At 49.3% G+C, this 57,671-nt stretch carries 46 protein-coding genes (2 of these 46 only partly in view); 30 read left to right on the plus strand and 16 right to left on the minus strand.

All coding sequences use genetic code 11. The annotated features are described in order from the left end of the window. The 3 genes in view from mnmE to H6F51_15835 are tightly spaced (at most 4 nt apart) and all read right to left on the minus strand, a layout consistent with a single transcriptional unit that may run on beyond the window. Nucleotides 1-561 carry the 5' portion of a tRNA uridine-5-carboxymethylaminomethyl(34) synthesis GTPase MnmE gene (mnmE, locus tag H6F51_15825; protein ID MBD1823950.1) on the minus strand. It extends 798 nt beyond the left edge of the window, so 561 of the gene's 1,359 nt are visible here — the first part of the coding sequence; its start codon is at nucleotides 559-561; its stop codon lies off the left edge, out of view. Continuing rightward, nucleotides 558-1,124, minus strand: coding sequence for a GNAT family N-acetyltransferase (locus H6F51_15830; protein ID MBD1823951.1), 567 nt, complete (start codon nucleotides 1,122-1,124; stop codon nucleotides 558-560). The genes mnmE and H6F51_15830 overlap by 4 nt, the downstream gene beginning before the upstream one ends. A gap of 4 nt (nucleotides 1,125-1,128) precedes the next feature. Next, entirely contained in the window at nucleotides 1,129-2,550 is a 1,422-nt protein-coding gene (locus H6F51_15835; protein MBD1823952.1) for a YdiU family protein, read from the minus strand. A gap of 97 nt (nucleotides 2,551-2,647) precedes the next feature. Between H6F51_15835 and guaD the strand changes: the two genes are divergently transcribed. The 3 genes from guaD (at nucleotide 2,648) to H6F51_15850 (ending at nucleotide 7,348) form a co-directional block, all read left to right on the plus strand. After that, nucleotides 2,648-3,961: a guanine deaminase gene (guaD, locus tag H6F51_15840; GenBank protein ID MBD1823953.1), complete on the plus strand. Its 1,314-nt coding sequence runs from the start codon at nucleotides 2,648-2,650 to the stop codon at nucleotides 3,959-3,961. A gap of 80 nt (nucleotides 3,962-4,041) precedes the next feature. Beyond that, entirely contained in the window at nucleotides 4,042-5,739 is a 1,698-nt protein-coding gene (locus tag H6F51_15845) for an NAD(P)/FAD-dependent oxidoreductase (GenBank protein MBD1823954.1), read from the plus strand. Between the two features lie 415 nt (nucleotides 5,740-6,154). Further along, entirely contained in the window at nucleotides 6,155-7,348 is a 1,194-nt protein-coding gene (locus H6F51_15850) for a SpoIID/LytB domain-containing protein (GenBank protein ID MBD1823955.1), read from the plus strand. Nucleotides 7,349-7,367: 19 nt separating this feature from the next. Here H6F51_15850 and H6F51_15855 read toward each other — a convergent pair whose 3' ends face one another. After that, on the minus strand, nucleotides 7,368-8,624 hold the full coding sequence (locus H6F51_15855; protein MBD1823956.1) for a hypothetical protein: 1,257 nt from the start codon (nucleotides 8,622-8,624) through the stop codon (nucleotides 7,368-7,370). Nucleotides 8,625-8,765: 141 nt separating this feature from the next. Here H6F51_15855 and H6F51_15860 point away from each other — a divergent pair, with 141 nt between their 5' ends. Continuing rightward, the gene (locus H6F51_15860) at nucleotides 8,766-9,287 is read left to right on the plus strand and encodes a photosystem I assembly protein Ycf3 (GenBank protein MBD1823957.1); all 522 of its coding nucleotides are present in this window, start codon (nucleotides 8,766-8,768) and stop codon (nucleotides 9,285-9,287) included. A gap of 21 nt (nucleotides 9,288-9,308) precedes the next feature. After that, nucleotides 9,309-9,596, plus strand: a complete 288-nt coding sequence (gene gatC, locus H6F51_15865) for an Asp-tRNA(Asn)/Glu-tRNA(Gln) amidotransferase subunit GatC (protein ID MBD1823958.1) — start codon at nucleotides 9,309-9,311, stop codon at nucleotides 9,594-9,596. Here gatC and H6F51_15870 read toward each other — a convergent pair. Further along, the gene (locus H6F51_15870; GenBank protein ID MBD1823959.1) at nucleotides 9,593-10,291 is read right to left on the minus strand and encodes a DUF559 domain-containing protein; all 699 of its coding nucleotides are present in this window, start codon (nucleotides 10,289-10,291) and stop codon (nucleotides 9,593-9,595) included. The two genes, gatC and H6F51_15870, sit on opposite strands and share 4 nt — an antisense overlap. Before the next feature lie 41 nt (nucleotides 10,292-10,332). On the opposite strand from H6F51_15870, the gene uraH reads away from it, so the two are divergent. From uraH to H6F51_15895, 5 genes are all read left to right on the plus strand, one after another. After that, a complete protein-coding gene (uraH, locus tag H6F51_15875; GenBank protein MBD1823960.1) occupies nucleotides 10,333-10,692 on the plus strand; it encodes a hydroxyisourate hydrolase in 360 nt (119 codons plus the stop codon). 323 nt (nucleotides 10,693-11,015) lie between these two features. After that, the gene (locus tag H6F51_15880; GenBank protein MBD1823961.1) at nucleotides 11,016-12,266 is read left to right on the plus strand and encodes a glycoside hydrolase family 10 protein; all 1,251 of its coding nucleotides are present in this window, start codon (nucleotides 11,016-11,018) and stop codon (nucleotides 12,264-12,266) included. Between the two features lie 60 nt (nucleotides 12,267-12,326). Next, nucleotides 12,327-13,244, plus strand: coding sequence for a bifunctional riboflavin kinase/FAD synthetase (locus H6F51_15885; GenBank protein ID MBD1823962.1), 918 nt, complete (start codon nucleotides 12,327-12,329; stop codon nucleotides 13,242-13,244). A gap of 64 nt (nucleotides 13,245-13,308) precedes the next feature. Further along, on the plus strand, nucleotides 13,309-14,217 hold the full coding sequence (locus tag H6F51_15890) for a MoxR family ATPase (protein MBD1823963.1): 909 nt from the start codon (nucleotides 13,309-13,311) through the stop codon (nucleotides 14,215-14,217). A 216-nt stretch (nucleotides 14,218-14,433) separates the two neighbouring features. Continuing rightward, on the plus strand, nucleotides 14,434-15,915 hold the full coding sequence (locus H6F51_15895) for a hypothetical protein (GenBank protein ID MBD1823964.1): 1,482 nt from the start codon (nucleotides 14,434-14,436) through the stop codon (nucleotides 15,913-15,915). A 66-nt stretch (nucleotides 15,916-15,981) separates the two neighbouring features. Here H6F51_15895 and H6F51_15900 read toward each other — a convergent pair whose 3' ends face one another. After that, complete coding sequence (locus H6F51_15900; GenBank protein ID MBD1823965.1) at nucleotides 15,982-16,803, minus strand: phytoene/squalene synthase family protein; 822 nt, start codon at nucleotides 16,801-16,803, stop codon at nucleotides 15,982-15,984. A 162-nt stretch (nucleotides 16,804-16,965) separates the two neighbouring features. Here H6F51_15900 and H6F51_15905 point away from each other — a divergent pair, with 162 nt between their 5' ends. Both H6F51_15905 and typA read left to right on the plus strand, forming a co-directional pair. Next, nucleotides 16,966-17,445: an EVE domain-containing protein gene (locus H6F51_15905; GenBank protein ID MBD1823966.1), complete on the plus strand. Its 480-nt coding sequence runs from the start codon at nucleotides 16,966-16,968 to the stop codon at nucleotides 17,443-17,445. Nucleotides 17,446-17,497: 52 nt separating this feature from the next. Continuing rightward, nucleotides 17,498-19,294: a translational GTPase TypA gene (gene typA / locus H6F51_15910; protein ID MBD1823967.1), complete on the plus strand. Its 1,797-nt coding sequence runs from the start codon at nucleotides 17,498-17,500 to the stop codon at nucleotides 19,292-19,294. 198 nt (nucleotides 19,295-19,492) lie between these two features. On the opposite strand, the gene H6F51_15915 is transcribed toward typA, so the two are convergent. From H6F51_15915 to H6F51_15930, 4 genes are all read right to left on the minus strand, one after another. Further along, a complete protein-coding gene (locus tag H6F51_15915; GenBank protein ID MBD1823968.1) occupies nucleotides 19,493-20,674 on the minus strand; it encodes an ATP phosphoribosyltransferase regulatory subunit in 1,182 nt (393 codons plus the stop codon). 21 nt (nucleotides 20,675-20,695) lie between these two features. Further along, the gene (locus H6F51_15920; protein MBD1823969.1) at nucleotides 20,696-21,607 is read right to left on the minus strand and encodes a tetratricopeptide repeat protein; all 912 of its coding nucleotides are present in this window, start codon (nucleotides 21,605-21,607) and stop codon (nucleotides 20,696-20,698) included. Nucleotides 21,608-21,706: 99 nt separating this feature from the next. Continuing rightward, nucleotides 21,707-22,930, minus strand: coding sequence for a glycosyltransferase family 2 protein (locus tag H6F51_15925; GenBank protein ID MBD1823970.1), 1,224 nt, complete (start codon nucleotides 22,928-22,930; stop codon nucleotides 21,707-21,709). Between the two features lie 27 nt (nucleotides 22,931-22,957). Beyond that, complete coding sequence (locus H6F51_15930; GenBank protein MBD1823971.1) at nucleotides 22,958-24,580, minus strand: glycosyltransferase family 39 protein; 1,623 nt, start codon at nucleotides 24,578-24,580, stop codon at nucleotides 22,958-22,960. 104 nt (nucleotides 24,581-24,684) lie between these two features. On the opposite strand from H6F51_15930, the gene H6F51_15935 reads away from it, so the two are divergent. The 5 genes from H6F51_15935 to H6F51_15955 all read left to right on the plus strand — a co-directional run bounded on the left by H6F51_15935 (nucleotide 24,685) and on the right by H6F51_15955 (nucleotide 31,519). Beyond that, on the plus strand, nucleotides 24,685-26,280 hold the full coding sequence (locus tag H6F51_15935; protein ID MBD1823972.1) for a hypothetical protein: 1,596 nt from the start codon (nucleotides 24,685-24,687) through the stop codon (nucleotides 26,278-26,280). A 294-nt stretch (nucleotides 26,281-26,574) separates the two neighbouring features. Then, nucleotides 26,575-28,158 carry a GHKL domain-containing protein gene (locus tag H6F51_15940; GenBank protein ID MBD1823973.1) on the plus strand — a complete coding sequence of 528 codons (1,584 nt, stop codon included), beginning with the start codon at nucleotides 26,575-26,577 and terminating at the stop codon, nucleotides 28,156-28,158. Nucleotides 28,159-28,204: 46 nt separating this feature from the next. Further along, complete coding sequence (locus H6F51_15945) at nucleotides 28,205-29,182, plus strand: glycosyltransferase family 2 protein (protein ID MBD1823974.1); 978 nt, start codon at nucleotides 28,205-28,207, stop codon at nucleotides 29,180-29,182. Continuing rightward, entirely contained in the window at nucleotides 29,179-30,342 is a 1,164-nt protein-coding gene (locus H6F51_15950) for a glycosyltransferase family 4 protein (protein MBD1823975.1), read from the plus strand. Before H6F51_15945 ends, H6F51_15950 begins: the two co-directional genes overlap by 4 nt. A 4-nt stretch (nucleotides 30,343-30,346) precedes the next feature. Further along, nucleotides 30,347-31,519, plus strand: coding sequence for a glycosyltransferase (locus tag H6F51_15955; GenBank protein ID MBD1823976.1), 1,173 nt, complete (start codon nucleotides 30,347-30,349; stop codon nucleotides 31,517-31,519). Here H6F51_15955 and H6F51_15960 read toward each other — a convergent pair. The 3 genes from H6F51_15960 to hisD all read right to left on the minus strand — a co-directional run bounded on the left by H6F51_15960 (nucleotide 31,483) and on the right by hisD (nucleotide 33,885). Further along, a complete protein-coding gene (locus H6F51_15960) occupies nucleotides 31,483-31,827 on the minus strand; it encodes a hypothetical protein (protein MBD1823977.1) in 345 nt (114 codons plus the stop codon). The genes H6F51_15955 and H6F51_15960 overlap by 37 nt on opposite strands. Before the next feature lie 13 nt (nucleotides 31,828-31,840). Beyond that, entirely contained in the window at nucleotides 31,841-32,497 is a 657-nt protein-coding gene (locus H6F51_15965; GenBank protein ID MBD1823978.1) for a phosphoribosyltransferase, read from the minus strand. Nucleotides 32,498-32,574: 77 nt separating this feature from the next. Next, nucleotides 32,575-33,885, minus strand: a complete 1,311-nt coding sequence (gene hisD / locus H6F51_15970) for a histidinol dehydrogenase (GenBank protein MBD1823979.1) — start codon at nucleotides 33,883-33,885, stop codon at nucleotides 32,575-32,577. A gap of 211 nt (nucleotides 33,886-34,096) precedes the next feature. On the opposite strand from hisD, the gene H6F51_15975 reads away from it, so the two are divergent. The 13 genes from H6F51_15975 to folE all read left to right on the plus strand — a co-directional run bounded on the left by H6F51_15975 (nucleotide 34,097) and on the right by folE (nucleotide 53,366). Further along, nucleotides 34,097-34,393: a 30S ribosomal protein S20 gene (locus H6F51_15975; GenBank protein MBD1823980.1), complete on the plus strand. Its 297-nt coding sequence runs from the start codon at nucleotides 34,097-34,099 to the stop codon at nucleotides 34,391-34,393. A gap of 18 nt (nucleotides 34,394-34,411) precedes the next feature. After that, the gene (locus H6F51_15980) at nucleotides 34,412-35,215 is read left to right on the plus strand and encodes a TatD family hydrolase (protein ID MBD1823981.1); all 804 of its coding nucleotides are present in this window, start codon (nucleotides 34,412-34,414) and stop codon (nucleotides 35,213-35,215) included. Between the two features lie 383 nt (nucleotides 35,216-35,598). Beyond that, nucleotides 35,599-38,919 (plus strand): DNA-directed RNA polymerase subunit beta, encoded by a 3,321-nt coding sequence (rpoB, locus tag H6F51_15985; GenBank protein MBD1823982.1) that lies wholly within the window; start codon nucleotides 35,599-35,601, stop codon nucleotides 38,917-38,919. A gap of 73 nt (nucleotides 38,920-38,992) precedes the next feature. After that, nucleotides 38,993-40,858: a DNA-directed RNA polymerase subunit gamma gene (locus H6F51_15990; GenBank protein MBD1823983.1), complete on the plus strand. Its 1,866-nt coding sequence runs from the start codon at nucleotides 38,993-38,995 to the stop codon at nucleotides 40,856-40,858. Between the two features lie 82 nt (nucleotides 40,859-40,940). After that, nucleotides 40,941-44,909 (plus strand): DNA-directed RNA polymerase subunit beta', encoded by a 3,969-nt coding sequence (locus H6F51_15995; GenBank protein MBD1823984.1) that lies wholly within the window; start codon nucleotides 40,941-40,943, stop codon nucleotides 44,907-44,909. 122 nt (nucleotides 44,910-45,031) lie between these two features. Then, nucleotides 45,032-45,766: a glycosyltransferase family 2 protein gene (locus H6F51_16000; protein MBD1823985.1), complete on the plus strand. Its 735-nt coding sequence runs from the start codon at nucleotides 45,032-45,034 to the stop codon at nucleotides 45,764-45,766. Nucleotides 45,767-45,818: 52 nt separating this feature from the next. Beyond that, nucleotides 45,819-46,391 (plus strand): class I SAM-dependent methyltransferase, encoded by a 573-nt coding sequence (locus H6F51_16005; GenBank protein ID MBD1823986.1) that lies wholly within the window; start codon nucleotides 45,819-45,821, stop codon nucleotides 46,389-46,391. A 5-nt stretch (nucleotides 46,392-46,396) separates the two neighbouring features. Further along, nucleotides 46,397-48,475 (plus strand): hypothetical protein, encoded by a 2,079-nt coding sequence (locus H6F51_16010; protein MBD1823987.1) that lies wholly within the window; start codon nucleotides 46,397-46,399, stop codon nucleotides 48,473-48,475. A gap of 246 nt (nucleotides 48,476-48,721) precedes the next feature. Then, the gene (locus H6F51_16015; protein ID MBD1823988.1) at nucleotides 48,722-50,488 is read left to right on the plus strand and encodes a glycosyltransferase family 39 protein; all 1,767 of its coding nucleotides are present in this window, start codon (nucleotides 48,722-48,724) and stop codon (nucleotides 50,486-50,488) included. Then, complete coding sequence (locus H6F51_16020; protein MBD1823989.1) at nucleotides 50,489-50,635, plus strand: hypothetical protein; 147 nt, start codon at nucleotides 50,489-50,491, stop codon at nucleotides 50,633-50,635. Between the two features lie 43 nt (nucleotides 50,636-50,678). Then, nucleotides 50,679-51,674, plus strand: coding sequence for an acetyl-CoA carboxylase carboxyltransferase subunit alpha (locus H6F51_16025; protein MBD1823990.1), 996 nt, complete (start codon nucleotides 50,679-50,681; stop codon nucleotides 51,672-51,674). A 231-nt stretch (nucleotides 51,675-51,905) separates the two neighbouring features. Then, nucleotides 51,906-52,631, plus strand: a complete 726-nt coding sequence (locus H6F51_16030; protein MBD1823991.1) for an SDR family oxidoreductase — start codon at nucleotides 51,906-51,908, stop codon at nucleotides 52,629-52,631. Between the two features lie 54 nt (nucleotides 52,632-52,685). Further along, on the plus strand, nucleotides 52,686-53,366 hold the full coding sequence (gene folE / locus H6F51_16035; protein MBD1823992.1) for a GTP cyclohydrolase I FolE: 681 nt from the start codon (nucleotides 52,686-52,688) through the stop codon (nucleotides 53,364-53,366). Here folE and H6F51_16040 read toward each other — a convergent pair. From H6F51_16040 to H6F51_16050, 3 genes are all read right to left on the minus strand, one after another. After that, complete coding sequence (locus H6F51_16040; protein MBD1823993.1) at nucleotides 53,348-53,983, minus strand: phosphoribosylanthranilate isomerase; 636 nt, start codon at nucleotides 53,981-53,983, stop codon at nucleotides 53,348-53,350. The genes folE and H6F51_16040 overlap by 19 nt on opposite strands. A 582-nt stretch (nucleotides 53,984-54,565) precedes the next feature. Next, nucleotides 54,566-56,842 carry an AMIN domain-containing protein gene (locus H6F51_16045; GenBank protein MBD1823994.1) on the minus strand — a complete coding sequence of 759 codons (2,277 nt, stop codon included), beginning with the start codon at nucleotides 56,840-56,842 and terminating at the stop codon, nucleotides 54,566-54,568. Between the two features lie 37 nt (nucleotides 56,843-56,879). After that, nucleotides 56,880-57,671: the 3' portion of a pilus assembly protein PilO gene (locus H6F51_16050; protein MBD1823995.1), read on the minus strand. Its footprint extends 84 nt past the window's final position; the window shows 792 of its 876 coding nt (coding positions 85-876); its start codon lies beyond the right edge, outside the window; its stop codon occupies nucleotides 56,880-56,882.

Below are 57,671 nucleotides of genomic sequence, written 5' to 3' on the forward strand. Positions count from 1 at the left end.
GAGCGGGGGTAAGTCGTCTTCAAAGTCGATGCGGGCTTCCACTTCTGCCAAAATATCGAGACAAGTTGCACGAAGCTGGCGGATCGGATGTGCTAGTTTGCCTTGTAATCCGGCGAGAGCAGTTTGGGCGGCTTGGGGCGATCGTGCTCCAACGAGATCCGAAATGCTCTCGGCTTGTGTCAAATCTAATCGCCCATTTAGAAATGCTCTTAACGTGAATTCTCCGGGTTGCGCCAATCTTGCACCTTGTTCGATGCAAAGTTGTAGCACTTGTTGAACCGCAATAATGCCGCCATGACAGTGAAATTCGACCACATCTTCGCGAGTGTACGATCGTGGAGCCAGCATCAAAAGCAATAAGGCTTCATCGACCGTTCGTTGCGTTTGGGGATGACGAATGAAGCCGTATAAAATGCGATGACTTTCCCAAATTTGGCGACCGGGAGAATGAAAGAGTTTTTGAGCGATCGTAACCGATTCAGAACCAGATAATCTCACGATGCCGACGCTTCCTTGTTCGGGGACAATAGCCGTTGCGATCGCAGCGATCGTGTCGCTCATGACGGTCTCCAATTTTCGTTAATAAGACTCGATCGAATGTGATCTTCCCACTTGCCATTAATCAGAAGGTAATCTCTAGCATAGCCTTCGATCACAAATCCTAACTTCTTCAAAACATTCGCGCTGCGTCGATTGTGTGGCATATAATTTGCGCTAATTCGGTGCAAATTCAGATCAGTAAATACATATTGAATGGCAGCTTGTAGCGCTTCATTCATATAGCCATGTCCTTGTTCTTTTTCTGCAAGGCTATAGCCTAAATTGCAAGAATATAAAACTCCTTGACTCATATTGGTGAAATTTACTGCACCAATCACAGTTCGTGGATCATCTTTCTTAAATAGAAATAAGCGCAGCGATCGATCATAGCCAAATTCGATCAAGCTCTTCTCAATCTGCTGCGACCAAAACTCACGACTATGAAAATTAGCCGGACGCAATGGCTCGAATGGTTCGAGAAATGCACGATTCTCGGTATAGTATTTCACGATCGCTGCTGTATCGTTTTGCTGAAGCAATCGAACAATTAACCGCGAAGTTAATAGAACAGGAGTTTGCAGCATTGTCTTACTTACGAATTCGAGTTAATAAATCATAGAAGGGTTGCCAATTGTCGTCATCTGCGATCGGATTCCAAACGTCTTCGATTTCTGGGCGAACTAATCCGACTTCGGAGTTATATTCGTTCAACCTTGCAGGAATTTGATCAATCTCAAAGCGGCTTAACGTTTGCAAAGCCTGACAGTAACTTTGCCGCCAGTTCTCAAACAATTGCGCTAATTCCGTGTTTGATGTTTCATGTTGAGAAAAAATGCTACTCGCGTTCTGGCTCCAGCTTGGATCAAATTGTTTAGTAATCTGCCAAAAAAAGTCGTGATAATCGATTTGAGCGGATTGAAGAAATTGAACGGTTCGGTAGACTAAATCTGATGCGATCGAGTTTTCTAACTGATCAAATCCCAATCGATACAGCATTCTTTGTTGATACGCTTTTTCGTAGTGTGATGCAAATTGAGATAAGCCAGATTTAAGATCATCCTCAGAAATTACGCGCCTTAATGGAATTTGTAACATCTCCAAATTCCAGTAGCAAATTTCCGCTTGATTTGCATAAGCATACCGACCGTAATAATCAAAATAAGCGGCAGTAAAGCTGGGTTGATAGGTGGGAATGAACGCATACGGGCCATAATCGAAACTTTCACCCGTAATCGACATATTATCGGTATTCAATACGGCATGGCAAAATCCTGCTGCCATCCACTGCGCGACTAATTGAGCAACTCTTTCGACCAATTCCGCATAAAACAACGCATACCGATCGCGCTCACTCATCAAATGTGGATAGTAAGTTTCAATTACATGATCGAGCAAGATCGCAATCAAATCCTTGCGGTTAATGGCATCTAATCGCTCAAATGTACCGAAGCGAATATGAGATCGATTAAACCGAATCATCACCGACGATCGTGTGGGAGACGGTTCATCGCCGCGCCACAGTCCTTCCCCAGTTTCAATCAAACTGAGACAGCGTGAAGTTCTCACCTTCAAGCGGTGCAACATCTCTGCCGCTAACACCTCTCGAACGCCACCTTTGAGCGTCAATCGACCATCGCCACCCCGCGAATAAGGCGTTCTTCCTGATCCTTTTGTGCCGAAGTCATAGAGTTCTCCGTCCTTTGCGCGGACTTGCCCGTATAGAAAGCCACGCCCATCCCCTAATGCCGGATTGTAGGTTCCGAATTGATATCCGTGATACCGCATTGCCAAGAACGGCTCTCGTCCCTGGAACTTGCCAAAGGCTTCGATAAAATGCTCATCGGTTACATTCTCTAGACCCAACTGCGCCAGAATGTCATCGTTGCGAAATCGGAGAATATGTTGGGGAAATTGAGCGGCAGAAACGCGATCGGAGAACTCGTCTCCTAAGCGCTCAAACGCAGGCTCGTAGTTCAGAGCAAGTAGCGGGTTCGGGGAAAATTCAGTCATTCATCTTAACGGCGGCTTCTTATCAATCCTAGCGATATTCAGGCACAGTGACAGAGAGCGATTAAAATCAAGCAGGAGTCTAGTTCCTCGATTCTTCATGACTGTCAAAGCATTCCGCAGCGCCATTCTAGATTTTATTGCTGATCCGTTCTTTGTGTCGGAATCTGAAAGTGTGCGATATATTCCAGACGGTTTACTCGTGGTTGACAACGGAAGAATCAAAGAACTGGGCGCGTATGAGCAATTAAAAGAGAAATATGCGGGAGTGGCGATCGTCACCTATCCTAACCACCTGATTCTCCCTGGATTTATTGATCTGCACGTTCATTTCCCGCAGACGGAGATGATGGCAGCCTATGGTGAGCAGTTATTGGAATGGCTGGAGAAGTTTACCTTTCCGGTTGAGCGCAAGTTCCAAGATAAAGCCTATTGCGATCGGATTGCGCCGATTTTTATTGATCAACTGCTGCGAAATGGAACAACTACAGCGCTGGTACTTGCGGCTGTGTTTCCAGAGTCGGTCGAAGCTTTGTTTGAAGAAAGTGAGCGCAGAAATATGCGCTTGATTGCAGGCAAAGTGATGATGGATCGCAATGCTCCAGAGTTTCTCAGAGATACCGCAGAATCGTCTTATCACGAAAGCAAGGCCTTGATTGAGAAATGGCACAAAAAAGGTCGATCGCTCTATGCCGTCACTCCCCGATTTGCCCCGACTTCAACGCCAGAACAATTAATGTATGCTGGCAAGCTTCTAGAAGAGTTTCCAGACACTTATCTACACACCCATCTCTCTGAGAATGTGAATGAGGTGGCTTGGGTGCAAGAACTATTCCCAGACAGTAAAGGGTATGTAGATGCTTACGATCGATTTGGCTTGGTGGGAGAGCGATCGATCTTTGCTCATTGTGTGCAGTTAACCGAAGCAGAATTCGATCGGCTCGCGGAAGCAAAATCGACGATCGCGTTTTGTCCAACATCTAATACATTCCTTGGTAGCGGATTGTTCGATCTTGAACGTGCCACCTCTGCCCAAATCAAAGTTGGACTTGCAACCGATGTCGGGGGTGGAACCAGCTTTTCAATGTTCCAAACTGCAAGCGAAGCTTATAAAATTACACAACTGCGACAACAAAAGCTCTCTCCATTTCAGGCAATGTACCTAGCAACCTTGGGAGGAGCAAAAGCGCTGCATCTAGAAGACAAGCTGGGAAACTTTGAGGTCGGCAAAGAAGCAGATTTTATTGTGGTTGATCCGCGATCGACCCCGATCATGGCATTGCGTAACCAAGCCGAAACACCGATTACTTTAGAAGCCCTGAGCGATCGCCTCTTCAGCCTCATCATCATGGGCGACGATCGCTCGATTCAAGCCACCTATCTTTTGGGCGAACTTGCGTATGACAAGCAATAAAGCCTGACTTAAGGGTGAATTCAATCGATCGGGGTTTTGTCTATCGTAAGCCGTAGAGCGATTTCTAAGAGCGATGCGATATGAACACGTATGACTTCATCCTGATTGGTGCAGGACACAATAGCTTGACCTGTGCTGCTTATCTCCTCAAAGCAGGCTATAAAGTCTTAATCCTCGAAAAGAACCCCATTCCGGGTGGAGCCGCAACGACCGAGCCATTCATGCCAGAAGTAGTATCTGGATTCAAGTTCAGCCCTTGCGCGATCGACCATCTTTTCATCCATTTAGGCCCAGTAGTGCGGGAATTAGAACTCGAAAAATATGGCTTAGAGTATCTTTTCTGCGATCACGTGGCGTTCTGTCCGCATCCTGACGGCAAGTATTTCTTTGCTCATCGATCGGTGGAAAAAACCTGTCAAGAAATCGCCCGCTACAGTCCTCGCGATGCTGAGAAATATGCTGAATTTAATGATTTCTGGCAGCGAGTGATCGGATTTTTGACTCCGATGTTTAACGCACCGCCAAAGTCGATCGTAGACATGGCAGGTAACTATGATCTTGAAAAGATTAAAGATCTCTTTTCATTGATAGGCGGAGGGGATCAAACACTCGACTTCATTCGATCGATGTTCACTAGCCCCATGGACATCATTGATGAGTATTTCGATTCAGAATTCCTCAAAGCTCCCTTAGCACGACTGGCAGCCGAACTGAGTACGCCACCTTCACAGAAAAATATGGCAGTCGGTTCGATTATGATGTCGCTGCGCCACAATCCTGGAATGGCACGTCCAAGAGGTGGAACCGGAGCCGTTACCGATGCACTGGTTCGCTGCGTCAACGATTTAGGTGGGGAAATTCTCGTTGATCGACCCGTCAAATCCGTTCTGATCGGAAACAATCGCGCAGAAGGTGTGCGGTTAATGAATGGGCAAGAATACCGCGCAAACATTGGCGTTATCTCCAGTCTAGATGCTCAGCGATTGTTCTTGAATTTAGTTGATCCAAGAGATGTGGATGCGGCTGATCCGAAGTTACGAGAGCGTGTAGCTCGAAGAATCACAAACCACAACGAGGCAATTCTAAAAATTGATTGCGCCTTGTCGGAAGCACCCAAATTTGTGAATCACAATCACCGTGATGAATATCTGATCGGATCAGTTCTGATTGCAGATTCAGTTGCTCAAGTTGAACTCGCACACACCGATCCGAACATTGGCAGAATTCCCCTTGAAGATCCTTCAATGTATGCCGTTGTTCCCAGTATGCGCGATCCATCTTTAGCGCCAGACGGCCAGCACGTTTTATGGATCGAATACTTTGTGCCCTATCAAATTGCGGGAGCTAACGGAACTGGACTTAAAGGCACAGGGTGGACAGAAGAACTAAAAAATCAGGTTGCCGATCGCGTCCTCGACAAACTGGCAGACTACGCACCAAACGTGAAATCCTCGGTTCTGGCACGTCGAATCGAAAGCCCACCCGAACTCGAAGAACGCATCGGGGTGCTGAAAGGCAACTACTACCACTTGGATATGACCTTCGATCAAATGATGTTTTTCCGACCGCTGCCAGAATTAGCAAACTATAAAACACCGATCGACGGATTATTTCTCACTGGAGCTGGAACGCATCCCGGCGGCTCAATTTCAGGATTGCCAGGACGCAACTGTGCGCGAGTGATTCTGCAATCACAGCGATCGCTTTCTCATACGCTCTCTGAAGTAGGCGACACCGTGAAATCAGCAGCACAATCTCTGTTTCGCGTAAATGAATGAGATCTGAATCTATTTAGCAATTTAGCAATATTGCTGTTCTGAGAGCGACGAGTGATGGCTGGTCGCTCTTCTTTGTGTTGAGGGTTGCGATCTTCAATCGCTTGCGGAACTATTCTGAACCGAGAACCGACATCGAAAAGGATTCGCAATTTAATCCGAGTTCGACAGGAACAGTTCGCCTCGATGAATCTGGGTAACCCCCTAAATCACAGCGACACTCTCCTCAACTCAAGGGTTCATTCCCAGAAAACTATGTAAAGAACCTCCACAATGGTATTTAAAGATTTAGTGTCTTCTTAAAACTCAACGCTTTTCATCACAAAGTAACGAATGTTATAACTTCTGCAAATCGAGGCAAATTGATCCTGACCGCTTGGCATGACCGCTGTTCGTTATTAATGAAACCCCTGTTGCAATGGTTAATCAAATGAATGCTCGATCGCTCCTCTCGCTGTTCACCTTTTTCCCGAAATCCTTCGGCTTGGCGCTGTTGATTTGGGCAGCCACGATGATGCCTGTTCGCGCTCAGAAATCCGTCGAGTTGCGCGTTGCGATCGAAAAGGACGTACCCCAAGTCAATGTCGGTAGCTCGGTCAACGCTCAAGTTCTCGATGGCGCTCAGCGCGTGGTCGGTGAAATTCAAGGTATGAACGGCTTTGCCGCCCAAGTCAAAAACGGGGGAGTCGCGCTCGATCGTTGGCAGTCCGGTGCATTGTGGATTGTTCCCAAAGACAAAAACGGGGTTGTGTGGATTGGCAATCGCTGGTATCGCGGTCGAGTCTATCTCGTTCCAACAGGGAAAGGACTGACCGCCGTGAACTACGTAGACCTAGAGCAATATTTATTTAGCGTTCTGGGTGCAGAAATGAACGGCAACTGGCCCCAAGAAGCGTTGAAAGCTCAAGCCGTTGCAGCCCGCAGCTATGCCCTGCACGAACGCCAAAACGCCAGAAACGGCATTTTCGACCTTGGTGATACTCAGGGTTGGCAGGTCTACAACGGACTGCAATCCGAATCTACCGGAACCCAGCAAGCCGTTCTAGCGACAACTGGACAAGTTTTAACCCATAACAATCGGGTCATCAACGCCGTGTTCCATTCGTCAGCAGGAGGCTGCACCGAGAATGTTGAAGATGTCTGGGTGCAAGCGCTACCCTACCTGCGAACGGTGCGAAATAATTTTGATCAAGGCTCACCCGTGAATGAATGGTCGAAAACCTTCACTACGGCTGAGATTGGCACTCGATTCGGCGTAGGGAATTTGCAGCGTATGGAGCCTGTGAAAACGACTCCAGTTTGCGGACGAGTTCAATCGATGCGGATCGTTGGCGATCGCGGCTCAAAAGTTGTGGACGGCGATGCGGTGCGATCGGCGTTGGGCTTGAGAAGTACGCTCTTCACCGTCGCGCCGCAGTTTCAACCTGTTGCCAGTAAAGGCGGACAAAAACAAGCCGTCGCTGGGTTTGTCATCAACGGTCGCGGTTTTGGTCACGGATTGGGCATGAGTCAGTGGGGAGCCTATAACATGGCACGCCAAAACTACAATTACCAGCAGATCTTGCAGCAGTATTATCTCAATACTGCACTGGCTCAAATTCAGGTGCAGTAACGGCACAGCGCCGAGTGGCTTACTGCTTGCCTTCTAAGCGGTGCTGCCACTCGGCATCGATTTGTGCTGAACGATCGATATCTTGTTCGATTAGGTCGCGATCGGTTGAGTAAATCAAATCGGATTGTTGAATCACCGTCTCAGCCGCAAATTGTTGAGCATAAGCGAGTTTGTGCTGAACGATCGGATCACTCTGCGCCAATTGCTTCGCCCGCAGTTCTCGGTTTCGGTTGCGGTCTAGAATTCTCTGATTGCGTCCTTTAATCGAGAAGTAGCGAACCCCTGGAATCAGAAGATACGCCGTACTATAACCGAGTCCAATAAACGCAAGCACTCTCAAAGCAGCAATTCCAATTCCAGCCGTCATTCCCGTGAGCACGATCGCCAGAATCAACAGTGCAACTCCCAGACCTGCGGCTAAGGTAATTTGTCCAGAACTTGCTTGACTAAATTGGTAAAGTGATTCGCGCAAGAAAGCAGGGAGCCACTGCCGTTCCTGCTGAGACACGGTAGTTTGCAGCGAGGGGAAATGATAAACGAATTGCCCATCGGGGCTTACTTCGGGTCGTCCGTCAAATTTGGTCAAGACGGGAAGCATGTACTGTTCAGATTCCTGCTCCGAAACTGTACCAACTGAGTCTAAAAACGGTGCAATCTGTTCTGCAATCACGGCTCCGCGATTGCTGCGGATCACGGCTGCGATCGATTGCCAGCGCCGCTCTTCTAGGTCTGCATTAGGATTGCCATCGCCAAATAAGAACGAGTAAATCGACTCCAGAAAGTTCAGGTCGCTATGTTGGCGATCGACCCGACGGCGATCGTAATCGGGCGTAAAAATCCAGAAAAAGTCGGGACTAAACCAAACCGTCGGCATCGAGAAATCGCCACCGCGATCGTCATCGCGATTGGAACTCAGGGCGATCGTCAGCGCCAGAATCGCTAGAAACGATGCCACGATTAGCAGCACCAGCACGACCCCAAACGACATCCGAATCAGGTAGAACAAAACGCGCCAAATTTTTTCCCAGGTTTCTTTCAGGCGGAGTCGAAAATCTTTATCGCGCAGAATGTCGCGAAAATTGCGCGGAAACTGATAAACAACTTCGCCAGATTCCGCCACCTGCAATTCTCCGTTTGCTTGGGAAGCGAGAGCAAGGAGTCCTTTTTCAGCAAAATTTACATTTAAGCCAGCTTGAGTAGCGACATCTCCGACCGTAGCGCGGTAGTTCAGAGATTCGATCGCTCTCAAAATGGCGGGATCAGGGGATGCGGTCATAAGAGGGTTCCTGAGCAGAATTTACTCTTTCTTTAGTTTAGCTTTCATGAAATTGTGTCGTCTTATGGATTGCCGAAGAAGCACGATCGATTGAGCGCTACACTAAAAAATGTCTTGCTGTATAACAAACACCTTTGCCTTATGTCTAGATCTCAACGCAACGACAACTTCATCGATAAAAGCTTCACCGTCATGGCGGATATCATTCTGAAAGTCTTTCCCGCCTCCCGTAAGGAAAAAGAAGCGTTTGCCTATTATCGTGATGGGATGTCGGCGCAAGCAGATGGTGAATACGCAGAAGCGCTCGAAAACTACGAAGAAGCGCTCAAACTCGAAGAAGACCCAAACGATCGCAGCTACGTTCTGTACAACATGGGTCTAATCTACGCCAGCAACGGCAATCACGAAAAAGCTTTGAGCTTGTATCATGAGGCGCTAGAAGAAAATCCCCGTCTGCCCCAAGCTTTGAATAACATCGCTGTGATCTATCACTATATGGGAGAAAGAGCGAAAGAAGACGGTAGGGAAGACGAAGGCGAAAAGCTATTTGATCAAGCAGCAGACTACTGGAAACAAGCGATTCTGCAAGCGCCGAACAACTACATTGAAGCGCAAAACTGGCTGAAAACGACGGGTCGATCGGACATCGATGTATACTTCTAAGCGGTTTTATTGGAGCGTCTCATGATCGATCGCGAACAAGTGCAAAAAGTGGCGCATCTTGCCCGACTGCAACTCACGCCTGAAGAAGAAGAAAAGTTCACCACGCAGTTGAACAATATTCTCGACTACTTTGAGCAGTTGAGCGAGTTAGATGTAAGTAATGTCCAACCCACAACGCGGGCGATCGATGTCAGCAACGTCGTGCGCGTCGATCGACATCAACCTTATGAAAATCGAGAAGCGATTTTAGAAGGGGCACCTGATCGAGACGGCGAATTCTTCAAAGTGCCAAAGATCGTGACGGGCTAGAGTACAAATTTGTCGTACCCACAATTCGCACATTTGATGTAGTGCCCCTGCCAGCGAACCAATTCGCCGCAGGTTGGGCAATGGAAGCTCAGATCGCCATTCATCAAGTTGGATTGTTGGGTACGTCGCTGTTTGAGCGATTCTTCTATGGGTTGGTGCTGCAATCGTTCCCGATAATTCTGTGTGGCGAGTTGTTGGGCTTGCTCTGCTGTCCAACGTCGATCGGGCTTCAGAGTCGGAACCTGGCGAAATGCAGACATGATTGAATTATCGTGACTTATTAGCGCGATCGTTGATGCAATAGCCTTACAGCAACTTGCAGGAGATTTAATCACTTGCGCTTCACTAAAGCGAATCACAATCCAACCGTGATCGGTGAAAAATTGATTGCGCGATCGATCTTTCGGGCAGTCGAGAAAATGGATCGGCTGGCGCGTGTCGTAGGTGTAAGGCTCGTCAACTTCGATATCAATGGCAAGAGCGCGATCGAGATAAGCGAAATCCGGCACATAAGGCTGCTGTAATTCCGGGCGTTTGACTAATAAACCCGTGTGAATCTTGCCGGGAAAGTAGCGCCATAAATCGCGCTCAAATTGGCTTTCTGATCGTCCGCGTGGTGGCTTATGATGAGTTCCGACTGGTGGCAACGGAGCGCGATCGACTTCCGGGAATAGAACCGTGGGCAACTTCTCCATGCTTCTATTGTGCCGCTGAAATTCAAGCGTGTGGAATTCACATGGGTAAGCTAACCACTCACGTTCTCGATACGGCTCAAGGCTGTCCGGCTGCGAATTTAACGATTGAACTTTGGGCGATCGAGCCGCAAACAGAGCAGAAAACGCATCTCAAAACAGTGACAACAAACGCTGACGGACGCACCGATAGCCCGATGTTGAATGAGTCAGAGATTAAAGTCGGAACCTATGAGCTAGTGTTTGTGATCGGAAACTACTTCGCAGCAAAATCCGTTAAAACCCCAGAACCTGCCTTTCTCGATCGTATTCCTATTCGGTTTGGAATTGCAGATGCGGATGCTCACTATCATGTGCCACTGCTGGCATCTCCTTGGTCATATAGCACCTACCGAGGCAGTTAACGCGACTTACTGCCGAATCTTCCAACAAATTCAGCAAAACCTGACGAGGGAGAAGTGCCCCCTATCCCCCAATACCATGAATAATTTAGGACTGCGCCACACAACCTGACAATACAGCCTGACAATCTCCGGGGCAACCGGAAGCGATCGGGCACCTCAAAGAGAATATTACGTCAGCGATGATGTCGATTCAATTGCGTCGATATGTTAGTCCAATGTCCTTCGCTAGCAATAAAAAGTTTTGACGAGCCGATCGCGTCTACCCTGATGCGCTGCCGCAATGCTTGTAAACTATGGCTGGTGCATTGGGTTTGTCCGTTTTGATGTTGATAGAGTTTCTCATGGCTATTCAGTTTCGCACCTTGTTACAGCATTGGAGAAAAGCGGTTCTCATTCCGTTGTTTTTGGTGTCCTTGCTCACAGTGATTCTGACTGAAACGCCTGGAATCGCTCAAACACCAGCAGTCCCGCCGGTTGGAACACCAGCAGTCCCGATCGTTCGTCCTGAAATTCGGGGCGTTTGGCTGACGCTGAACGATCTTGATGTGATGAAAGACCGCACAAAAGTCCAAGAGGCGATGAATCAACTGGGGCGCTTGAACTTCAATACCATTTACCCCGTGATTTGGAATTCTGGTTATGTGACCTATCCGAGTGCAGTCGCGCAGCGTCAGGGCATTCAGCCGTTTGTGTATCGGGGATCAGATGGTCATGACATTCTGGCGGATGTGGTCGATCGTGCTCACCGTCAAGGGCTGCTGGTTGTTCCCTGGTTTGAGTTTGGCTTTATGACTCCCCTAACTTCGGAACTCGCAGTCAATCACCCCGATTGGCTCACCGAACAGCGCAACGGTGTTCAAACTTCGATCAGTGGTGCAGGTGAAGTTGCTTGGCTCAATCCCTTTCATCCTGAAGTGCAACAGTTCATTACCTCGCTCGTGGTGGAGGTCATGACGCAGTACAACGTTGATGGGATTCAGTTTGACGACAATATGAGCCTGCCGCGTGAGTTCGGCTACGATGCGTACACGCGATCGCTCTACAAGAAAGAAACCAAAAAAGACGTACCCGCAAATCCAGCCGATCAAGCTTGGATGCGCTGGAGAGCGAACAAAATTACAGCTTTCATGGCGCAATTGGAAAAAGCCGTCAAAGATCGCAAATCAAACGCGATCGTCTCGATTTCTCCGAACTACTATGACTTTGCCTATAAATTCCATCTGCAAGACTGGCTCGCTTGGGTACGACAAGGGATTGCAGACGAGTTGATTGTGCAAGTGTATCGTCCGAATTTGCAGAGCTTTATCGAAAAGATTTCGCGTCCAGAAATTCAATTTGCCCAACAAAGAATCCCGACTGGCGTAGGCGTGTTTACAGGACAGCGAACGAATCCCGTTTCGATCTACCAAATTCAGGAGCAGACAAGAGCGGCACGCGATCGCGGCTTAGGAGTAGCGTACTTCTATTACGAAAGCCTTTGGGACGTTGCACCGGAGCCGGCAAATTACCGTCAGGCTGGGTTTGAAGCGTTGTTTCCGGCTCCAGCTTATCGATCGGGCGTTTCGATGAGGTAGTTGATTTTCTTCACCCCATCTCCTGAATCAATTCAGTCGATGTATGTCAAAATGTGAAGTGTGTGGATCACCTCTTCGCCGACTACTGCTTTAACTCCAACTGCCGTTGCTCTAGGAAATTTCGACGGCATTCATCTAGGGCATCGACAAGTAATTACGCCTGTCTTAAGTAACGATGGAATCTTGCATTCTACTGTTGTTACATTTAACCCTCATCCAAAAGAATTTTTTACCGGAGAGCATCGATCGCTCCTCACGCCGCACGAAGAAAAGGTACTGACGCTTGAGGAAATGGGCGTAGAGCAGCTTGTTTTACTGCCGTTTAATCGAGAATTAGCAAGTTTGTCTCCGCAGCGGTTTGTTGAAGAAATTGTGGTTCATCAGCTTCAGGCGCGTCGGGTTAGCGTTGGGGCTGATTTTTGCTTTGGATATAAGCGATCGGGAACCGCAGCAGATTTGCAAGCGATCGCGGCAACCTTTGGAGTTGAAGTAGCGATCGTGCCGCTCCTGCAAACTCATGGAGCGCGAATTAGCAGTTCTGCCATTCGAGAAGCATTGCTGTCTGGAGACTTGCACAATGCGAACCGAATGTTGGGACGATCGTATCGCTTGATCGGACAAGTCGTAACCGGACAGCAACTTGGGCGAACGATCGGCTTTCCGACTGCGAATTTACAACTTCTACCGCACAAACTCATACCACGACAAGGCGTTTATGCCGTCAGAGTTTTGGGTGTGGGTGCAACGGCAATCCTGGGCGTAATGAATATCGGCAATCGACCGACTGTAAACGGTATGAGTCAAACGATCGAGGTACATCTACTCGATTGGTCGGGCGATTTGTATGGCAAAACGCTGATTGTGAAACTCGAAGAATTCATCCGTTCAGAGCAGAAGTTTGCTTCGCTCGACGATCTCAAAGCGCAAATCAAAGCCGACTGCGACACTGCAAGAACCGCGCTCACAGCAATTTCCTAGAATTGTCGCCAGTCCTGGTAACCGTGGGTATGATCAACAGGACTTACCCGGTAGGAGTGCCCCGATGAGAGCGCGAATTGAGCAGTTAACGCAGCATTTGAGTTTAGCGATCGTCGGCAAGCAAGAAGCAATTCAACTGGTTCTCGTCGCGCTACTCTCTGGGGGTCATGCGCTATTAGAAGATGTCCCAGGGGTGGGCAAAACACTGCTGGCAAAATCCTTGGCACGATCAATCAACGGCAAGTTTCAGCGGCTCCAATGCACACCGGACTTACTGCCAACGGATGTCACCGGGACAAATATTTGGAATCCCCGTACCGGCGAGTTTGAGTTCATGGCAGGGCCAATCTTTGCCAATGTGCTCTTAGCTGACGAGATTAACCGCGCTACTCCAAGAACTCAATCGGCACTGCTAGAAGTGATGGAGGAGCAGCAAGTGACGATCGACGGCGTTTCGCGCAAAGTTCCCACTCCGTTTTTCGTCATCGCCACTCAGAACCCGGCTGAATATCAAGGCACGTTTCCTCTCCCGGAAGCGCAGATGGATCGGTTTGCCTTGTCGTTATCGCTTGGATATCCCACCGAGTCCGAAGAACTCCAAATGTTAGAGCGCTTGCAGTCGGGTCAACGGGTGCAAGATCTGCCGCCTTGCATCAGTGTCGAAGAGATTCGCGAATTACAAGTCCTATGTTCTCAGGTTCGGGTGGAATCCTCGCTTCAGCACTACATTTTGAATTTAGTCCGATCGACCCGCCAAGACGAGGAAATCCTTTTAGGCGTTAGCCCACGCGGAACTGTGGCACTTCAAAAAGCGGTACAAGCCTTCGCCTTCCTCGAAGGTCGAGACTACGCGATCCCGGATGATGTTAAAGCGATCGCGCCTCACGTTCTCTCGCACCGAATCATTGCAGCCAGTGGTATTCGATCGCGAATCATTGTTGATCGATTGCTGCGGTCGATCGCGATTCCATAAAATAGCAGTATTGCTTTTGAACCGTTGATTACCGCTCAATTTCTGAAGTAAATGTTCGTTTTCTTCCAAGACTTGATAAGTTAAGTGGACGCATGACAGAAATTTAGAAGAAAACGTTCATTTTTTCACAACTGTCGCTATAACTGTATATCATTCAATGTTTCTCGTTGTAGAAACGCTGCTGTGCTGAGTTGATCACGTCTTGCAGGTTATCCCATGAGTGAAGCTGAAAACCAAAACCTCCCTTCTGTCCCTTCTGATCCAGTCGAGAACCCATCCGAAACCGAAAAGGGCTGGACGACCGTAAATTTTCCCAATGCGATCGATGTCGATACCATTCCAGAAGCCGAGCCAGAACCCTCACAGGTGGGTCTCCGCATCCGAGATTTAGAACAGCACAATCATCGATTGCGATCGCGGGTGTCGGAGTTAGAATTTGCCCTTGGAGAAGCCCACGCCACTTTGAGAGCTGAAACCAAACGGTTTGAGACGCAGATCAGCACTCAACAAGCTGAAGCAGAACAGCGATCGACCCGCTTCACTCACCTGACTCAACAGCAAGCGACCATGATCGCAAAACAGCGTCAGGCGTTAAATGCGTCGCGCCAGAGATTGCAAGACCAAGAAGCGCAGATCGCGGAGCAGCTTCAAACCACTAAAACCGCTCAAACCGAAGTCAATCAACTGGCTCAGAGCTTAGAACAAGCTCATCAAGCTCAACAAAAGCAGCAAATTCTGATCGAAACGCTAGCCGCACAACTCGAAGCTAGCCAAACTCAGGTGGCCCAGTTAGAGCGCGATTGTGCCCTCACCCAGCAGCGCTACGACGATCAAATTCAGCAATTGCGCCAGTCTGAGAACGCTTGTCGGGACTTGCGATCGCGCCTCCATCGTCAGCAGCAATACACCTTGCAATTCAAAGCTGCACTAGAAAAATGCCTCGATGTTTCTGCGACTCAAAAAATTGAAGAGTCAGTTGATTACGCAATCTCACAGAGCGAGTCTCAGTGCGAATCAGTTAGCTTTATCAAGGCACAGCCTGTTCAGCCCTGGTCTACCACGCTCGATCAGCAAGCTTGGGAATCCGAAACGGTAAACACCTTTGTCCCACCTGAAAGCGCCTGGGCAGTGGCTCCCGATGATGACAGTCTCTTCGAGGAAGAACCCGAAACAACCGCGACTGAAGCCGTTGAGATTAACCACGAAACGATCGAGCACGAAGTGATTGAGATGGCAGAGCCAGAACTGATCGTCGTGCATCCGCCGCTCAGCTACACGATCGCGCGATCGACTTCCGAAGAAAAGCCCAGCGTTCATCACAATATTGATTTGTTCTTGCCCAACGCCAGTAAATCTCTAGTCGTTGAGCCTTCTCTAACGGTTGAGGCTTCTGAGGAGGATGAACCGACTGTTGTTCCAGAAATGCCTACGCTCGAATCGCTTCCGGTTGAGGAGCCGGAGATCGAAGAGATCGCTGCAAATCCGTTTAGCTTAGGGCTGCCGCTGATGGATGAGCCGGCGATCTCCTCTGCTTCGCCGTTCATTACGCTCAGTGCCATCGATCGCACCCTTGAGCCGATCGATGTTTTGACTTCAGAAAGTAGCCCATCGCCGATTGTGTATCCACAGCGATCGCAGAAGAAACGAGAGTCACTTGCAGCGGTTGAGCTACCGAGCTTTCCGAAGCCACATTCCTAAGTTGATGATGGAAAATCCCCTAGGGAGAAGTAGCCTATGTTTCTCTCTACGGGATTTTCGATCGAATTAACTCACTTTTGTCGCTTGCTGAACCAATTCCAACACTTCCGATCTCGTTAACTTCTCGGCTCCATGCTGCATTGCATCCAGACTCGCATGAGCTAGCATTAAAATAATGCGGCAGAAATCCAAAGCCGGACTCGTTTCTGGAAGAGAGGCGACATACGCATTTGCAAGCTCAAGCTGACGACGAGAATAAGCCTGCATTTCAATATTTGTCCAACCCTCTGGGTAAAACGTCACGCCGCGAGTGGAGTCTTCGCTATGATTGCGGAGAATATTCACCGACTGCAAGCCGCGCCCAAACCCGATCGCTTCAATTCGATCGGTCTTCGTGCCGTCATACCACGCCCACAAATCCGACAGCAGCAATCCCACCGATCCCGCAACGCTAAAGGTGTACTGGTCGAGTTCCGTTTGCGTGTGCACCTCCCAGTTGCAGTCTGCCCAGTGCGCCATGCGATCGGACATGGTTGAAATCGCTTCCCAAATTCGCGGGGCAATGCCCGAGGGCGCATAGGACAGCCACTCATCGATACGCAGGGTAACTTCTTCAAGGTAGGCTAATTCTGAAGCAAAAATCGGGCGAAAGTCTTCCGCCGTAAATCCGCGATCGCCTGCCTGCAAAACTAAGCTAATCTGCCGCAGCATTCGTGCTTTCACCGCATTGTCCAGGGTCGGATGGTCTTCGATCTGGTCGATCGCTCTCATACAGAGATACGCCGAGGCAACTGCTTCTTGCAGTCCGGCAGGCAATCGACTGATTGGAATGTAAAAGGTGCGGCTCGTTTCTTTTAACACATCCAAAGCGCTTTTATCTAAGTTCATGCGATGTTCACTCCTCTCTCGAAACTTTTATATCAGGTTGCGTTCTCGAAAAACTGTTTCTCCAGATTCGATGTAGCAAACTAGGGAGATTTGACATTTAGCAACACTTTCAGATCGATGACCGAGGGTGCGGTAGACTGCCCGCAGAATTGGGACGATGTGATGCAGTATTGGTTAATGAAATCAGAGCCAGCCGTTTATTCAATTACCGACTTAGAGCGCGATCGCGTCACCGTTTGGGATGGCGTTCGTAACTACCAAGCCCGCAATTATCTGAGATCGATGACATCGGGAGATGTCGCTTTTTTCTATCATTCCAATGCAAATCCTCCTGGGGTTGCAGGCTTAATGAAGATTGTGGAATCTAATATCGCAGATCCGACCCAGTTTGATCCCGATAGCAAATATTACGACGCGAAATCGCCGATCGAGTCTCCCCGGTGGCAGACCGTGCAAGTTGAGTTTATAAAGAAATTGCCGTTGATTTCGCTCGATCGCTTGCGTCAGACCTTCACGCCAGATGAACTCGCAGTCGTGCGCCAGGGCAATCGATTATCCGTGCTGCCTGTGGCGGATGAAATTGCCGATCGAATTTTGGCATTAGTTTCTGATCAAATTCCCAACTTAACGCGAAGCCGTTAGGATAGAATTGTTAAGCCTTTTTACGAATTCTTGCACCCTAACGGTCGTTTTTATGACTCTTCCCATTCGGAACGTTGCCATCATTGCTCACGTTGACCACGGTAAAACTACGCTTGTCGATGCTCTTCTTAAGCAAGCGGGAACGTTCCGCGAGGGAGAGGAAGTCCCGGACTGCGTGATGGACTCGAACGATCTCGAACGTGAGCGGGGCATTACGATTTTGTCGAAAAATACAGCAGTTCGCTACAAAGAGACGCTGATTAATATTGTGGATACGCCTGGGCACGCAGACTTCGGTGGTGAAGTTGAGCGCGTTCTCGGCATGGTTGATGGCTGCCTCTTGATTGTCGATGCCAACGAAGGCCCGATGCCGCAGACGCGATTCGTGCTGAAGAAAGCGCTAGAAAAAGGACTGCGCCCGATCGTCTTTGTCAACAAAATCGATCGTCCCCGCGCCAACCCGATGATTGCAGTCGATAAGGTGCTGGATCTATTCATCGAACTCGGCGCAGATGATGACCAGTGCGAGTTCCCGTACTTATTTGGTTCTGGTTTGGCAGGATTTGCAAAAGATACGCTGGAAGAAGAGGCAAGCGATATGCAGGCACTCTTTAATGCGATTTTGCGCCACGTTCCACCGCCAGTCGGAGATGTAACCAAGCCCCTTCAGCTACAAGTCACCACGCTAGATTATTCCGATTACCTCGGTCGAATTGTGATCGGTAAGATTCACAATGGCTCGATCCGAATGGGTCAGCAAGCAGCGATCGTCACAGAAACCGGAGAAATCGTCAAGTCGAAGATCTCGAAGCTGATGGGCTTTGAGGGACTGAAGCGGATCGAAATTGAAGAAGCTACGGCTGGAAATCTCGTTGCCGTTGCCGGATTTGCTAATGCCAACATTGGGGAAACGATTACTGATCCCAACGATCCGCAGGCATTACCGTTGATTAAAGTTGATGAACCAACTTTGCAGATGACCTTTTCGGTAAACGACTCACCGTTTGCCGGTCAAGAAGGCAGTTTCGTTACGTCGCGGCAATTGCGCGATCGCTTGTATCGGGAACTCGAAACCAACGTAGCTCTCCGGATCGAAGATACCGATTCGCCGGATAAACTCTCGGTGTCTGGTCGAGGCGAGTTGCACTTAGGCATCCTAATCGAAACGATGCGTCGGGAAGGCTATGAGTTCCAAGTGTCTCAGCCGCAAGTGATTTTCCGTGAGATTAATGGTCAACCTTGTGAGCCGTTTGAAACCTTGATTCTAGATGTCCCAGAAGAATCAGTCGGTGGCTGTATTGAGCGCCTTGGACAGCGTAAGGGCGAAATGCAGGATATGCAGGTCGGAACCAACGGACGCACGAATCTAGAATTTGTGATTCCGGCGCGGGGTCTGATTGGTTTCCGGGGTGAGTGTATGCGGCTGACACGCGGCGCGGGCATCGTTAACCACAGTTTCTTAGAGTATCGTCCGATCAGTGGCGCGATCGAAGCGCGTCGTAACGGTGTTCTGATCTCGTTTGAAGAAGGAGTCGCAACCTTCTACGCGATGCAAAACGCTGAAGATCGGGGCGTGTTCTTTATTCGTCCTGGCACCAAGGTCTACAAGGGCATGATTTTGGGTGAACACAATCGACCCCAAGATCTCGAACTCAATGTCTGTAAAACGAAGCAATTGACTAACCACCGCGCATCGGGGGGTGAAGAATTGGTGCAGTTGAAAGAGCCGATCGACATGAGCCTAGAACGCGCTCTGGAGTACATCGGGCCGGATGAACTGCTAGAAGTCACCCCTGAATCGATTCGATTGCGGAAAGTGGCGAAAGCGAAGAAGTTAGCGAAGAAGTAATGGAGTCCCTCGCTTCGGTTTAAGCGGGTTGTGCCCCCTAAATCCTCCATTCTGGGCAGATTTAGGGGGCATCTCCTTAATCTCCCACGAGTGGGGAATATGGGAGCTTCCCGGAGTCGTAATCGAAGCAAGCCTCTATCAAACTAGGGTTTACACAATAGAAAAGGAGCGATCGATAAAAGTTCGATCGCTCCTTTTCTATTTTTCTAAGACAACCTCTCCATCTGCCTGAACCCAAGCGATCTGAGAAATTCGTCGTTGTTCTGCGTAGGCTCGAATCTCCTCGCGAGTTGCAGAACTCAAATCCACTTCAACTTGATCGCCGGATTGCCGCAACTTCTGAGCATGGGCAAACGCCAACTGCGGAACCTCCGACACGACCAGCCAATCACACGCTGGCGTTTGCTTCGGTAACTGTCCGGTGGTCAGCAACAATTGATGCAGATTTTCAAGCTGAAGCGAAAAGCCGATCCCCGGAATCGATTCGCCTTGCGGGTGAAACTGTCCGAGCAAGCGATCGTATCTTCCGCCCTGTCCAAGCACCACTTGCCCAGATTGCGCTACCACTTCAAACACAATGCCGGTGTAGTAATCAAACGTGCGAATCAAGCTTAAATCCAGCACCAAATGAACTTCTACACTGACTTGTAGGAGTTCGATTAGAGATTTGAGATCACTGACGATCGAGCGTTCTGTCTCATTCAGGTTCAAACTGCTGACTTTTTGGAGAACATCCGTGGGTTTACCGCGCAGATCCAGCAGCAGCAACGCTCGATCGCGTAGCTCATCCGATAATGGTAAGGCTTCCAATCCAAGTCGATCGAGATGGGCAATGGCGTGACGTACCTTAGAGCGGATTGCTTCAGGAAAAGCAGAGAGCAGAGATCGCGTTAATCCCGCCTCACCTAAAATCAACTGTCCAGGAAGATCGAGACTCTTTAAACAGTCCATTAATAGCAAGAGAATCTCGGCATCCGATCGCAGACCGCCACCGCCCAGTAATTCGACTCCCGCTTGATAAAACTCTTGCTGACGGCTATGGCTGCCTTCTTCAGCGCGACGAAACACATTCGCGTTGTAATAAAGCCGTTGGGGAAACGTACTATTTGACAACCGAGTGGCAACCGTGCGGGCGATCGAAGCGGTCAATTCCGGGCGTAAACCAAGGGGATCTTCTTCAAGCTGATGTAATTGAATCACCGTCGATCGTTCGATCGCGCCGCCTGCCATGAGCGTATCCAGGCGTTCCAACGTCGAGGTAATAATCCGGTGATAGCCCCAACCGTGAAATACTTGCTGGAGCCGATCTTCAATCCAACGTTTTTGCGCGACATCGAGAGGCAGGAGATCGCGTGCGCCTGCGGGGGGCTGGTAAACCATTGAGTCTTTATGAGATAAGCGTTACTTTTTCTTGCCGAAAAGACCGCCAAACAGACTACCGCTAGATTTTGTTGTGGGCTTGGCTGCGGGTTTACTCTCTGGCAGTTTTGCTGCTGGAGGTTCGAGCTTTTGTTTGCCCTCAAGCGCGATCGGGTCTTGCGGATTGATGGAGAGCGCTTTGTTGAAATGAATTCTCGCCATCGTCGGTTGATTTTGCCGCAAATACACCACACCCATTAAACTGTGACAGCGGCTACTGTTTGGCTCAATTTTTAGGGCATCTCGCAATTCTATCGTTGCTTGGACATAATTTCCCTTTGCCATGAATCCTTCTGCGCGACGGTAATACTGATCGTTGAGCGATTCGATCGGAGTAGGAGCGGCTTGAGTGGGCGCTTTTGTTGACGTAGAAGTCGTGGTGTAGATTTGACTTCTGGGTGTGCTGCCCTCGGAAGCGCCTTCTCTCATCACCAGATATGCCAAATTCAGTTCGCTAATTTGGGCGGTGAGTTCGATCGCTTGGTCTAGCTGCTCGTATTGTCGATCGGACAAGTCCTTCAGGGCAGTGCGGTAGAAATAGTCAGCGTTGCTAGAAGACAAAAGCTGCCGTGCAAGACTACTACCAAAGTCGAGTTCGTGACGTTTGCGGGCGGCTCCTTGGCCTTTCATCTTCAGCACCAGCAGATGGTCGGTGCGGTTTTTTTCTTGAGAAAGATTCTGCCAAGCTGGATTGACCAATTTGGATAACAGTTGTTCGGCAAGCTGTTTATCACACCCAAGCTCTGCAACACAGCTATCTGGATGCAGGCGGCGGGCAATCTTCAGGTATTGTTTGCGGATTTCTTTAACCTCTGCCTCGATCGAAACTCCTAAAATCGCGTGAAAATCGGAGAAGTCTAGCAGAAACAGTCCGCGATCAATCTGAAAGCTCATGGGTTAACCTGTGATGTCGAGGAACAAAAACAGCGAACAGTGCGTTCGCCGTCTTTATAGTTCCTTTAAATCGGCAAAGCGCGACATCGACAGGTCAACCTATTTGCGCCGCACATCCGTCACGCGCCAACTGAGCTTGAGGTTAATCCAGAAATTCCAGAAGGTGACAAGCACGATCGCGATCGGTTTAGCAATAAATTCATTGATGCCAAAGACATCGTGAAACAGGCTCACAATCAGCGCTTGCAGAATGATCCCCATCAAACAAATCATGTTGAATTTGAGGAAGCGCTTAAATCGCTGGCGTTTTCCAGGCTGCCCCCGCGAAATATCCCCAAATGTCCACAAGTCATTCCAGAGGAAGTTATTCACAACCGCCAGTTCAGCCGAGAGGATCGTACTGCGAGCGATCCCCAAGCCGAAATGCACTCTGAGCAGATAGAACGCTGCCATATCGACGAACACGCCAGTGAATCCCACCAAGCCAAACCGTAAGAAGCGCCCGAACTGGAACTTCTCGCGCAGTCGTCCGATTCTGCCTCGCGATCGCAGCTTTCCAAGGTGCATCAAGTATTCAACATACTGCCGCCAAGTGACCTTACTTTCACCTTCTTGTCGCTCTTGAAACACGTAGCCGACCTCGGTAACGCGATCAACTTGTCCCCGACCGAGAACTTCTAACAGAATTTTGTAGCCGAGCGGACTCATCAGACATTCCGCGATCGCGCTGCGTCTCACCATAAAATAGCCGCTCATTGGATCAGACACCCGCCCGACCACGTTCGGCAAGATCATCAAGCCGAGTAGCTGCGCTCCCCGCGACAACATTCGACGAATAAAGCCCCAGTCGCTCGTGCCCCCACCTTCGATGTGACGACTCGCAACCGCGAGATCGGCACCATTTTTCACTGCCTGAATCAGCTTCAGCAAAACTTCTGGCGGATGCTGCAAATCTCCATCGATCACCCCCAACAGTTGACCCTGTGCAGCCTGCCAACCTCGAATCACGGCGGTTGATAAACCGCGCTCGCCCTGTCGCCGCATCACCCGTAAATTCGGATACTCTGCGGTCATCTGCTGCGCGATTTCCCAGGTGCGATCGGGGCTATCGTCGTCCACGATGATTAATTCGTAATCATTCGGGAGCGCATGATCAAGCAATCCCGATAACACTCGTACCACCTGTTCGATATTCCGCCCTTCGTTGTAAGTCGGAACCACCAGCGAAAAGTAGATCGGCTTGGCGGGTCGTTCGGTTTCTGGAGCATACGGAATCTTTAACTCACCAGAGGGCGGCAACAAAAGTGAAGGAGGCACAATCATGACGTAGTTAGGATAAAACGACAGAGATTATCGGGCAGTTTGATATAGTTTGAGTTCAAACTGATCGAGACTCATAGTTCCCGTAAGGGATCGAGTCTGGGAGAGCGAAAATCGTTCCTCTAAAACCTGTTGAATCTGTTGACGTTCTTGAACGGTTGCAGATGACGACCAGACCGGATCACCACTTTCAAGCCAGATCACCCGACGATAATCAGAATTTTTAAGTGCGGCTTTTAGGCTGGTACTGAGTTGACTGGCAGGCTGAGCTAGTAAATCCACAGGACTGGTGGGCGGAATGTAATACGCCAAGCGATTGACGTGCCCCCAAGCTTGGGAATCCATTGCAATCAGCATTGGAGCCGAGTCGATTTGAACCATCTCTGCCACTTGATGAAACACCGATCGGGGTCTTAAAGTCAAATCCCCAGCATCGATCCCTAAGTACAGCAGTAGTACCAGGAGCGCGGCGATCCCTTGCTGTGCTTTGAGTTGTCGAATTGCGATCGTCATCAGCAATAAGCATCCTGGCAGCACAAAGATCAGCGCTCGTCCCCATCCAAACCCCAGCGTATATTTTTGCGTCGTCATATCGACAAAAAATGCTAGGAGCAGAGGGAATAAACTCATCCCCAACCCTATCGTCAAGCTTAATTTTTGCCTAGCCTTCCAAAGATAGATTGTCGCCAGTCCAAGTACCACAGCTGCAATCAGCCCAGAGATTAAGGTCGGCTGCACCGATAAGGTCGTTGCCCAATCGCCCACAATTAAGTGCGCCCCTATCGTTTGGCAGAGATCTTGAAGGTGCAATAAGGCAGGGTTGCCGTCTCGCACTCCGAAGCGATCGAGGTCGGCGTTTCGTAACTGCTTCAAAGTTCCCGAAATCGCCCACGGCAGAGTGAGCAGTCCCGCGATCGTCATTCTGATCCCATGTTGCAGCCAGTGCTTGCGATCAAGAACCAGCGCCAACGCTGCCAAAACAACAACCCAGTAGGCGAATAAGTAAAAGGTGAGCAGACCGAGCGCGATCGACGCGATAAACCCAACTTGCCACTTCCAGCGAGGGCGCGAAATCAATTCCAGCAGCGCCCAAACGCTGAGAATTGCCCACAGTACCAAGGGCGTGTACATTCGGACATTCAGCGAGTGGAACAGATAAAAGGGATTTGTCGCCAGCAGTGCCGCAAACAGTAAGCCGCTACGATGATCGAGTAATTTCCGTCCCAATCCGTAAGCGGACGCGATCGCGCCCAAGCTCCACAAGACGGGCAAACTCCGCATCGCAATCTCACTATTGCCAAAGAGACGCAGCCAGAGGTGTTGGGCTAAGAAGAAAACAGGGGGATGAGGTTCTCCTTTGTAGAGTCCTCGAACTAAGCCTTGTAGGGTTTTGGCGATCGCACCCCAGGAATTCTCAGGTGGCAAATTTAACAAAGCGGTGAATCGGGCAAGCGCGATCGGCGCATCGCCGGGCAGTGAGTATTGCAGCCTTTGACCCGTCGAGAGCAGCAGTGACAAAACTTCGTCGTACCAGAATTCGCGGGTTCCAAGATTGAGAATGCGGAAACAGATCCCAATGACGATCGCGCTGCCTAACAACATCTCTAGGGTTAGGGCTTTTCGCCCGTAGCGCAGGGCATTTCGAGTGAGCATGATTCAATTTGCTGGAGGGCTGCAATTAGTCTTCCCGTTCTTGCAATCTCGGCTATGATTCAGGTGCTTAATTTGACTTCAGCTTTCCGTGTTCTCCGGCTCTTATGGCAAAAAAGCAGAAAAGCAAGTCCTCGATCGACACAGACGCAACGCTGACCCTGAAGGAACGTTTAGCCGAAAAGCGCCAAGCGATTCAGGTTCGCAAAGCAGCAATGAACTTTATTTCCATGTCCACGATGATCTCGATCGTGGTCGGAATGGCGCTGTTTGCGATCGGGGGGATCAAAGGCGGAGCAGGAGGATTTGCGGGAGTTCTTACGCTGATGCTGTCGTTTAAGTTCCCTTGGCAAGCGCTTCACGCCTTTTTGATTTATATGCCATTTGGCGGCACGATCACCTATGCCACGGTGGGGAATAATCCTCTGATGCAATTGGCAAAAGATGGAATGTACATTCCTGCTTTGATTGCAATTTATCAAGGCTGTAAGCGGCAGAAGCTCTCGATGATGATTCCACCATCGTTGAAGACTCCCTTGCTGTTGCTGTTGGTTTACTGCATTTTGGTGCTGTTGTTTGTTAACGGGGCGCAGCAATTTACAGGTAAGCCCTCTGAGAAGCCCTTTTTGATGGGAATTTTGGGCTTGAAAGTGCTGTTGGGATACGCACCGCTGATTCCTTGTGCCTACTATTTGATGCAGAAAAAGCAGGATGTCTACAACCTGATGCGAGTTACGGTGGTGGTGGTCATTATTTGCTGTGGACTGGCATTTGTGCAGTATATGCTGCTCAAAACGGGGCGCTGTAAAGGAACCGTCGGAGAAGGTGCAGACTTGTTTAAGGCTTCTCTGGATGCGCGTTGCTTTGTTGGGGGAGCGCTGCTGTATACGCCAGAACAAGGGGTGATTCGATTACCTGGAACCTTTGTAGCTCCGTGGCAGTGGGGCTGGTATCTGATTTCAAGCGCATTTACAACGTTTGCTGTGACGTTCTTCGATCGCAATCTCCTCTGGAAAATCATCGGCGGGATTGGGATGCTGGGGACGATTATTATGGCGGTGATTTGCGGACAGCGGATTGCACTGATGCTAGTGCCGACGATGATCGTGATTCAGCTTATTACCACGGGTCAGATTGCGAACTTGAAGCGATTTTTGCCGATCGGGATTGGGCTAGTAGGTGCGATCGTCGTGGCGATGGCATCGAATCCAGCAGTAGTGCAAGAGCGAGTAGATAGCGCTGTGAGTCGCTGGAATGCGTCACCACCCGATGCGTTTATCAAAGAACAGTTTAATACGGTAGTACGGGGAGCCAGTTTACTGGGGAAAGGATTAGGACGGGCGACAAATTCGGCGCGGGCGATGGGAGAAACGCAACTGATTGAAACGTACTATCCCAAGGTGATGTATGAAATTGGGCCAATTGGAGTCATTCTGTTTCTAGTGCTGGTGACGGGGTTAACGATCGCCTGTTTCAAAGCGTATCACTCTGTAAAAGACAAAAATCTCCGGGGCTATGGCGCAGTATTTTGGACGTTCGTTTTAGTGATTAGCTACAACACTTATTACTATCCGCTGGATGTCGATCCGGTTGCAGTGTATTACTGGTTTTTCGCGGGTGTAGCCCTAAAATTGCCGGAACTTGATCGATTAGAGCCAATTCCAGTCGAAGATCCGAAGAAAAAGAAGAAGAGAAAGCGCTAAAATCGCGTCTGTTTTAACAAAATGCGCGATCGTTTTGATGAGCATCGCGCTTGTCGCGACAACGGGCAGCATTTTTGAATAAAAATCACGATTTTTGTAGATTGCATCATCATTTCTTCAAAAAAATCGCGATATTCTAGCAAGAATCATCACTCTTTCACTCAATTCATTTTTCTAAACAAAGTACTGAGAAGAATTAAATCACCTTCATCTCTTTCTACAAACTTAAAGATAGCCTGCGGGAAACCTACCGGGTAAGTTTGCAGAGTATTCACTGTCACTTTCCTCTGTTTAATGCTCGAACATCTTCCCAAGTCTCAACTTCTAAAGCGGTGGCAAACTGTATTGCTCAAGCAGCCCTCGCATACGATCGTGCTTGCCGTCCTGTTAACGATCGGATTATTTGCACCGCAAGTAGCGATGAATTGGCAGATTTATGGGGATCTTAGTCGAATTCGGCAGCAGGAACAGCGATTACAACACTTGAACGATCGAGCCACCTATCTCGATGAAGTGCTTACGATGTCTGCTTTAATGAATGCGGCAACGGGCGATCGATCCTGGGAGAAACGTTATCACGAATTTGTTCCTCAACTCGATGAGGTGATTAAAGAGTCCATCCATCTTGTGCCCGATGTTTACTCCAGTGACGATGCAAAGCAGGTTGATGCTGCGAACCAAGCTCTAATTGCTTTGGAATTAAAGTCTTTCCAGCTAGTGCAGCAAAATCAGCAGCAGGAAGCGCTAAAACTTCTAACCAGTGCAAATTACAAAGCGCAGAAAAAGATTTACGCGGCAGGAGTGGCTCAACGCGATACCAGAATTCAGCAGCAGCTTCAAATCTATTCTCACAATTACCAGACTGCTTTGATGTGGTCTTTGGTGATTATGGCAACGAGTATCTTGCTTTTAGTGCCAACCTGGTTGGCTGTGCTGCAAATGCTGCGATCGTATTTGCACGATCGACGAGTCGCAGAATCAGCACTTCACAAGAAGAATCAAGATTTAACAGAAGCCCTGGAGCAACTTCATCAAGCGCAGCATCTTATTCAGCAGCAAACTCAGCACTTTATACAAACCGAAAAACTATCTAGTTTGGGGCAACTGGTCGCAGGCGTTGCTCATGAAATTAATAATCCAAACAACTTTATTAAAGGAAATCTATTTCATATTGAGCAATATTCTCAGGAGTTATTGAAGTTAATTGGGCTATTTCAACAAAGCGTTTCTTATCTTCCGGCTGAGATTCAAGCTGAGGTTGAGGAACTTGATTTGACATTTATCGCCGATGATTTGCCAAAAATTCTGCGTTCGATCGAGCTTGGAACTCTACGAATTGAAGAAGTGGTCACAGGGCTAAAAACCTTTTCTCACCTGGATGAGTCAGAACGTAAAACGATCGAACTGCATTCCAACCTTGAGAGTACGATTTCGTTATTACGACATCGCTTACATAAGACACTGCGTTACACAGAGATCCAATTAATTAGAAAGTATGGTGATCTGCCGAAAGTTGAGTGCTGTCCGAGTCAATTGAATCAGGTATTTTACAGCCTTTTATCAAATGCGATCGAGGCAATAGAGCAAGCAAAACCGCAGCGTCCAGTTATTCGGATCGAGACGAAACTCATTAATGAAAATAATGGAAAGTGGGTGAAAATTTCGATTTCAGATAACGGTGACGGAATTGACTCAGAGATTCAAGCAAAGATATTTGATCCCTTTTTCACCACAAAGCCGATCGGTCAAGGCAAAGGGTTAGGACTTTCGATTAGTCATCAAATTGTCACCAAATACCATCACGGCAAGCTTTATTACACTTCAACCCAAGCAGGAACAAAGTTTTTTATTGAAATTCCACTTCCGTCTGAGGTCTAAAGTCTAACCCCCTGGGAACACTAACGGCGATGTTTCCTCTGGCATTATGACTCAGCCTCTTATCTCAGTCATCATCCCAACCTATGGGCGTGAAGAACCACTACGAGAAACCCTGATCGATGTTCTAAAGCAGGATTACCCTCATTACGAGGTGTTAGTGGTCGATCAAACGCCCGTGCATGAACCGGATACACAGCAGTTTCTAGAAGAGTTGGCGCAGGTCGGCAAGATTCGCTGGTTTCGCCTGAATTGGGCAAGTTTGCCGGGAGCAAGAAACTATGCAGTTCGGCGATCGAGCGGGGAAATTCTCGTCTTTATCGATGATGATGTGCAGCTAGAACCGAGCTATTTGACGGCACACGCAAAGAATTATCAGCGATCGGAGGTTGGAGCGGTTGCGGGGCGGGTGTTTGATCGGATGAAGCTAGCCGATTTTGCACCAGGGTTAGAGATTCAAGACCTGCCACCGGAGGCGCATGATCCGGGAATTGCTTGGTATCACTTGAATCTGGTGCATACGGTGAAGCCGCAGCGAGTGCTGAGTGCGCGGGGTTGCAATATGTCTTATCGGCGCGAGATTTTCCAGCAGCATGGAATTTGGTTTGATGAAAGATTTCGGGGAAGTGCCGTTCGAGAAGAATCCGATTTTTGCCTCAGACTTCGTAAGACGGGATTGATGATTTGGTATGACCCTGAAGCATCACTGGTGCATTTAGGCGAGGAAACGGGGGGCTGTCACGATATCAGCACGAAATCGCTGAAATATCAGATGACTTTTTATCACAATCACTTTTTGATGGGTTTGAACAATCTAAGCATTTCACAAGCCACAAGATTCTTTTTACGACTGTTTGATTGCCACGTTTTAGGTCGTCCACCCTGCCATAAAGGTGGTTCTCCAATCAAAATTTTGATGCGATTTGGCTTCTACTTAGCTGGGTTTATGAGTGCGATCGTCACTGTCATTCGTTCCCTTTGGAACAAGGGACAAATCTATACGCAACAAGATGAGGTAAGACCATGAAGATTCTCGTTGCAAGCCATTCGTACATTGTTGATTTGAACTGCGAAAAATTCCGCACTCTAGCGAAGTTAGAACCGGGAATTGAAGTGACGATCGTTGTGCCGAAGCGATGGAAACCGGGCGGCGTGATGAAAGATACGATCGAGACGCGCTATCAAGAAGAAGGCTCATTTCGAGTCGTTCCTATTTCTAACTTCAGCCAAAACAATCAAGGATTACTAACCTTTGGAGCCGATCTAATCTCTTTACTTAAAGAGTTTCGTCCCGACATCATTCAAGTTGAGCAAGGCTCGAAATCACTGGCTTATGCTCAATTGATTACACTAAATCATCTACTTAGACTGAAGGCAAAAAATCTCTTTTTCACCTGGTGGAATTTGCCGTATGAGCTGAAGTTTCCGATTTCACTCCTCGAAGCATATAACTTGAAACACACGAACGGAATCATTGCTGGAAATCAGGCTGGAGCGGAAATTTTGCGCGATCGTGGTTATCAAGGCAAGCTTCAAATTATGCCGCAATTAGGTGTAGATGATTCTTTGTTTTGTCCGCAACCCCAACCGGAACTTGCGACACAACTAGGAATTAATTCAGGTGATTTTGTAATTGGATTTGCAGGACGATTCGTACCCGAAAAAGGAATTCTCACGCTGATCAAAGCATTGGATAATTTGCGCGATCGCACTTGGAAATTACTTCTACTAGGACGCGGCGAACTAAAAGCAGAAGTCCAGCAGCAGGCGAAAAGTTTGGGGTTTAGCAAGCGCTTAATTTGGATCGAAAGTGTGCCTCATGCTGAAGTTTACCGCTACATCAATTTGATGAATACTTTGGTCTTACCGTCCGAAACAACTTACCAATTTAAGACACTAACTTCGGTTGGATGGAAAGAACAATTTGGTCATGTGTTAATCGAAGCGATGGCGTGTCAGGTTCCGGTGATTGGATCAGATTCCGGTGAAATTCCGAACGTCATTGATCGAGCGGGATTGGTATTTCCAGAAGGAAACGTAGGAGAGTTAAGCGATCGACTCGCGCAATTGATGGATAACCGAAGTTTTGCGGAAGAATTAGGGCAGCGTGGGTATGAGCGTGTGATTGCGAAATATACAAATCGGGCGTTGGCGAAGGAATTACTGGAATTTTATCGATCGCTCTAAAATAATGAAAATCTTACAAATCATTCCATCCATCTCGCTAATCTATGGCGGCCCTAGTCAAATGATATTGGGGCTATCAAGCGCGTTAGCAGAAGCAGGAGTCGAAGTGACGATCGCTACCACCAACTCAAACGGCGATGTCGGACAAGCCCCGCTCGATGTTCCTCTCGGTACTCCAATTGCTCAAAACGGCTGTGAAATTCGCTACTTTCGCTGCTCCCCGTTTCGCCGCTACAAATTCTCGATCGACCTTCTTCATTGGCTTGCAAACAACGCTCAAAACTACGATTTAGCCCATATTCACGCGCTCTTTTCTCCGGTCAGTTCTTGTTCTGCGGCAATTGCTCGATCGCGCCAACTCCCTTACATTCTTCGCCCACTTGGAACACTCGATCCTGCTGACCTTCGAAAGAAACGATACCTCAAACGCCTCTACGCTGCGGCACTTGAACGTCCAAATCTCGCGGGAGCCGCTGCCGTTCATTTCACCAGCGACCAAGAAGCCAAAACCTCAGAGCGATTTAATACAGTGACTCGTGATTTAGTGATTCCGCTCGGTGTCAGCTTGCCGCCTTCTGAATCGAGTTCAATTCATGAGAAGTATAGAATTCCTGACGATCGACCGATTCTGCTTTTCATGTCACGCATCGATCCAAAAAAAGGCTTAGATCTGCTGATCCCCGCCCTTGAGCAACTGGATCAAAACTTTCATTTCGTTCTTGCGGGTGGAAATCCTCAAGATCCAAGCTACGAAGCAGCCATTCGCGATCGCATCCAAACTTCCCGACTTAAAGACAAAACCTCGATCGTCGGCTTCGTCACCGGAGCCGAAAAAACCGCTTTACTCAAAGCTGCTGATCTATTTGTCTTGCCTTCATACTACGAAAACTTTGGAATCGCAGTTGCAGAAGCGATGAGCGTCGGAACTCCGGTTGTCATCTCCGATCAAGTCCACATCTGGCAAGAAATCGAGCGATCGCAATCCGGCTGGATTTGTACTTGCGATGTCGAGAGCCTAACTCAAACGCTAAAAGCAGCCCTGCACGATCGCGCCGAACAACTGCGACGCGGCAAGAACGCTCAGAATCATGCTCAAACTTATTACAGTTGGAACGCGATCGCTCAACAGACGATCGCTGCCTACCGCGAAATTCTCAGAAAATCGGCAAACCCGTAAAGGCTGATCAACAGCAACAGCGTTGCCATAACCTGAGTTGGGCGCGGACGAATCGCTGGAATCAACGCTTCACGCACCAAAATCGACGCACAAGCTCCGACTGTCAGCACCAAGCCCAGCAGTAAGTACGCCGATGCCGACTGCGCCGACTCCGACTGTATCATCCAGACACTAAACAGCGCCATCGACAGCGCTAACATGAGCGTCTCAATCAACTGGGGAGGATTCTCCTGGCTCATAAACTCGATCGTGTGCCAAAAACTCCGCCACTGCCGCATAACCCTTCCCCGCGCCAAGAAACTTGTCATCCTTCTACCTTTATCAGGTTTGCAAAGTTTTTTTCAAGTCTGCGATCGCGCTTTCGAGTTCCACTTGCGGGAACGATCGATAAAATCGACTCACGCTGAAGAAAGGCTCCGGAGTCGCCAGCACTAAGACGCGATCGCCATACTCATATAATCGTTTAATTAATTCGGCGGGGGCAACAGGTGCACAAATCCAAATTTCTTGCGGTTGCTGTTCGCGCAGGGCTTTCGCCGCTACCGAAATCGTCATACCTGTCGCAATTCCATCGTCAACGAGAATGGCAATTTTACCGGATGCTGTCACATCCGGACGATCTCGAAATTGCTCCAGTTGTTCTTTCGCTTTAGTTTGGGCACGTTCTAGCGCCTCTTGCCAACCTGAAAGCCTGACATTGAGCGATCGCAAAACCTGCCCGTCGGCAGTCACGGCTCCGATCGCCAGTTCTGGATCTTGAGGACGAGTAATTTTCTTAGCCACTAGAATATCAAGCGGACAGTGAAGCGCTTCGGCGATCGCGGCTCCAATTCCGACTCCTCCACGCGGCAGCGCATAAACGATGTAAGAGGCATCGAGAGATTGGGCTTCCTTCAGAACTAATTGAGCGAGTTGGCGACCTGCATCAGCGCGATCGTCAAATAAGATGGCATCCGGAGACAATTGCGGCGAAAACATCGTTCCTCCTGCCAAATCTAAAAACTACTTTCAGCTTAGATCAAGCTTCTTGTTCCGGACAGAGACATCTTAAAAGCTTACGCCTCGCCTTTTAGATCTTTCATCCGAACTCGCACAGAATTCGCGTGAGAATGCAACCCTTCTGCGGTCGCCAGGCTGTCTACCGCACTCGCAACTTTCTGAAGTGCGATCGGTGAATATTGGATCAAGCTGGAGTGCTTCAAAAAGGTTTCTACACCCAGCGGTGACGCATATCGAGCCGATCCAGAAGTCGGCAGGGTATGATTCGGCCCAGCTAAATAATCACCAACCGCTTCAGGCGTTGAATCGCCTAAGAAAATCGCGCCTGCGTGTCGAATGTTTTGCAGCAATTCCCAAGGTTCAGCCACTTCGAGTTCTAAATGCTCTGGAGCAAACTCGTTTGACAATTCTGCGGCGGCGGCTAGAGAATCCACGACGATGACGATGCCGTAATGAGCGATCGCCTTTTCCGTCAAAATCCGACGCGGATGATCGATCAGCTGCTGTTCCACTTCATCCACAACCTTACGAGCCAAAATCGAATCAGTCGTAATCAGAATTGAGGCTGCCATCGCATCGTGTTCGGCTTGTGCCAGCATATCAGCGGCAACGTGAGTCGGGTTTGCCGTGTGATCGGCAATCACCAGCACTTCTGAAGGCCCTGCCAGCGAATCAATTCCGACCGTGCCGTAAACGAGCTTTTTCGCCAGCGTCACGTAAATGTTACCCGGCCCGGTAATCACATCAACCTTTGGAACAGTTTCTGTTCCATACGCTAATGCCCCGATCGCTTGCGCTCCCCCAACTCGATAAATTTCGGTCACACCCGCTTCCTGAGCCGCCACGAGAACGGCTGGACTAATTGCTTTATCTTTTCCGGGTGGTGTCACCATCACGACACGCGGCACCTGAGCGACGATCGCCGGAACCGCATTCATCAGCACCGTACTCGGATAGCAAGCCTTGCCACCCGGAACGTACAAGCCCGCACGATCGACCGGAGTATACCGTTTCCCCAGCACAATCTCATCTTCGCCAAAATGCACCCAGCTTTTTGGGACGCGCTGACGATGAAAGGCTTCGATTTGCTGACGAGCTAACCGGATCGCGTCGAGCAGTTCTCCTGAAACTTGGTGGTACGCAGCTTCAAGCTCACGCGCACTCACTTTGAGTTCTTCAGGCTTTAAGTCTTGTTGATCAAACTCTAGGGTGTACGCGAGTAAGGCGCGATCGCCTTGGCGTTTTACAGCTTGCAGTACCTCCCGGACTGTCGCTTCTTTATGTACAACTTGCTCGTCATGAGTACGATCGCAAATGCGTCGCAGTTCAGATCTTGCCTCAGCCCACTGAGTAATAATTCGCAGCATGGAGTTATGTCAGTCGTGAAAGAACCCGTCCGAGAGAAATGCAGGGTTTGAATGATTCTAACGATCTCGTGCCCAAAATGGGGAGCTTCTATGTCTTTTTATCTAGCTTAACCTGGATTTTAGAGATTCAGACACGATCGTTGGTCAACGATGCTATAGTATTTTATCTGACTATTTTTCTGTCCATTCTAGAAGCTCTCCAAGACTCACCGTGGCAAATATCAAATCTGCTAAGAAGCGCGTTCAGACCGCAGAACGCAACCGTCTGCGAAATAAATCCTATAAGTCAGCGATCAAAACGCTGATGAAGAAGTACTTTACGGCTGTGGATCAGCTTGCGGCAAATCCGTCAGATGAAGCAAAGCAAGCAGTTGACGAAGCAATGTCTGCGGCTTACAGCAAGATCGACAAGGCTGTAAAGCGGGGCGTTTTGCACCGCAATACTGGCGCTCGTCGCAAAGCTCGTCTCGGTCGCGCCCTGCAAAAGCAAACCGTAGCAGCTTCATAGTTTGCACTTTTACAAAGAATGCAGCTGATCGATACTCATGTGCATATCAATTTCGACGCATTCAAGCCGGATTTGGATGCGATCGCGTCGCGCTGGCGTGAAGCGGGTGTCGTTCGACTCGTTCATTCCTGCGTGGAGCCGTCAGAATTCGATCAAATTCGAGCCTTAGCCGATCGCTTTCCAGAATTATTCTTTGCAGTGGGACTTCACCCGCTGGATGTCGAGGAAAAGTGGTCAACGGATTCGACTTCAGAGATTCTGACCTTAGCGCAGTCCGATCAGCGAGTTGTGGCAATTGGCGAAATGGGCTTGGATTTTTTCAAGGCAGAGAATCGAGACCAGCAGATCGAAGCGTTTCGGGCGCAGCTTGCGATCGCGCAACAGCTCGATTTGCCTGTGATCATTCACTGTCGAGATGCGGCTGAAACGATGGCGCAGGTTGTGCAGCAGTTTTGGCAAGAACAAGGACAAGTCAAGGGTGTGATGCACTGCTGGGGCGGAACTCCAGAGGAAACGCAATGGTTTCTCGATCTGGGGTTCTACATCAGCTTTAGTGGAACGGTGACGTTTAAGAACGCCAAGCAAATTCACGCATCCGCTCAAATGGTTCCAAGCGATCGCATCTTAATCGAAACTGATTGTCCGTTTCTTGCTCCAGTTCCCAAGCGCGGCGAGCGACGAAATGAGCCTTCCTACGTTCAATACGTTGCTCGTCAGGTTGCCGCTTTACGCGATACGTCGATCGAGCAGCTTGCCGCGCAAACGACTCAGAACGCTTGTCAACTCTTTGGCTTAACGGTTCCTGAACTGGCAGTGATCTGAATCGAAAATAGATCACACAAATTCGCGAGATCGTCAAGACACAAAATGAAAAACTTGCGTCATAATGAGAAGAGTGCGAAAATTGCTAGGCAAAATTTTGATCGGCCTGTTGACTCCCCAACCTCTCAGTTCTGAGAAGTTGACGTTTCGAGCGCCCTGTGCTTTGCAAATTCCCAAAAGCTAAAGGCTTCGCGGCTCATCTTTTCGTTCCAATTTTCATTTGGAAACTTTGGAGGCTCAACTGGATACTACCCCGTTCCACCAATTAAATATCTCGTTGTTTTGGGATTCTTAAGAAACCCAAACTTTTTGCATTGTCATATTTTTGCAATTACCGTAAATCTCGGATTCGCGATCGATTCGCGACCCTTCAGAGGAGACGCATGACTGAGCAGCTTACCTACACCACCCCCGCTTTCGTATTGCCGGACTTGGTTGAGATTCAGCGGGCAAGCTTCCGCTGGTTCCTAGAAGAAGGCTTGATCGAAGAACTCGATAGTTTTTCGCCTATTACTGACTATACCGGGAAGTTAGAGCTTCATTTTATCGGGAAGAACTTCAAGCTGAAGCGTCCGAAGTACGATGTCGATGAAGCAAAACGTCGCGATAGCACTTACGCCGTTCAGATGTATGTCCCCACGCGCCTCATCAACAAAGAGACTGGGGAAATCAAAGAGCAGGAAGTGTTTATCGGTGACCTGCCGCTGATGACCGATCGAGGGACGTTCATTATCAACGGCGCAGAACGAGTGATTGTGAATCAGATCGTTCGTAGCCCTGGCGTGTACTACAAATCAGAAACTGATAAGAACGGTCGTCGGACTTACAACGCGAGTTTGATTCCGAACCGAGGTGCTTGGCTGAAATTTGAAACCGACAAGAATGACCTGGTTTGGGTACGGATTGATAAAACTCGGAAGCTGTCGGCTCAAGTGCTATTAAAAGCATTGGGTCTAAGCGATAACGAGATTTTTGATTCGTTGCGCCATCCGGAGTATTTCCAGAAAACGATCGAAAAAGAAGGTCAGTACGGCGAAGAAGAAGCGCTGATGGAGCTTTACCGGAAATTACGTCCGGGTGAACCTCCGACGGTTTCAGGTGGGGCACAGCTTTTAGAGTCTCGATTCTTTGATCCAAAACGCTACGACTTGGGCAAAGTCGGACGCTACAAGCTGAACAAGAAGCTTCGCCTCAACGTCCCGGAAACGACTCGCGTTCTGACTCCGCAGGATATTTTGAGCGCGATCGACTATCTGATTAACCTTGAGTTTGATATCGGCATGATCGACGATATTGATCACTTGGGTAATCGTCGCGTTCGTTCTGTGGGTGAACTGCTGCAAAACCAAGTCCGCGTTGGCTTGAACCGTTTAGAAAGAATCATTCGGGAACGGATGACGGTTTCTGATGCGGATTCACTGACTCCGGCATCGCTTGTTAACCCGAAACCGTTGGTGGCGGCGATCAAGGAATTCTTCGGTTCATCGCAGTTGTCGCAGTTCATGGATCAAACCAATCCATTGGCTGAGTTGACCCACAAGCGCCGGATCAGTGCCTTAGGCCCCGGTGGTTTAACTCGTGAACGGGCAGGGTTTGCGGTTCGTGACATTCATCCCTCGCACTACGGGCGGATTTGTCCGATCGAAACTCCTGAAGGCCCGAATGCTGGTTTGATTGGATCACTAGCGACTCACGCCCGCGTCAATCCATATGGATTTATCGCGACCCCTTACTATAAAGTCGAAAACGGTCGCGTTCGGAAAGACTTGCCTGCGATCTACATGACCGCAGACGAAGAAGACGATTTGCGGGTGGCAGCGGGTGACATCAACACCGATGACGACAACAACATCATCGGGGAATCGATCGCCGTTCGCTACCGTCAGGACTTTACGACCGCAACGCCTGAAGAAGTCGATTATGTCGCCGTTTCTCCGGTGCAGATTATTTCGGTTGCGACTTCGCTGATTCCGTTCCTCGAACACGATGACGCGAACCGAGCGCTGATGGGATCAAACATGCAGCGTCAAGCTGTGCCGCTCTTGCGTCCAGAGCGTCCTTTAGTTGGAACTGGACTCGAAGCACAAGCAGCGCGTGACTCTGGGATGGTAATCGTCAGCCGGACCGATGGCGAAGTGAGCTACGTGGATGCGAACTCGATCAAAGTGCGAGACGCACAAACCAACAAAGAGATCGAATACCAGGTTCAGAAATATCAGAGATCGAACCAAGATACCTGTTTGAACCAGCGTCCGATCGTCTTTGTCGGCGATAAGGTGGTCGCAGGTGAAATCCTTGCGGATGGTTCTGCAACAGAGCGCGGCGAACTGGCGCTCGGTCAGAATATTCTCGTGGCGTATATGCCGTGGGAAGGCTACAACTACGAGGACGCGATTCTAATCAGCGAACGTCTGGTATACGACGACGTTTACACCTCGATCCACATCGAGAAATACGAGATCGAAGCGCGTCAGACCAAGCTAGGGCCTGAAGAAATCACTCGCGAAATCCCGAACGTTGGGGAAGATTCCCTGCGCCAGTTGGATGAAAACGGCATTATCCGCATCGGTGCATATGTCGAAGCGGGCGATATTCTCGTCGGTAAAGTCACGCCGAAAGGCGAATCAGATCAGCCACCCGAAGAAAAACTCTTGAGAGCGATTTTCGGTGAAAAGGCGCGGGATGTGCGCGATAACTCGCTGCGTGTTCCGAACGGTGAGAAAGGTCGGATCGTTGACGTGCGGGTATTCACTCGCGAACAAGGCGACGAACTTCCTCCGGGTGCAAATATGGTTGTTCGGGTGTATGTCGCTCAGAAACGGAAGATCCAAGTCGGCGACAAGATGGCGGGACGACACGGAAACAAAGGAATTATCTCGCGGATTCTACCGATCGAAGATATGCCCTATCTCCCCGATGGCACTCCAGTTGACATCGTCTTGAACCCGCTGGGTGTACCGAGCCGGATGAACGTCGGTCAGGTGTACGAATGTCTCTTAGGCTGGGCGGCGGAATGCTTGGATGCTCGATTCAAAATCGTGCCATTCGATGAAATGCACGGCGACGAGAAATCGCGTGAATCGGTGCATGGCAAGCTGCAAGAAGCCCAAGAAACGCGGATTAAAGCGAGTGCCGATGGCTACTGGCTCTACAATCCAGACGATCCGGGCAAGATTCAGGTCTACGACGGTCGCACTGGTGAAGCCTTCGATCGACCGATTACGATCGGTAAAGCCTACATGCTGAAGCTGGTTCACTTGGTAGACGACAAGATCCACGCACGATCGACCGGCCCTTACTCGCTCGTGACTCAGCAACCGCTGGGTGGAAAAGCACAGCAAGGCGGACAGCGATTCGGAGAAATGGAAGTGTGGGCGCTCGAAGCATTCGGAGCCGCTTACACCCTGCAAGAATTGCTGACTGTGAAATCCGACGATATGCAGGGACGAAATGAAGCGCTGAACGCGATCGTCAAAGGTAAAGCGATTCCGCGACCGGGAACACCCGAATCATTCAAGGTGTTGATGCGCGAGTTGCAGTCGCTTTGTCTGGATGTCGCCGTTCACAAAGTCGAAACCAAAGACGATGGCAGCAGCCGCGATATGGAAGTCGATTTGATGGCGGATGTAAACAGCCGTCGCGCTCCGTCTCGTCCGACCTACGAATCGATTTCGCGTGAATCGCTCGAAGACGACGAAGACTAAATTTAAGCCAGAGCGATGAACCGCTTTCAAGTTCATCGCTCATCCTTCTTTCTCTACACTCAAGGACAACACGATGCCAAAGCTAGAACAGCGATTTGACTATGTAAAAATCGGTCTGGCATCTCCGGAGCGCATTCGCCAATGGGGAGAGCGGACTTTACCGAATGGGCAAGTCGTTGGAGAAGTCACCAAGCCAGAAACGATTAACTACCGCACCCTCAAGCCGGAAATGGATGGCTTGTTTTGTGAGCGGATTTTTGGACCTGCAAAGGATTGGGAATGCCACTGCGGCAAGTACAAGCGGGTACGTCACCGGGGAATTGTGTGTGAACGCTGCGGCGTGGAAGTGACCGAATCGCGAGTGCGCCGTCACCGCATGGGATACATCAAACTCGCGGCTCCGGTAGCCCACGTTTGGTATCTCAAAGGGATTCCGAGCTACATGGCAATCTTACTCGATATGCCATTGCGGGATGTCGAGCAAATTGTTTACTTCAACGCTTATGTCGTTCTCAATCCTGGAAACGCTGAGAATCTGACCTACAAGCAATTGCTCACAGAAGATCAGTGGATTGAAATCGAAGACGAACTCTACAGCGAAGACTCGCAGCTGACAGGCGTAGAAGTGGGCATCGGTGCGGAAGCATTGAAGCAGCTTTTACAAGACATTAATCTAGATGAAGAAGCCGAGAGGCTGCGCGAAGAAATTGCGGTTTCTAAAGGACAAAAACGCGCCAAGCTGATCAAACGTCTGCGGGTGTTGGATAACTTCATCGCCACAGGTTCACTACCGGATTGGATGGTGTTGGATGTTATTCCTGTGATTCCGCCAGATTTGCGTCCGATGGTGCAGTTGGATGGTGGACGATTTGCGACTTCTGACTTGAATGATCTATATCGTCGCGTGATCAACCGCAATAACCGTCTCGCCCGCCTGCAAGAAATTCTCGCACCGGAAATCATTGTGCGAAATGAAAAGCGGATGCTGCAAGAAGCGGTCGATGCCTTGATTGATAACGGTCGTCGCGGTCGAACGGTCGTCGGTGCGAACAACCGTCCGTTGAAATCGCTTTCTGACATTATTGAAGGGAAGCAAGGTCGATTCCGTCAAAACCTCCTGGGTAAGCGGGTCGATTACTCTGGACGTTCTGTGATCGTTGTCGGCCCGAAGCTGAAGATCCATCAGTGCGGACTGCCGCGAGAAATGGCGATCGAGCTCTTCCAGCCGTTCGTGATTCACCGTTTGATTCGTCAAGGCTTAGTGAATAATATCAAAGCCGCGAAGAAACTAATTCAGCGCAATGATCCGACCATCTGGGACGTGCTCGAAGAGGTAATCGAAGGACACCCTGTATTCCTCAACCGCGCCCCGACGCTGCACCGCTTAGGGATTCAGGCCTTTGAACCGATTTTGGTAGATGGTCGTGCGATTCAACTGCACCCGCTCGTTTGTCCGGCGTTTAACGCAGACTTTGACGGAGACCAAATGGCAGTTCACGTTCCCCTGTCGCTCGAAGCTCAAGCCGAAGCGCGATTATTAATGCTGGCATCGAATAACATTCTTTCGCCTGCAACGGGTCGTCCGATCATCACTCCAAGCCAAGATATGGTCTTGGGCTGCTACTACCTAACCGCAGAAAATCCAGAAGCCACAAACGGCGAAGGACGCTACTTTGCGAATCTGAACGATGCAATCACAGCCTATGAACAAAACGAAGTTGAACTGCACTCTTACATCTGGGTGCGATTCGATGGAGAAGTCGAAGGCGGCAACGGTGAATTGATCGAGCAACAAGAGTCCGATGGCATTGTCACTAAAGTTTATGCTTCTTGTCGGCGACGGGAAGATGCAGACGGCAGCTTGATTTCTCAATACATCAGGACGACACCAGGGCGAATTATCTACAACAAGACGGTGATTGATGCGTTAGCGGGCTAATGGGACAGGAACAAGAGCAATCGATCGATTGCTCTTGAGCCGAACTCCTAACACACAACTCATGGCACAAATGGGGCACAGCATGGCAGAGCAGAACTCAGAAAAGCAAGTTTTTCGGAATCAAGTTATCAACAAAAAAGAACTGACCAACTTGATCGCGTGGGCATTCACCCATTACGGCACTGCCCGCACCGCACAAATGGCAGACTTGCTGAAAGATCTTGGATTCCGATATGCAACACGTGCAGGAGTCTCGATTAGCGTCGATGACCTGCAAATTCCACCGACTAAAAGAGCGCTTCTCGATGCCGCGACCGAGACGATTCGCGATACCGAAGAAAAATACACACGCGGCGAAATTACTGAAGTGGAACGGTTCCAAAAGGTCATTGATACCTGGAACGGAACTAGCGAAGAACTCAAAGACGAAGTGGTGCGGCACTTTCGATCGAATAACCCGCTCAACTCGGTCTACATGATGGCGTTCTCCGGGGCACGGGGAAACATCTCACAAGTCCGTCAGCTAGTCGGGATGCGTGGTCTGATGGCAAACCCGCAAGGGGAAATTATCGACTTGCCGATTAAAACCAACTTCCGAGAAGGATTAACCGTTACCGAATACATCATTTCGTCCTACGGTGCGCGGAAAGGTCTAGTTGATACGGCGCTCAGAACGGCGGACTCTGGATACTTGACTCGGCGATTGGTTGATGTTTCGCAAGATGTGATTATTCGCGAACTCGATTGTGGAACAGAACGGGGGATTCCTGTGCGACCCATGACCGATGGCGATCGCGTCCTCATTCCACTCAAAAATCGGCTTCTCGGTCGTGTTGTCGCTCAAGATGTGATTGATCCTGCAACCGGAGAAGTGATCATTGCACGGAATGGAGCCATCTCCAATGATATCGCTCAAGTGATCGGCAAAAAGAAAGTCGAAGAAGTCGTTGTACGATCGCCGCTGACCTGCGAATCGGCTCGATCGGTTTGTCAGCACTGCTACGGCTGGAGCTTGGCACACGCTCACATGGTTGATATCGGCGAAGCGGTCGGAATTATCGCGGCTCAATCGATCGGAGAACCAGGAACCCAGCTCACGATGCGGACTTTCCACACGGGAGGGGTCTTCACCGGAGAAATGGCGCGACAAGAAAAGGCGAACTTTGCTGGAACCGTTCGTCTACCGAAGCGCCTCAGAACTCGTCCTTACCGCACCCGCCACGGAGAAGATGCGCTAATCGTGGAATCGGCTGGCTCAGATATCAAGATTGAGATCGAAGGAGCCGATGGACAGAAGCAACCCTTTACTGTGTCTCAAGGAACAACCTTGCTGATCAAAGATGGGATGAAGGTGAAAGCCGGACAAATTCTGGCGGAAGTGCCTTTAACCGGACGCGGACGCAAGACGACCGAAAAAGCGTCGAAAGACGTGGCTTCTGACCTTGCGGGAGAAATCCGGTTTGCAGATGTTGTACCGGAAGAAAAGAAAGACCGTCAAGGAAACACCACTCGCACCGCACAAAGAGGCGGTCTGATGTGGGTGCTATCTGGGGAAGTCTACAACTTACCGCCAGGTGCAGAACCTGTGGTGAAAAACGGCGATCACGTCGAAACGGGTGGAACGATCGCAGAAACCAAGCTAGTCACTGAAAATGGCGGTGTCGTCCGGCTTCCAGAGTCCTCGGAAAACAGCAAAGGCGGGCGTGAGATTCAAATCATCACGGCATCCGTGATGCTGGATCAAGCGCGAGTCCGGGCAGAAACGCACCAGGGACGCGACCAGTACATCCTTGAAACCACGAACAGCCAAACCTTCTTGCTGAAAGCGACCCCCGGAACTCAAGTAACGAACGGACAAGTCGTAGCGGAACTGAGAGACGATCGCTATCACACCCAAACCGGAGGCATCATCAAATACTCTGGGGTGGAAGTCGGCAAAAAAGGCAAAGCGAAGCTTGGTTACGAAGTGATCAAGGGCGGTACGCTGCTTTGGATTCCCGAAGAAGCGCACGAAGTCAACAAAGACATCTCGCTGCTGATGGTCGAAGATGGTCAGTATGTCGAAGCAGGTACAGAAGTGGTGAAAGACATCTTCTGTCAAAGCAACGGGGTAATCGAAGTCACTCAGAAAAATGACATTCTGCGCGAAGTCGTGATCAAACCCGGCGATCTGCACATGATCGATAGCTTGGACGATGTGATTACGCGGGAAGCCGTCTTGGTCAATCCGGGACAACAAGTGATGCCAGGATTAACCGTCGACGAACTGCGGTACGCCGAGTATGTTGAAACCCCTGAAGGCCCAGCAATTCTGCTGCGTCCGGTGACGGAATTTAATGTTCCCGATGAGCCCTCTGTGCCGAGTCAAGATTCGACCAAAGAAGATTCTGGACGGGCAATTCGACTCAGAGCCGTACAGCGTTTACCTTACAAAGATGGTGAGCGCGTCAAGTCGGTCGAGGGTCTGGAACTGCTGAGAACTCAGCTTGTTCTCGAAGTCGATCAAGACGCTCAGCTTGCGGCTGACATTGAACTGATTCCCGATGAAACCGATGCAGAGGTCATGCGCTTACAGCTTGTGATTCTCGAATCGCTGGTGATTCGGCGCGACATTGCCGCAGACGTAACCCAGGGTAGAACCCAAACTGAAGTCATGGTCAAAGATGGCGATCAGATTGGGGCGGGTGCAGTGGTCGCTCGCACGAAGATTCAGTGTAAAGAAGCCGGCGAAGTCCAAGGGATTCGACAAGGAGCGGAGTCGATTCGACGCATTCTTGTTGTGCGGGAAGTGGATACGCTGACGATCACTGCCAATAATCCCACCGTCAAAGCAGGCGATCTGCTGATTGCAGGAACCAGTATCGCCTCAGGCGTAACGCTGGAAGATTCCGGACAAGTCCTCAGTGTGGATGGTAATCAGGTGACGATGCGAGTCGCTCGTCCGTACCGTGTCTCTCCGGGAGCGGTGCTGCACGTCGACGATGGAGATTTGGTACAACGGGGTGACAATCTCGTGCTGCTGATTTTCGAGCGCACCAAGACCGGAGACATTATTCAAGGTCTACCGAGAATCGAAGAGCTGCTCGAAGCGCGTAAACCGAAAGAAGCGTGTATCCTGGCTCGTCGGGCGGGAACGGCTCAAGTCGTTTACGGAGAGGATGATTCAGTTGAAGTCAAGATTGTCGATCGAGAAGGGTTAATCACCGAATACCCGATCGGCCCTGGACAAAACGTAATCATTTCAGATGGTCAAGAAGTTGCCGCTGGAGAACGGCTAACTGATGGCCCTGCGAATCCCCACGAGCTGCTTGAAGTCATGTTCAAAGCAAAGCTAGAAGAGGGTAGCCTGCACGATGCGTCACTCTTCAGCTTACGGGAAGTGCAAACCTTCCTGGTGAACGAAGTGCAATCAGTGTATCAATCTCAAGGGATTGATATTTCCGACAAGCATATCGAAGTCGTCGTGCGTCAGATGACCTCAAAAGCGCGGGTCGAAGACGGCGGAGATACAACAATGCTGCCAGGTGAGCTAGTCGAGATCTACCAGATCGAGCAGGTGAATGATGCCATGTCGATTACGGGCGGTGCGCCGGCTCAATATGAGCCTGTACTGCTGGGGATTACCAAGGCATCCTTGAACACCGATAGCTTCATTTCAGCCGCAAGTTTCCAAGAAACAACGCGGGTACTGACAGAAGCTGCGATCGAAGGAAAATCTGACTGGTTGCGCGGTCTGAAAGAAAACGTGATTATTGGTCGTCTGATTCCGGCGGGAACAGGCTTCAATGCTTACGAAGAAGTCGGTAGCCCTGACATTGATCCGGTGTACGATCCGACAATCTTTGATGAGGATACGGATTTCTCGGATGTCGTGCTTGACGATCGCACTGCGCGTTCTTATGGCTTAGAGACATTGGAGGAGCGTCCAAGCTTTAGCTTTGAGAGCTTTGGCAGTAGCGATGATGGTGATGCGGATGCGATTTACTCGCCGATTCTGGACGATGATGATGACTTAATTTCAGATGATGTCGAGGATGACGATGATCTGTAAGCTGAGTTAGCGATAATTGAGAACCTCTCAGAGCAATCTGGGAGGTTTTTATTTGCTAATTATCCAAAGGCAATGCGATATACTGTCGCTGTCCGAAAACTTCTACCTTTACTGCCTGACAGATGCAAGCCATTGAAGAAACTAGGTTGTCCAATGTCAAGTTATCGGTTGTGATTCCTTGCTACAACGAGCTGGGGACGATCGAAACGGTAATTCGGACGGTAAAAGCCGCTCCGGTTCCGAACTTAGAAATCATCGTGGTCGATGATTGCTCGACCGATGGCACGACCGAACTCTTACGATCAAGGCTCGAACCGCAAGTCGATCAGGTCCTTTATCATTCGACCAACCGCGGCAAGGGAGCCGCCTTACGAACTGGGTTCGCAGCAATTACCGGAGATATTGCGATCGTGCAAGATGCCGATTTAGAGTACGACCCACAAGAGTTTCCGTTGCTGATTAAGCCGATCGCAGAGGGTCGAGCTGATGTTGTGTTTGGGTCTCGCTTCGTCGGCAATCAGCCCCATCGCGTCGTGTACTACTGGCATATGATCGGCAACAAATTCCTGACCACCCTGTCCAATATGCTGACGAATATCAATCTAACGGACATGGAAACGTGCTACAAAGCGTTTCGGCGTGAGGTGATTCAATCGGTGCGAATTGAAGAAAATCGATTTGGATTTGAGCCAGAGATTACCGCCAAAGTTGTCAGAATGGGATGCCGCATTTACGAAGTGGGAATTTCCTATTACGGTCGGACATACAAAGAGGGTAAGAAAATTGGTTGGAGGGATGGTTTCAGGGCAATCTATTGCATTGTGAAATACAATCTTTTTGCGTCAAAAACTCGTTAATTTGCAACTTTAATCAAATTCTCATTCATCAAATTCTCACAAAGGATGTCATATGGGAAAGTCAAACCGTGAACCGCTTTTAGAACCGTTACTGCGCTGGTTGCGCTTGAGACGGGTAGTTGCTGAAATTCCAGCAAACTCAATTGTTTTAGATGTGGGTTGCGGGCGAAAAGCGGCGTTTCTCAAGGCGATCGCACCTCGAATTCAGCAAGGATACGGGGTTGATTTCAAAGTCGCAGAATTTCAAACTCCAAATTTGAAGACCATTCAGGTGCATTTGGGCGAGAAATTGCCGTTCGCCGATGCCAGTTTTGATGTGGTCACGATGTTGGCAGTGTTGGAACATATTGAGTACGAGCAGGCGATCTTGAAGGAAATTCATCGCGTTCTTAAACCCGATGGGAAACTGGTGCTAACGGTGCCTTCGGTCTGGGCGCAGCCTGTTTTGGAGTTTCTATCTTATCGGCTCAAAATTGTCGATGAGGCTGAAATTCGCGACCATAAGCGGTACTATGATCGCCAAAAACTTAAGCAAGCTTTGATTCAAGCTGCAGGATTTGAACAATTTCGACATCGGTATTTTCAGATGTGGATGAATAATTTCTGTACGGTCAGGAAAGGCTAGTAATTGTGACGATTCATCTCAGCGTAGTCCGATCGCAACGATTTAAGTCACTCCTGTTGTACAGCGCCGTGGCAGTATTGGGCGTATTTCTTGGATTTCATCCGACTTTGCTCAGCGGGTTTTCAAAAGCACAGGCAGAATTGGGTGATACTCGATTGGTGCATTACCTTTTAGAGCATTCGTTTCAGGTTGTCGTTAATCAAAATTATCATGCTGAATTGTGGACGCCTGCGTTCTTCTTTCCGCTAAAAAATACTTTGGCGCTCTCTGAAAATTTATTCGGTGCTGCGCCGTTTTACTGGGTGTTGCGCGGCATTTTACCTGCTGATCTAGCGTATCAATGCTGGATGATTTTGGCGGCGCTCCTGTGTTTTATATCCTTTGTGATTCTGTTAAGAAGCCTACAAATAAGTCACGCACTTACAGCATTTGGGGGTTTTATCTTTGCATTCGGATTTCCGCGAATGGGGCAGCTTTTCCATGGGCAATTGTTGTGTCAGTTTTATACACCGATTGCTGTTCTTTTTATTTGGAAATTTCTCCGTAAACCAACCGAAAATCGATTTTATTTAGCCCTATTATTCATCTTTTTACAGATTCTCGCAGCTTATTATCATGGCTGGTTTCTTCTATTTAGTTTGTTATTGTTTGTGCCGATCGTGCTTTGGCTTGAAGATCACTATCGGCAAAATCTTTTGCTGTTTTTAAGAAGAAAATGGCGATCAACGATCGTTGCTATTTTGGTTTGGATCAGCGCCTTAATTGCATTATTTCTGCCTTACCTGAAGATCACACAAACGATTGGAGTTTTTCCGTTTTCTCAAGTCGAAACGATGCTGCCTCGCCTCGCCTCCTGGTTACTTCCGCCACAAAATAGCTTATGGTCGCCGTTGCTTTCTAAACTGTTTGATTCACGACTTGATCCAAATCAGCATTTGCTATTTATGGGATTTACTGTTTTTGGATTGATTGCATTTGCGGTTTATGTTGTGCGATTTAGACCAGAAGTTTTGACCCCAGAACGAAGCATTCTTGTGAAAGCAAGTCTAATCACCGCATTCATTTTATTTGGGCTGTCGCTGGAGATATTTGGCTTTTCGCTGTGGAAAGTGATTTATGCGATCGTTCCCGGTGCAACGGCAATTCGCGCCACTGGGCGAATCGTTTACATGATTGAAGTGTATGTTTTAGCTGCTAGTTTGCTCTGTGTGGATGGAATGCTAAGACACAGGATTGCAAAGCCAAAATTCCGGTCGGCGATCGCGCTCACACTCCTACTGATTAGCCTGCCAGAACTCATTATCTTTCAGCCAATGGCGTATGAAAAAGCGCCGGCTTTAAAGCTTGAATCCGAGCTACAAGCTTCCATCTCCTCAAAATGTGATGTTGCTTACTTAGTTGCTGCTCCAGGCACAGGGTTCTATCTACAACAGATCCCGATGATGTGGGCAGGGCTAAAAGCAGGTGTTCCTGTGATCAATGGATATTCCGGTTCAGTGCCTGCGGGACTGCCAAGGACGATCGAAGAAAGCGCGAATTTTCCAACGGTCGTGCAGTGGCTCAGCGGCAGAATGCAGGGGCGACTCTGTTGGGTTCAGTCTACTAAGACATCTCAGCTTACCCCTAATATTCCGGTGAAATCGATCGACGGGGCAATTCAGACTCAATCCCAAAATTTCACAACTTCTGTGATTCCTGTACCGCCTAACGTTCCGCTGCGGGGATTTACCCAAGCCATTCAAGCAGAAGTTCCGCCTGTGATTCAAGCCAATCAAGCCGTCAAAGTTCCACTATTACTCCGCAACACCAGTCTCTATACTTGGCTTCAAACCAAAGAAGCACCGCTCAATCTCTCGTACCGATGGCTTAAACCGGATGGAACGATCGCACTGGATAATGGACAACGCACCCCCATTCCAGAAAGCATCGCACCCGAAGAAACAGTGGCGCTCAATGCTGTAGTAAGAGCACCAGAAACACCCGGAATCTATCGGCTCAGCTTAACGCTTGTGCAAGAGGGGATTGCTTGGTTTAGCGATCATGGAGCCAAATCTTTCAATGCGACGGTCGAAATCGTGCCGTAGTTTCTTGTCGATCCGAGTGGTTGACGACAGGCAATCTGCTAGTCTAATCCTGTTGAATATGGGCCAAGGAGATTGGCTGGATAGATTTCATGCACTCTATTGCATCTTGAAATACACCCTCCTGTCATCCTGATGATTCTTGCTATGAAATATGACATCTCTTCTATCAATCTGTTTAATCGATTCAAATCTCTGCTGAATCAAAAGGGAGCTATCGAGAGTTGGGTGATCTTCTTTAGTTGTGCTGTGACTTATTTTGCCAGCGGTCAAAATATCACCTCAGGAGACTCCATTCCGAATTCGCTCTTGGCGTTTAATTGGCTATTTAACGGCAGGCTCGATTTTGATAACTTTAGAAACGGCATCTTTTATGCAGGGGATGCTGCGGCCGCAGTGCGTCCATTACCTCACTTCTTCAATGAAAGTTCTAGCGGTCATCTCAATTCTGTGTATCCGATCGGGGCTGCGATCGTTAGCTTCCCTATTTACTTTTGCTTTTATTTGTTGCTGCTGATATTTCATCCACAGGGGAGTGCAATAGACATTACCAGCGCCAGCTTTGGGGAGTTGCGAATCTTATCTGAGCGAATTGCAGCCGCACTTCTCGCCTCGCTATCTGTCGTGCTGTTTTATCGGCTCAGTCGGCTGAAGGTTGAGAGATCGATCGCCCTAATTTCAACGTTTATTTATGCCTTTGCAACCGAAACCTGGGTGATTAGCTCGCAATCCCTCTGGCAGCATGGCGTTTCTAACCTATTACTGCTGGGGTGCATTCTTTGTTTATGGCAAGCCAATCGCGCTCACGATCGCAAGAAAAATCTTTTAATTCTCAATGCAGGACTGCTCTGCGGATTGTCTCTAACAGTTCGCCCAACAAATATTGTCTTTGTGCTGATGATTGCGATCTATTCGCTATTCGCATATCGGCGGCGCGTCATTTTTCTTGTTCTCGGACTGCCCACTGCATTGATTAGTCTAGCTTGGAACCTCTATTATTTTCGGGTTCCAGGCGGAGGTTATCAAATGATAGGATCGGGCCTCTACGACTACAGCCTGAAGCAATTTATCACTTCATTTGTTGGGTTGCTGTTTAGCCCCAGTCGTGGCTTGTTCGTCTACACGCCAATTGTGGTGATGTGCATTCCGGGATTTATTCAAATTGTGCGGCGCTGGAAACAGAAAGACGAAAAATTAATCATTTTGCTGTTCCTAAGCTGTTGCGTGACCTTTGTGCAGTACTGCTTTTTTAGGGTTTGGTGGGCTGGATGGAGCTATGGTCCGCGTTTTATGACGGACTTCATGCCCGTTCTGTGCCTGATGTTGAACTATACGATCGCGCAATATGTCAGGCAATCCGCTCAACTGGGTCGCAGTCTTGTTCACTGGAAGTCCGCTATTTTTGCCGCACTGGTGGCATTTTCTGTGTTTGCCCAGGTTGTCGGGGTATTTGCTGAGCCGTATTGGGATGCAATTCCAATTTCGGTCGATGTGCAGTCAAATGCTCTCGGCTCAAACTCGCGCTTGTGGCAGCTTCAAGACACTCAGATCGAGCGAAGCTTCCAGAATATTATCTATCGTTTGACTCGCCCAACCCAGAGACCTGAGTATGCAGCGGGCTTCTCTGGCAAGGTGCTACAGGTTCGCGACCAAGACCAGCGGGTGCTTCCTGCACAATTGACAGTTCCAGCCGGAACAACGACGCAGCTAACCGCGACAGTGCAAAATACAGGCACGTCGCCGTGGTTTGGCTATGAAACGGGTGCCGTCAATACTGGAGCAGCACAGGTTTTGGTGACGATGTTTGATGATAACAACCAGCAAGTTCGCCAGCAGCAGTTATATGTATCGGGGCAGCCGCTCCCTGGTAAGACAACGACTGCGATCGGGGTGATCAATTTTCCTGAGCGAGCGGGGACTTACCGGATTACTTTCTCGCTGTTTGCCAAAAACATCACTGCACCAGATTTTGCTTCTGTCCCTACCGTTGAAGCCAGGATTGTTCCACGTTCCTAGATGGCAACGGATCAGCGGATCAATTGCGGCGTTTTCGCCGGACTTGAGAACGAGAAGAACGATCGCCGCCTTTACTATGATCGTCGAAGTCATTCCGTAGTTTTTCGGCGATCGCTAGTGGTTAAGCACAGCAATCCGCTAATCTAGAACAGGGAAAATCACATCTCCTCAATTTTAGGAGTGGTGCTCGATGCCAAATTCCGCTGATCGTCGTCCAATTCTGCTCGATTTTGAAAAACCTCTCGCTGAACTCGAAGCCCGCATTACTCAAGTTCGAGAACTCGCTGAGGAAAACGAAGTCGATTTATCTGATCAGATCGCGCTGCTTGAAGAACGTGCGATCGAGCTTCGTAAAGAAATTTTTAGCGGGTTGACTCCCGGACAGCGGCTGCAAGTTGCGCGTCACCCTCGCAGACCCAGTACGCTTGATTACATTCAAGCCATTAGCGATGAATGGATGGAGCTACATGGCGATCGAGGCGGACATGATGATCCGGCAGTGGTAGGCGGAGTCGGGCGGATTGAAGGTCGTCCGGTTGTCATGCTCGGTCAGCAAAAAGGACGAAATACTAAAGACAATATTCAGCGCAACTTTGGGCAGGCATCGCCGAGTGGATACCGTAAAGCCATTCGGCTGATGGAACACGCCGATCGCTTCGGAATGCCGATTCTCACGTTTATCGATACGCCTGCGGCGTGGGCAGGACTCGAAGCGGAACAGTTCGGGCAGGGAGAAGCGATCGCCTACAATCTGCGCGAAATGTTTGGGTTTGAAGTGCCGATCATTTGCAGCGTCATCGGTGAAGGTGGATCAGGAGGCGCTTTGGCGATCGGAGTTGGAGAACGGCTCTTAATGTTTGAACACGCCGTCTACAGCGTTGCCCCCCCGGAAACCTGTGCGACGATCTTATGGCGGGATGCGTCGAAAGCTGCACAAGCCGCAGAAGCCTTGAAGATTACGGCCCCTGACTTAAAGGAAATGGGAATTGCGGATGAGGTCTTACTTGAGCCGATCGGCGGCGCACACAACGATCCATTAGAAGCCGCAGAAACATTAAAAGCAGCAATTCTACGAAATCTCAACGAGCTAGATCAATTCACACCAACTCAGCGGCGAGAGCTACGTTATCAGAAGTTTCGTAATATTGGCGTATTTACCGAAGCAGGATTGCCGACTCATGTGTAGAAATCAGCGGTGCGGGTCACTCAAATTCGCACCGCTGCACGATATAATGAGTAAGAACGTAACGAATTGTAAAATCTTGCTCATCTGAATACCTTGCTGACTCAAGTTTCCCTCGGTTCTTCGCTCCAGCACATGATCGCCGTTTTGCACCGCTACGCTCAATCGTGACTGACCGAAGGTAGCCGTATTTTTCAATTTTTCAACCCTATTAAGTTTTTTGACTGAGGATTCATGACCTCCTCCCTCGATCGTCGCGCCCTGATTACCGGGGCAAGCAGTGGAATCGGACAAGCCACCGCCCTTGCTTTTGCAAAAGCAGGCATCAACCTTGTCCTGGTAAGCCGTTCGCAATCTAAATTAGATGCTGTCGCGCAAGAAGCTCGATCGCTTGGGGTCGATGTCCAAACTTGTGCGTTGGATTTAGCGAATGTCAGTGAAGTGCGACTTGCAATTGAAGCCCTAGTTTCTCAGGTCGGCAATATCGACATTCTGGTTAACAGCGCAGGCATGGCATATACAGGCGGACTCGCAGAGATGCCGCTAGACGATTGGCAACGCGTGATTGATCTCAATCTCACCAGTGTTTTTCAGTGCATTCAAGCGGTCTTGCCTGGAATGCGAAGCCAAAAACGCGGCACGATCGTCAACATCGCTTCGATCGCCGCCCATCAAACCTTTCCCAATTGGGGCGCATACTGCGTCAGCAAGTTCGGGATACTAGCACTCTCGAAAACTCTGGCGGCTGAGGAGCGCTCACACGGAATTCGAGTAGTAACCCTGTCACCGGGGTCGGTCAATACCGGTATTTGGGATACCGAAACGGTGAACGCAGACTTCGATCGCTCGGCAATGTTAACTCCAGACATTGTGGCAGACGCGATTTTGCAGGCTGCAACCATGAACGATCGTGCGGTGGTAGAAGAGATGATTCTCATGCCGAATGCCGGAACGTTCTAAGACAAGTTTGCTGGTTGAACGCTTTCTTTTTTGCACACTTATTTTGCAACAATCATGACTATTGCCTCTCCGAATGGATTTAGCGCCAAGAATTTAGAATCGAGACCCGATCGCAACACGCAGAACGGGCAGGAAGTGAAGGTTACACCGCCGAGCGACGAGACGACACACGAGCAGATGATGGATGCGGTGCGGACAATGCTGGTTGGGGTGGGTGAAGACCCCGAGCGCGAAGGCTTGCTGAAGACCCCGAAGCGGGTTGCGGATGCGATGCGGTTCTTAACCAGTGGCTATAACCAATCGCTTGAGGATCTGGTCAACGGTGCAATCTTTGATGAAGGGCACAATGAAATGGTGTTGGTGCGTGACATCAACTTCTTCAGCTTGTGCGAACATCATATGCTGCCATTTATGGGACGGGCACACGTTGCCTATATTCCAAATGAGAAGGTTGTGGGCTTGAGTAAGCTGGCGCGGATTGTGGAAATGTATTCGCGACGGTTACAGGTGCAAGAGCGTCTCACTCGTCAGGTTGCAGAGGCACTCCAAGAAGTGCTTCAGCCGCGGGGTGTGGCAGTCGTGATGGAGGCTTCGCATATGTGCATGGTGATGCGTGGTGTGCAGAAGCCTGGATCTTGGACGGTGACAAGTGCGATGGTAGGTGTGTTTCAGGATGATCAGAAGACTCGCGAGGAGTATCTGAACTTGATTCGTCATCAGCCTTCGTTCTGGTAAGTCTTTAGTTGGTTGAATAGCAGTTGAACGCGCTCCAGGTTTTTATCACCTGGGGCGTTTTCTAATCCGCTCGATAAGTCGATGCCATCGGGTGAGACTAAGCTGAGGGCATCGGAGACATTGTGCGGATTCAGTCCGCCTGCTAACCACCAATCACAAGTGGGGCGAAATGCTTTCAGCATTGTCCAATTGATCGTTAATCCTGTGCCGCCTGCTTGGGTGGGGTGATACGCATCGAGTAGTAGCACATCGACATGGGATTGATAGTCGATCGATTGTTCTAAGTCTGCTTGCGATCGAATCCGTAATGCTTTGATCAGTTTGACATTGAGCGATCGGACTTTTTGACAAAATTCCGGGGTTTCTTTGCCGTGGAGTTGTACTACATTCAGGTTTGCGACTTCGATAGTTTCTTGAATGGTGTCGATCGCAGCATCTAAAAACACTCCCACTCGATCAACAGATAGATAGTTAGTAATGACTCGAATGTTAGTGGCTTCAATGTAGCGAGGAGTTCCTGGAACGCAGATAAAGCCGATCGCGGTTGCTCCGGATTGTTCGATTGCGATCGCTTGGTCTACTTTAGTAATGCCGCAAATTTTGACTTGTAAGCCCATCGTTAGAATTGTTGTGTTTCCTCAAACGATAGCGTATCAAGAAGTGGAAGCCGCTAGAGTAAGTCCATCTGAATTAGAAAGCTTTGTATGGTTGCCAATCCTCTTACAGTCAAGGGGATGAGATTGAGCTAACGAGTGTGGATTTGACTTTCTCGATCGCGTTGCTCTATGAGGATATCAATCTGAGTGCGGATGAGCGATCTCATATGTCCGATCTGGTTGCAGCTAATCGGTGACAACAAGATTCAAGGCAAGAGGGCGCATGATATTTGCCTCATTGCTGTCATGTTGGTGCACGACGTTGATCATCTGCTTACACTGAATCCGCGTGATTTTACGATCGTCCCTCACATCACTGTGATTGCTCCTCGAACAGTGATATGAAAAAGCCAGTATTCAGAGAAACTCTATCGAAATTGGCAGGAATATCTCCGGCATATTCGATCTCAAGGGTATCGCAATAATTTCTCTCCCAGATTCGCGATCGTATCAGCCATCGCGATCGTTCATCCCCAACAGTTGCAATAAAAAAGCCAGAATTCATCAAGAACTCTGGCAGTGTAGATTCGGATTGGGTTTGCGTTAGCGATTCTCTTGCTGCTGCAAGAATTGGCGAGTTTCACGACCAGGAACATAGCCGTAGCCGAATGTTGATTGATCGCTGTCATCCATAATCTGAGGAGTAACAAGAACAATCACTTCGCGTCGTTGATTGGATCGTTCTGTTCGCCGGAACAATGCACCTAATAAAGGAATATCGCCCAAGATTGGAACTTTAGTAGCAGTGACCCGATCAGCATCTTGAATGATTCCAGAGAGTACCAGCGTTTGTCCATCTCTCAAGCGAATTTGTCCTGAATCTAACCTCCGCTCTGACAGCAAGATAATTGAATTTGTTGAGCCGTTGATATTGATGACTTGAGCACCATCTGGTTGAGAGATGCTTGGCGCAATAGAGAGGGAGATGAAGCCATTATCATCAATCCGATCAACCTTGACTGGCAGGATTAAGCCTGCGGGTTTCTTTTCAACCGTGATGGTAGATTGAGACGCGCCTGTGCCAAACGTAGTTTGCTGACTGAAATTCGTGACAACCTCTTGAATCAGGTTGACCGTTGCTGTTTGTCCCTCTTGAACTACGAGCGTTGGATCAGTCAAAATTTTGGCGTTGCCATTGGAAACTGCTCCTTGAAGTTGAGCTAAAAAGTTCCGGGCAAAGTTAACGACAGGAATACCATTCGTTATCGGTGCAATTCCAGTTCCGACGTTGCCTTGGCCTGGGGTAGAAAATAGTCCAAAAGCCTCTCCAGGGGTACGCGTACCAAAGTTGAATACCGCAATCCCGTTACTATTGACGAATTGATTATTTCCAAGGCCAAAAGAGAAGCTTGTTCCAATTTGGCTAAGTCCGGCTAGGTTCACATCAACCACCCTGACATTGACGGCAACCATGCGACGACGCACATCAGCCAAAACAAGTTGATTTACTGCTAAATCAACTTGTTTTGGCGTTCCAGTCAATGTGATGGTATTTGTTCGCTCATCTCCTAACGCCTGTAAACCACGAAGCAATGGTACCGAATCCTGAAACTCAATCCGCTGCGCTTTTAGCTCGGTATCGCTCACCGTTGAATTATTATTCTGCTGGGTGTTCTGCTGATTGCTGTTTTGGCTTCCAATTTGTGCCGCAGAACTTACGCTGGTAACTCGTTGCGTCGGGTTGTTTGCGCTTTCAGCACCTAAACCAACCAAGACATTCAGAGCAGTTGCAACAGGAGCTTGATTGAGCCTCACACTTCTCACAATAATTCCTCTTGCTGCATTGGGAAGCCTTGTACCCACAAAGATGGTTTTCCCTGACCGCGTTGCTTCCAAACTTGCACACTGAGCGCTACCACTGCTGCTACTACCAGTAGCAGTAGCAGAAATCGGAACACAAGTTACTCTTAGAACATAGTTGAATACATCTTGCACAGACTCATTTTCAATGTCTAGCGAAATGGTTGGGCCGTTCGGCTTTGCTTCTGGAGTTGATCCTTGTGACTGTTGACCGTCTGATGCTTCGCTGTAAGCTAGATTTAGTCTTGCTGCTCTTGCTAACAGCGATAGAACCTCTCTCACCGGGGCGTTTCTTAACACTAAGCGGGGAATTCGTTCATTCGTGCCGAGGTCGATCGTAGAAGGTGACGCATCGGACTGAGAAACTGAAATGTCACCAACGGGAGGCGCAACGGCTCGACGCTGCAAGGGAGGCACCGGAGCCACTGGAACCGTCGGCTGTCCCTGGTTCGGCACTTGAGCGCTCGGTACAAACGGAGCGATCGGAGTCGTCGAGTTCGGCATCGCTTGAGCTACCGGAGTCGTCGGCAGAGGAGCCGAAGGAGTCGCTTGGGCTGGAACCGCTTGAGCTATCTTGCTCCCAGCAGGCGGAACATTTACCGGAACGGCGGCATTTGGCGTACCACCACCTGCACCCGCGACGTTGAAAATTACACCCTGAGCATTGCGGCTGGCAATCTGTCCGATCGGCGCTGCATTCGTGCCCACTACCGACACCTGCACTCCGTTTGCACCCGATGGCGTGACCGAGACTTGAGCAATGCCCGGTGCCGGATTGTTCTGACGGTATGGCTGTGCGATCTGAGCGTTGAACACATACGCATTCCAGGTATTGCCGCGATTGACATTAAACACCTGGGGAGGCTTCTCGCCCTGAGTTTGCAGCACCACATCAAAGCCAGAACCATTCGGGTTGACCGTGACATTCGTAACCTGAGTAGGATTTGCCGAAGCGGGCGGATGGCTGACTAGCGCTAGGGTCGCAGCAGTCGCTAAGCTGAGAAATCGAAGCTCTTTCACGGGATACACTCCTCCTTGGGGGAATCAGGAACTATGGCTATGGTTTCGGGGGTTGCGCGGCAGCTTGTGCTGCTTTGCGTTCGACTTCAGTTAGTGGCATCAGCGCATCCATCTGAAACGTCGTGGTGATTTGATTGTCCGGTTGGCAGTTCGTCAGATAGCGAATCGTGCCGTCGGGCTGAATCTCGTACAAGCCTTCAGACACCTTGTTATCTGCCACTTTGACCGATAGGTTTCGCACCAGCAGCAAAGGTTGCAGACGCTCGATCGTTCTAAAAATCGACTGCGTTTGGTTGAAATTGCCGCGAATTTCAACATCGATCGTTTGGCGCTTCAGCTTGTTATCGATCGGCGCACCCAGTGAACTATCGCTGATCACCGCCGCTCCCTTCTCGTCAGGCTTAAAGCGCCGTAGCTTTGCTTCTGCCACCAGTTGCCCAAAGCGGTCTTGGAATTCTTGGGCACCCCCAGGCGTTGAAAATAACTGCTGCACATAAACCGGACAAGCATTGAGCTTGGTGTTTCTTGCCGCCAATAAGCCTGCATTATTGCGCTCAATCAGTTGGTTGAGGTCAAACAACAGCGTGTTGAGCGTCTTTTCGCTCGCAAACAGGCTATAGACCTGATCGCGCTTTTGTTTCGCTTGCTCTAGCTGGTTTTTAGCCTCTTGAATTTGCTTGCGAATCTCGCCTTGTTGCTGAAGCTGCTGGGTTTTTTCTTTTACCTTGGCATCCAAGGCTTGATTGGCTTCCCAAGCAGGCATCACGAGATAAGAGACGATCGCACCTGCGCCGAGCAGACCCATCACCCCCAGCACAACCCCGCTGAT

Source organism: Cyanobacteria bacterium FACHB-DQ100, from assembly GCA_014695195.1.
Lineage (GTDB): Bacteria > Cyanobacteriota > Cyanobacteriia > Leptolyngbyales > Leptolyngbyaceae > Leptolyngbya.

Bases quoted from the DNA above. Each gene is read 5' to 3' on its own strand.
- rpoB (MBD1823982.1), top strand. From the start codon at position 35,599: ATGACTGAGCAGCTTACCTACACCACCCCCGCTTTCGTATTGCCGGAC.
- H6F51_15955 (MBD1823976.1), top strand. From the start codon at position 30,347: ATGAAAATCTTACAAATCATTCCATCCATCTCGCTAATCTATGGCGGC.
- uraH (MBD1823960.1), top strand. From the start codon at position 10,333: ATGGGTAAGCTAACCACTCACGTTCTCGATACGGCTCAAGGCTGTCCG.
- typA (MBD1823967.1), top strand. From the start codon at position 17,498: ATGACTCTTCCCATTCGGAACGTTGCCATCATTGCTCACGTTGACCAC.
- H6F51_15890 (MBD1823963.1), top strand. From the start codon at position 13,309: ATGAGAGCGCGAATTGAGCAGTTAACGCAGCATTTGAGTTTAGCGATC.
- H6F51_15850 (MBD1823955.1), top strand. From the start codon at position 6,155: ATGGTTAATCAAATGAATGCTCGATCGCTCCTCTCGCTGTTCACCTTT.
- H6F51_15895 (MBD1823964.1), top strand. From the start codon at position 14,434: ATGAGTGAAGCTGAAAACCAAAACCTCCCTTCTGTCCCTTCTGATCCA.
- H6F51_16005 (MBD1823986.1), top strand. From the start codon at position 45,819: ATGGGAAAGTCAAACCGTGAACCGCTTTTAGAACCGTTACTGCGCTGG.
- H6F51_15935 (MBD1823972.1), top strand. From the start codon at position 24,685: ATGGCAAAAAAGCAGAAAAGCAAGTCCTCGATCGACACAGACGCAACG.
- H6F51_16000 (MBD1823985.1), top strand. From the start codon at position 45,032: ATGCAAGCCATTGAAGAAACTAGGTTGTCCAATGTCAAGTTATCGGTT.
- H6F51_15995 (MBD1823984.1), top strand. From the start codon at position 40,941: ATGGCAGAGCAGAACTCAGAAAAGCAAGTTTTTCGGAATCAAGTTATC.
- guaD (MBD1823953.1), top strand. From the start codon at position 2,648: ATGACTGTCAAAGCATTCCGCAGCGCCATTCTAGATTTTATTGCTGAT.
- H6F51_15930 (MBD1823971.1), bottom strand. From the start codon at position 24,580: ATGCTCACTCGAAATGCCCTGCGCTACGGGCGAAAAGCCCTAACCCTA.
- H6F51_15830 (MBD1823951.1), bottom strand. From the start codon at position 1,124: ATGCTGCAAACTCCTGTTCTATTAACTTCGCGGTTAATTGTTCGATTG.
- H6F51_15880 (MBD1823961.1), top strand. From the start codon at position 11,016: ATGTTGATAGAGTTTCTCATGGCTATTCAGTTTCGCACCTTGTTACAG.
- H6F51_15860 (MBD1823957.1), top strand. From the start codon at position 8,766: ATGTCTAGATCTCAACGCAACGACAACTTCATCGATAAAAGCTTCACC.
- H6F51_16030 (MBD1823991.1), top strand. From the start codon at position 51,906: ATGACCTCCTCCCTCGATCGTCGCGCCCTGATTACCGGGGCAAGCAGT.
- H6F51_16020 (MBD1823989.1), top strand. From the start codon at position 50,489: ATGGCAACGGATCAGCGGATCAATTGCGGCGTTTTCGCCGGACTTGAG.
- H6F51_15980 (MBD1823981.1), top strand. From the start codon at position 34,412: ATGCAGCTGATCGATACTCATGTGCATATCAATTTCGACGCATTCAAG.
- H6F51_15845 (MBD1823954.1), top strand. From the start codon at position 4,042: ATGAACACGTATGACTTCATCCTGATTGGTGCAGGACACAATAGCTTG.
- H6F51_15920 (MBD1823969.1), bottom strand. From the start codon at position 21,607: ATGAGCTTTCAGATTGATCGCGGACTGTTTCTGCTAGACTTCTCCGAT.
- H6F51_15950 (MBD1823975.1), top strand. From the start codon at position 29,179: ATGAAGATTCTCGTTGCAAGCCATTCGTACATTGTTGATTTGAACTGC.
- H6F51_16025 (MBD1823990.1), top strand. From the start codon at position 50,679: ATGCCAAATTCCGCTGATCGTCGTCCAATTCTGCTCGATTTTGAAAAA.
- H6F51_15965 (MBD1823978.1), bottom strand. From the start codon at position 32,497: ATGTTTTCGCCGCAATTGTCTCCGGATGCCATCTTATTTGACGATCGC.
- hisD (MBD1823979.1), bottom strand. From the start codon at position 33,885: ATGCTGCGAATTATTACTCAGTGGGCTGAGGCAAGATCTGAACTGCGA.
- H6F51_15940 (MBD1823973.1), top strand. From the start codon at position 26,575: ATGCTCGAACATCTTCCCAAGTCTCAACTTCTAAAGCGGTGGCAAACT.
- H6F51_15925 (MBD1823970.1), bottom strand. From the start codon at position 22,930: ATGATTGTGCCTCCTTCACTTTTGTTGCCGCCCTCTGGTGAGTTAAAG.
- H6F51_15915 (MBD1823968.1), bottom strand. From the start codon at position 20,674: ATGGTTTACCAGCCCCCCGCAGGCGCACGCGATCTCCTGCCTCTCGAT.
- H6F51_15855 (MBD1823956.1), bottom strand. From the start codon at position 8,624: ATGACCGCATCCCCTGATCCCGCCATTTTGAGAGCGATCGAATCTCTG.
- H6F51_15870 (MBD1823959.1), bottom strand. From the start codon at position 10,291: ATGGAGAAGTTGCCCACGGTTCTATTCCCGGAAGTCGATCGCGCTCCG.
- H6F51_15945 (MBD1823974.1), top strand. From the start codon at position 28,205: ATGACTCAGCCTCTTATCTCAGTCATCATCCCAACCTATGGGCGTGAA.
- H6F51_15905 (MBD1823966.1), top strand. From the start codon at position 16,966: ATGCAGTATTGGTTAATGAAATCAGAGCCAGCCGTTTATTCAATTACC.
- H6F51_15835 (MBD1823952.1), bottom strand. From the start codon at position 2,550: ATGACTGAATTTTCCCCGAACCCGCTACTTGCTCTGAACTACGAGCCT.
- H6F51_15960 (MBD1823977.1), bottom strand. From the start codon at position 31,827: ATGACAAGTTTCTTGGCGCGGGGAAGGGTTATGCGGCAGTGGCGGAGT.
- H6F51_15990 (MBD1823983.1), top strand. From the start codon at position 38,993: ATGCCAAAGCTAGAACAGCGATTTGACTATGTAAAAATCGGTCTGGCA.
- H6F51_16040 (MBD1823993.1), bottom strand. From the start codon at position 53,983: ATGGGCTTACAAGTCAAAATTTGCGGCATTACTAAAGTAGACCAAGCG.
- folE (MBD1823992.1), top strand. From the start codon at position 52,686: ATGACTATTGCCTCTCCGAATGGATTTAGCGCCAAGAATTTAGAATCG.
- H6F51_15900 (MBD1823965.1), bottom strand. From the start codon at position 16,803: ATGAACTTAGATAAAAGCGCTTTGGATGTGTTAAAAGAAACGAGCCGC.
- gatC (MBD1823958.1), top strand. From the start codon at position 9,309: ATGATCGATCGCGAACAAGTGCAAAAAGTGGCGCATCTTGCCCGACTG.